Here is a 56,175-nt window from a genome sequence, read left to right as displayed (position 1 = left end):
CTCGGCGAGAAGCCGAACACCTGCGCGGCGATGATCGCGCCGAAGGTGAACACGGCGGCGAGACCGTCTCGGAACACCGCGCTCGCGAGCAGGAACAACAGCACCTGACGGTTGGTGCGCCACAGCCGAGCGATCGTCGAGCCGAGGAGGCGGTACGAACGCCACAGTCCCACCCGGGTGCGTGCGGCGGTGGCGGGCAACTCGGGCACCGACAGCAGGACCGGCACGGCGAACACGGCGAACCACACCGCGGCGACGACGATCGAGAGGCGGACGTCCCATGCGCCTCCCGCCGTTCCCGTCGCGACGCCGAACACGCCGCCACGTCCGTCGACCCCGAAGCTCTGCAGGAACGCGACGAGCAGCAACAACAGCAACACGATGCCGCCGACGTAGCCGAGGCCCCAGCCGAACCCCGACACCTTGCCGATCGTCTTCGGGGTCGAGACCTGCACGAGCATCGCGTTGTAGTTGACGCTCGCGAACTCGAAGAAGAGGTTGCCGACGGCGAGCAGGGCGGCGCCGAAGACCAGGAGGTCGGGCACCGGGGCCACGAACACCATCGTGACCATCGCGAGCACGACCAGGCCGGTGTTGACGGCCAGCCAGAGCTTGCGTCGGCCCGACCCGTCGCTACGCTGGCCGAGCACGGGGGCGAGCAGCGCGATCAGCACGCCCGCGATCGTGAGCGCCGTCGAGATGGCGGTCGCGTTGTCGGCCTTCGCGAGGACGAGCGCGGGGTTGCGGGCGTCGTCGCCGGCGGCGGCCACGACGGCCGGGTCGACGAACGCGCCGCTCGCCAGGTAGGTGCTGAAGACGAACGAGGTCACGACGGCGTTGAAAGCCGCCGAGCCCCAGTCCCAGAGGGCCCACGAGACCACGCGGCGGCGCGGGATCGGATCGGTGTCGGCGAGCGTCTGCGCTGCGGTCATGGGGGTCAACCTAGTCGGCGTCCGTGGCCGACCCGCGTCGCGCCTCCTCCGTGGGGCTCGTGCCGCGACCTCCCGTCCGGGACTTGAGTCATTCTGGCTCAACTTTCAGCTTCACAGCTTGACCTCCGCGTCGAGGTGAGTAAAGTTGAGCCAGGCCGACTCAAGGCCGGCCCCCAAGGCTTTCGTCACACCGCACCACGAAGGAGAAATCGCACATGGCACGTGCAGTAGGAATCGACCTCGGTACCACCAACTCGGTCGTCAGCGTCCTCGAGGGCGGCGAGCCCACCGTCATCGCGAACGCCGAGGGTCTCCGCACGACCCCTTCGGTCGTCGCGTTCACGAAGGACGGCGAGGTGCTGGTCGGCGAGACCGCCAAGCGCCAGGCCGTCACCAACGTCGACCGCACCATCGCGTCGGTCAAGCGTCACGTCGGCACCGACTGGAAGGTCGAGATCGACGACAAGAAGTACACCCCGCAAGAGATCAGCGCGCGCATCCTCGGCAAGCTGAAGCGCGACGCCGAGCAGTACCTCGGCGAAGAGGTCACCGACGCCGTCGTGACCGTCCCCGCGTACTTCAACGACTCCGAGCGCCAGGCCACGAAAGAGGCCGGCGAGATCGCGGGCCTCAACGTCCTGCGCCTCATCAACGAGCCGACGGCCGCGGCCCTGGCCTACGGTCTCGACAAGGGCAAGGAAGACGAGCTCATCCTGGTCTTCGACCTCGGTGGCGGAACGTTCGACGTCTCGCTGCTCGAAGTGGGCAAGGACGAGGACTTCTCGACGATCCAGGTGCGCAGCACCTCGGGCGACAACCGCCTCGGTGGCGACGACTGGGACAACCGCATCGTCGAGCACCTGATCAAGAAGTTCAAGGACGCCCACGGCGTCGACCTGTCGACCGACAAGATCGCCAAGCAGCGCCTCAAAGAGGCCGCCGAGCAGGCCAAGAAAGAGTTGTCGTCGAGCACCTCGACCAGCATCCAGCTGCCGTACCTCACGCTGACGGCGGAGGGCCCGCTCAACCTCGACGAGACGATCTCGCGCTCGCAGTTCGAGCAGTGGACGAGCGATCTGCTCGACCGCACCAAGAAGCCGTTCAACGACGTCATCAAAGAAGCAGGCGTGAAGGTGGGCGACATCGCCCACGTCGTGCTCGTCGGTGGCTCGACCCGCATGCCGGCCGTCACCGAGGTCGTCAAGCAGCTCACCGGTGGACAGGAGCCCAACAAGGGCGTCAACCCGGACGAGGTCGTGGCCGTGGGTGCCGCCCTGCAGGCCGGCGTGCTGAAGGGTGAGCGCAAGGACGTCCTGCTCATCGACGTCACCCCGCTGAGCCTCGGCATCGAGACCAAGGGTGGCGCGATGACCAAGCTTATCGAGCGCAACACCGCCATCCCCACCAAGCGCAGCGAGACGTTCACGACGGCCGACGACAACCAGCCGTCCGTCGCGATCCAGGTCTTCCAGGGCGAGCGTGAGTTCACGCGTGACAACAAGAACCTCGGCACCTTCGAGCTGACCGGCATCGCTCCGGCTCCGCGCGGCGTGCCGCAGATCGAGGTCACGTTCGACATCGACGCCAACGGCATCGTGCACGTGTCCGCGAAGGACAAGGGCACCGGCAAGGAGCAGTCGATGGTCATCTCGGGCGGTTCGTCGCTGTCCAAGGACGACATCGAGCGCATGGTCCGCGAGGCTGAAGAGAACGCCGCCGAAGACAAGGCGCGTCGCGAGGCCAACGAGACCCGCAACTCGGCCGAGCAGCTCGTCTACTCGATCGAGAAGCTGATCAAGGAGAACGACGACAAGCTGCCCGCCGACGTCAAGTCCGAGGTCCAGGCCGACGTCGACTCGCTCAAGTCGGCCCTCGCCGGCGACGACGAGTCCGCCGTCAAGCCCGCGTTCGACAAGCTGAACGAGAGCCAGCAGAAGCTCGGCCAGGCGATCTACTCGCAGAGCCAGGCCGACCAGGCCGGCGCCGCGGGTGCCGCCGGTGGTGACGGCGCTCCCGCCGACGGCCAGGCCCAGGGCGACGACGAGGACATCGTCGACGCCGAGGTCGTGGACGACGACGACAACGACAAGAAGTAGAGGCGGTCGGCATGACTGACGAGAACAAGACGCCCGACGACGAGCCGCGTCCCGCGACCCCGTCCGAAGACGGCGGCACGGCCGACGTCGTCGACCCCGACGAGCTCGTCGACGCCGAGGCACCCGACGTCGAGACGCCGATCGACGCCGAGGCCCCGGCCGGGGCCAAGGCCGCGGCCGACGAGATGGCCGACGCGCCGCAGGGCACCGAGACGCTCAGCGCCGACGACGAGGCCATCCTCGACGCGGCGAGTGCCGACCTCGTCGCCGACATGCGTCAAGACATGCTGCGGGCCCAGGCCGAGCTGGTGAACTTCCGGAGGCGCGTCGAGCGTGACCGCGAGGCCAACCGCGAGGCCGTGGTCGCCGAGGTCGTCCGCTCGCTCCTCCCGGCGCTCGACGACCTGGCCCGTGCCGAACAGCACGGCGACCTGGCCGAGGGCCCGATGACCGTCATCGCGCAGAAGATCCGCGGAGGGCTCGACAAGTTCGGTCTGGCGCAGATCGGTGCCAAGGGCGACGTGTTCGACCCCAGCAAGCACGACGCGCTGGTCCAGCTGCCGAGCGCCGACGTCACGGTCAACACCGTGGCCGACGTCATCGAGCCGGGCTACACGATCGGCGACCGGGTCATCCGTGCCGCCAAGGTCGCGGTGCACACTCCTCAGTGACACCCCGGTGACGGGCGGCCCACGGCCGCCCGTCACCACCCCCGCGACGTAGGTCGCGACCGGCGGTGGGCCCCTCGACGAGGTGCCCACCGCCTCCCCCGTTCTCTTCCGGTCGCTGCCAGGCAGCGACCTCCAGTCAAGGAAGGAGGTGCCGCATGGCGAGTCAGGACTGGTTCGACAAGGACTTCTACGCCGTCCTCGGTGTCTCCAAAGACGTCACCCCCGCCGAGCTCAAGAAGGTCTACCGCAAGCTCGCTCGCAAGCACCACCCCGACTCGAACCCGGGCGACGCAGCCAGCGAGGCCAAGTTCAAAGAGATCAGCGAGGCCAACTCGGTGCTCTCCGATCCCGAACAGCGTCGCGAGTACGACCAGGTGCGGGCCATGGGAAACGGCGCGAGGTTCACGGCCGGCAGCGGCGGTGCCGGTGCGGGCGGTGGCTTCGAGGACGTCTTCGGCGGCATGTTCAACCAGGGCGGCCAACGCACGCAGTTCCGCCAGGGCGGCGGCGGAGGCTTCGACGACATCTTCGGCGGCATGTTCGGCGGTGGCGGTTTCGGCCAGACCAGCGGCGGCTACCGCGGCTTCGGTGGGCCTCAGAAGGGCCGTGACATGACGGCCAGCACGACCCTCGACTTCCAGACCGCGATCGTCGGCGAGACGATCACGCTGCAGGCCTCGAACGGCAAGCCGATGAAGGTCCGTATCCCGGCCGGCGTGCACGACGGGCAGAAGATCAAGTTGCGCGGGCGTGGCGAGCAGAGTCCCGACGGCGGCGAGGCCGGAGACATGGTGCTGACCGTCGCCGTCCGCAAGCACCCCGTGTTCGAACTCGACGGCAAGAACCTGCGGCTCGACGTGCCCGTCACGTTCGCCGAGGCGACCCTCGGCGCGACCATCGAGGTGCCGACGCTCGGGGGAGACCCCGTACGACTGCGCGTGGCACCGGGCACCCCCTCGGGTCGTGTGCTCCGGGTCAAGGGGCGCGGCGTGCATGCGAAGGACGGCGTGGGCGACCTGCTCGCCACCGTCCAGGTCGCGGTGCCCGCCCACCTCAACGACAAGGCGCGCGAGGCCGTCGAGGCGCTGGCCGCCGCACTGCCCGCCGAGAACCCCCGGGAGGACCTGATCGCCCGGGCCCGGGCCTGAGGAGACCGACCCGACCCGCGCCTCCTCGGCGGCAGGTCACGAGCGACGAGACAGGAGACGAGATGGACCGACCGGACCCCACCCGGTGGCCGATGGACGAGCACTCGCCCCTCTTCGCCATCGCGACGGCCGCCGAGCTCTCGGGCCTGCACGCGCAGACCCTGCGGCAGTACGACCGGCTCGGCCTGGTCGTGCCGCAGCGGACGGCGGGCAAGTCGCGGCGGTACTCGATGCGTGACGTCGTGCAGTTGCGCGAGATCGCACGGCTCGGGGGCGAGGGCATCTCGCTCGAGGGCATCAAACGCATCCTCGAGCTCGAGAACCAGGTCACCGCGCTGCAGTCCCGCGTCCGTGAACTCGAACGTGCTCTGGCCGACGAGATGGTGAACCGCCCCGGCGCCCGCGTCTTCGCCGCAGGCGAGAGCGGCGTCGTGCCGCTGCGCCATGGCACGCGCCCGTCACGGCAGACGTCGGTGGTCGTCTGGCGTCCCCTCCGCTGACGCGAACGACCGGCACCGCGACGTCACGACCTGCTGCTCAGCGTCGACGGCGGGCGGCAGGTCGTGGCTCGTCCTGCCGTCCGGCTAGCGTTGCCGGATGATCGACTTCGAGCAGCTGCGCCGGTGGCCCGACATCGAGGCCCCCGAACTCGTCGCGCACGATGCCACCGACCGGTTGCTGCTCGACACCGCCGACGAGGCGCTCGCCGCACACCCCGATGCCGTCGCCGTGGTCGGGGACCGCTACGGCGCCCTGACCCTCGGGGTCGCGACCCTGCTGCCCGGTGCCGGCATCCGGGTGCATCAGGACGCCCTCTCGGGCGAACTCGCGCTCGACGCCAACGCCGGGCGCCTCGGGGTCGCCACGACGTGGTCGCACCACGGACTCGACCCGGCCCTGCTCGAGGGCGCCCGGACGGTGCTGCTGCAACTGCCTCGGGGGCTCGACGCCCTCGACGAGATCGCCGGTCTCGTCGCCCGCCACGCGCACCCCGACGTGCGCCTCTTCGCCGGGGGACGCGTCAAGCACATGACGCTCGCGATGAACGACGTCCTCGCACGCCATCTCGGCGAGGTGACCGCCGGCCGGGCCCACCAGAAGTCGCGGGTCCTCACCGCGACGGCCCCGACACCAGGAGGCGCGCTCGGCTGGCCGCGCACGTCGCGTCACGGCGACGTGGTCGTCGTCGCACACGGTGCGGCGTTCGCGGGCACCTCGATCGACGTCGGCACGCGGGCACTGCTGGCGGTCCTCGATCGTGCGGCCCCCACGGCCCGCGAGGTCGTCGACCTCGGGTGCGGCACGGGAGTGCTCGCCGCCTCCTTCGCGCTCGCGCGACCCGGGGCGCGGGTGGTCGCGACCGACCAGTCCTGGGCGGCGGTGGAGTCCGCGCATGCCACGATGCGGGCAACCGGCGTGGCCGATCGAGTGTCCGTGTCGCGCGACGATGCGGGGTCGTCGCTGCCCGAGGCGTCGGCCGACGTCGTGCTCTTGAACCCGCCGTTCCACGTCGGGGCGACGGTGCACACGGCGATCTCCCGCAAGCTCTTCGAGGCTGCCGCCCGTCTGCTGCGCCCGGGTGGCGAGCTGTGGTGCGTGTGGAACTCGCCGCTCGGTCACCGGCCGGTCCTCGAGCGCGTGGTGGGGCCGACCACCCAGATCGCCCGCGACCCGAGGTTCACGGTCACCCGATCGGTCCGGCGGGGCTGACGAGGCCCTGGTCCCGTCAGCGGGCGTCGGCCTCGTCGAGGCGCAGGGAAGCGTCGATGTACGAGAGCAGTGCGTGCGCATAGGCGTCCTCGGCCCGGGAGGCGCGGTGTCGGTCGACCGTGGCGGCCCCTGTCGATCGGGTGGCCACCTCGTAGACGGTTCCGTCGCCGTCGCCGTCGCCGCCCTCGCCGCCGCCGCCCTCGTCGTCGTCGACGTGTCGCGTGAGCCCACGGAACACCGGGCCGAGCAGGTCGCGCAACTGGTCCTCTCGCGGGAGCCACAGGCTGTCGTCGGCGGCGACCGAGTCGAGGGCCCATTCGGTGGTGCCGTTGAAGCCGAGCACGGTGCCGGTGGGGTACTCGTGGGCTTCGATGGTCATGTCGCTGAGCGTGAAGACGTCGCCGTCGAACCCGGGGGTCTCGATGACGAAACGGTCTCCGGTGCGGGGATGCCAGCGCAATCCGGCATCGCGGAGACGGCGGGCGAGGGCGTGGTCGAGCATCGGCCCATGATGCACCGTCGAGGTGGGAGCGACCGTCGTACGGCCGGCTGGCCTCGCAGGATGATCGCGGCGGCGGCCAGGGTGGCGGGCGTCGTGCCGCGTCGGCGGAGGATGCCTTCCGTCAGCGGGCGGTGACGGTGTTGTCGGCGGTCCCGTTGTCGTTGACGACCGGTTCGGCACCGGTGTGGCTGACGGTGTTGCCGTCCCCGGCGAAGTCGACGGTGCCGACGCTGCCTGCCGTGACCGTGATGCCGGTGCCCTCGATGACGAGGTGGCCGACGTCGGAGAGGGTGACGGTGCCGCCGCTGCCGATGACGTCCACGGCGTCGCAGGCCTCGCTGAAGGTGACGTCGGTGGTCTTCTCGTCGAGGACGACGGAGGCGTTGCCGTCGATGCAGGTCTCGGTGACGAAGGGGCTGGTCGTCGACTCGGCGAGCGGGGTGCTCGAGCCGGTCGCGTCGGGCGTCGCATCGGAGTCGGTCGCGCTCGTGCAGCCGGCGGTGCCGGAGACGAGGGTCGCACCGAGCAGGGCGGCGAGAGCGGCGGTGCGGAGGCGAGGCGCGTGCATGGGGAGCCTTTCGGGTCTGGGGTCTGGGGTCTGGGGTGTGGGGTGTGAGGTATGGGGTGTGAGGTGGGGCCGAGCCCGGGTCGACCGTGTGGTCGGCCCGGGCTCGGCGGCGCTGTGGTGGTGCAGGGCCTGAGAGGACCGCGTTCGTCTCGACCGCCGTCTGGTGTCACTCGCCGCTGTGGTTCCAGGGGAAGCAGGTGATGGAGTCGCCGGTCTGGCCGTCGAGGGCCCTCTACTTGGCGTACTTCAGGTGCAGCGTCGTTCTTTGCTTCTCGGTGCCTTTGGTGGCGACGAAGGTGATGTCGTAGCCGGCGCTCGTGGGCCCGAGGTAGCGGTCGAAGGCCCAGGTCGTACCGAGACCGGTCTCGGCCTGGCCCATCGGCGTGCCCCACTGGTTCGTGGCGGTGATGGTGGTGCCGGGTGCGGCGGTGCCGGTGAAGGTGGCGGAGCCCACGGTGTAGGTGCTGTTGTTCACTGGGCTCGTGACCTGGAAGGCGAGGGCGCCGGCGTAGAAGATCGTCAGCGACACCGTCTGGGGGTCACCGTTCGGGGGCGTGGCGACGAAGGTGATGTTGTAGCCGGCGGTGGTGGGGCCGAGGTTCCGGTTGAAGGACCAGGTGCCGTCGGTCGCGGTCGCGGTACCCATGAGAGTGCCCCACTGGTTCGTGGCGCGGATCACGGAGCCGACAGGGGCGGTGCCGCGGAACGTGGTCGCGCCCGCGGAGTAGGTCTGGCCGTCGCCGTGGCTCGTGACGCGCAGGGGCTGCTCGACAGCGATCCGGGTGATCGTGTGCTTCACGGTCTGCACGTCGTCGCCGGAGGTCTGGGTGACGTCGAGGTTGCTGACGCCCATCCCGAGGCCGCGGGTCGGGGTGATGGTCCACTTCCCGTCCTTGACGACGCCGGTTCCGATGATGCTCTTCGCGTTGTAGCCGATCGTGACGGTGGCGCCCTCCTGGCCGGAACCGCTGAACGTGGGCCGGCTCGTGGCGACGGTGCTGCCGGCCGCGGGGGTCTCGACCGTCGGGGCGACGACCACCGGCTTCGTGTCGTCGTTGTCGGGGTTCAGGGTCACCTTGGAGCGGGTGGTGTTGTTGCCCTTGCCGATCTGGCTGGCCTCGAGAACGTGTTTCTTGCTGTCGAGCGGAGTCGTGGTGATCTTCCACGTGCCGGACGATTCGACGACCGCTGAGCCGAGGAGGTTGGTTGTGCCTTGTTCTTGGACACTGACCTGTGCGCCTGGTTCGCCCTTTCCGGTGAGTACGACCACACCGCCATCGTGCGTCGCACCGTCAGCGGGTGCGGTGAACTGAACTTCTTCGCCGTAAGGGACGGAAAGGACGACATTGCCACTCGGTTCGCCGCCGATCTGCTGCCCGACGGTGACGGGGTAGGCGCCACCGAAGCCGGGTGCGGGGATGGGCGTCGTCCAGCTGCCGGAGGGCGACGCAGTGGTCCGAGCGATCTCTTGACCCGCGGAATTCGTGAGGATGACGATCGCCCCGGGCTGGGCTGCGCCCGAGGCCACAGCGTTCTGGGTGCGGACGGCCGGCATGGTCACTCTTCCGCTCAGCGGAGCAACCCGAAGGTCGACGTTGACGTCGATCGACGCGGTTTTCGTGCCGTTGCTGAATTCGTCGACGGTGACCGTGTTCGACCCCAGGAGGAGGCCACCGATGGTCGCTGTCCAGTTCCCGGAGGGGGTGACGGTGGTTTCGACCCTCCCGTTGAGCACGATTTTCGCTCCTGGTTTCGCCTGACCGCTGAGCGTTGCCGAGCGATCGGCGAGATCGGTCTTCGAGACGTTCGCCGACACTCCGCCGGTCAGGACGGAGAAGCTCGACCGGTTCGTCTCGATGAAGAGGTCGGCAATGGTGTTGAGGTGGCCACCGCCCAACCGGGTCTGGACGGGGACGTACGGGAGGGCGTGCAGCTTGACCCGGAGGTACAGATCGCTCGGTCCCCAGGTCAGATTCACGGGATAGAGGACCGACCACGACGCGATGCTGGCGTTCTTTCCGTCGTTCTTGATGCGCACCGAGGTTTCCAAGGCGTCTCCCAGGCTGTAGCGAGCCTCGAGTTGGTCGATGGTCGTGCCCTCGGGCGCCACGAACTCCAGATAGCCCCTGGATGCTTTGTGGAGTCTCACTGTGTACCACTCGCTGGTGCCCGGGCGGATGCGCGGCCCGGTGATGGTGGCGGCGCCGGTCTCCGTCTCGATATCGTCCGGGTTGTCGCCGAGGTAGCGTGGCGACACCCCGCTGGTGCCGGTGGTCGGAGCGGCCTGACCCGGCGCCTCGGCGGGAGCCGGTGCGTCGCTGGGGGGAGTATCGGCTGGCGCGTCGCTCGGGGTCGTGTCGGCCAGAGTCTCGTCCGACGTCGGCGCGGGCTGCGGGTCGGCCGGGGTCGGCGAGCTCGAGCTGGAGGCCCCGGCGCCCGTCTCGGGCTCGACGGCCTGAGCGGCGGGGCCGAAGCTGAGGCCGGTCACGATCGTGGCTGCTGCCAGCCCGGCTGCGCCGGCGTTCTTGAGTGTCTTCTTCATCTTGTGGATGCGTTCTTCCTTGTCGAGGCGTGCGACTAGCGCGCAAGAAACAGGTCATTGACATATTAGACACAAACGAGAAATGAACCTAGCAGGGCATGCGACGTTGCGGTCTCGCGGCGCTGGCGTAAACTTGAGTCAGCTCCACTCAGGTTTCGAGAAAGGCACATCCATGGCGAACTTGCAGGGCGCACCCGCCTCCACCGAGAAGCAGAAGAGCGCGCTGGAGAAATACGGCGTCGACCTCACCGCCATCGCCCGCAGTGGCAAGCTCGACCCCGTGATCGGCCGTGACGCCGAGATCCGTCGGATCAGTCAGGTGCTCACCCGCCGCACCAAGAACAACCCCGTCCTGATCGGCGAACCAGGTGTCGGCAAGACCGCCGTCGTCGAAGGCCTCGCCCAGCGCATCGTCGAAGGCGACGTCGCCGACAGTCTCAAGGACAAGCGGCTGATCAGCGTCGACCTCGCCGCCCTCGTCGCCGGCGCGAAATACCGCGGCGAGTTCGAAGAACGCCTCAAGGACGTCCTCAAAGAGATCACCTCGAGCGACGGGCAGGTGATCACCTTCATCGACGAGTTGCACACCCTGATGGGTGCCGGCGGCGGTGAGGGCTCGGTGGCCGCGTCGAACATGCTCAAGCCCATGCTCGCCCGCGGCGAACTCCGTCTGATCGGCGCCACGACCCTCGACGAGTACCGCCAGTACATCGAGAAGGATGCCGCCCTCGAGCGCCGTTTCCAGCAGGTCTACGTCGGCGAGCCCACCGTCGACGACACGGTCGCCATCCTCCGCGGGCTCAAAGAGAGGTACGAGGCGCATCACGGTGTCACCATCACCGACGGTGCCCTCGTGGCCGCCGCCTCCTTGTCCAACCGGTACATCCCGAGTCGCCAGTTGCCCGACAAGGCGATCGACCTCGTCGACGAGGCCGGCTCGCGCCTCAAGATGGAGATCGACTCGTCGCCCGTCGAACTCGACCAGCTCTACCGCGGCCTCGTCCGCCTGCAGATCGAAGAACTCGCCCTCAAGAAAGAGAAGGACGACGCTTCGCAGGCCCGCCTCGCCACCCTGCGCGAGACCATCGCCCAGCAACAGGCCGCCTACGACGACCTGAACGCCCGCTGGCAAGCCGAGAAGGCCGCGCTGCAGGGCGTCGGCACGCTGCGCAGCGACCTCAACGAGGCTCGCATCGATGCCGACCGAGCCCTGCGCGAGGGGCGCTACGTAGATGCCGCCCGCATCAGCTACGAACGCATCCCCGACATCGAGAAGCGCCTCGCCGACGCCGAGTCGTTCGAGAAGTCCGGCGACCGACTGGTCAGCGACGCCGTCACCGACAGCGACATCGCCGAGGTCGTCGCCGCCTGGACCGGCATCCCCGTCGGCCGCCTGCTCAGTGGCGAGACCGAGAAGCTGCTGCACCTCGAGAGCGAGCTCGGGAGGCGCCTCATCGGTCAGAAGGCGGCCGTCCAGGCCGTCAGTGAAGCGGTCCGACGCACCCGCGCGGGAATCAGCGACCCCGACCGCCCCACCGGCTCGTTCCTCTTCCTCGGCCCCACCGGAGTCGGCAAGACCGAGCTCGCCAAGGCCCTCGCCGACTTCCTCTTCGACGACGAGAAGGCGCTCGTCCGCATCGACATGAGCGAATACGGCGAGAAGCACAGCGTGTCCCGACTCGTGGGCGCGCCTCCTGGCTACGTCGGCTACGAGGCCGGCGGCCAACTGACCGAGGCCGTGCGCCGTCGCCCCTACAGCGTCGTGCTGATGGACGAGGTCGAGAAGGCCCATCCCGAGGTCTTCGACGTATTGCTGCAGGTGCTCGACGACGGTCGACTGACCGACGGCCAGGGGCGCACCGTCGACTTCCGCAACACGATCCTGGTGCTGACCTCGAACCTCGGCTCGCAGGTCATCACCGATCCGGGCCTGAGTGATCCCGAGAAAGAAGAGCTCGTGCAAGGGCTCGTGCGCCAGGCGTTCAAGCCCGAGTTCGTCAACCGGCTCGACGACATCGTCGTCTTCTCGACCCTCAGCACCGACGACCTCGGTCAGATCGTCTCGCTCTACGTCGACCGACTCGGCCGTCGTCTGACCGATCGCCGCCTCGCGCTCGCCGTCACCCCCGACGCCCGCGCCTGGCTCGCCGAGCGCGGCTACGACCCGATCTACGGCGCCCGACCGCTGCGTCGACTCATGCAACGTCAGATCGACGACAAGCTCGCCATGGCCCTTCTCGGTGGCGAGATCGTCGACGGGGACACCGTGCGGGTCGACGTGGCCGAGGGCGGCGAGGGGCTGAGCGTCGCGAAGCACGAGGTTTCCGACCCCACGCGGGACGACCTCGACGACCTGCCCGCGTAGGGGTCGCGCGGTACACCACGGGGACGGCGCGACGTGACGCCTCGTCGATCGGGCCGAGAGGGATCGAGCTGCGGGCAGACTGGACCCATGCGCACCTGGGTGAAGATCTGTGGCCTGTCCACGCCCGAGACCGTCGACGCTGCCGTCGAGGCCGGGGTCGACGCCGTGGGCTTCGTCTTCGCGCCCGGCAGCCCCCGCACGATCGACCCCGCGACCGCGCGCGAGCTGACAGCCCGCGTGCCGGCGGGCGTCGAGACGGTCGGCGTGTTCCGAGGCCAGGACGTCGAGACGGTGCTCGAGCTGGCCCGCGCCTCCTCCGTGTCGACCGTGCAGTTGCACGGCGATGAGACCCCTGGGGACGTGGCCCGTGCCCATGAGGCGGGTCTCCGGGTCATCCGCGCCGTGGGGGCCGCCGCCTACGCGGCCGAACCCGAGGAGGCGCGGGGCGCCTTCCGAGAAGACGCCCTCCTGCTCGACGCCGTCGCCCCCGGTGCCGGCGCGACCTTCGACTCGGCCCCCCTGCTCGCCGCGCCCCCCGCGCGGGACTGGCTGCTCGCCGGGGGGCTCACCCCTGCGAACGTCGCCGGGCTGCTCGCCGGGCTTCGGCCCCAGGGGGCCGTCGGGGTCGACGTCAGCTCGGGTGTGGAGTCGTCTCGCGGGGTGAAGAGCGTCGAGCTGATCCGGGCATTCGTGGTGGCGGCCCGGGCCTGACGGGTCAGCCGAGCAGGTCCCGCGCGTCCGCCACGAACCGATCGACGTGCTGCTCGGTCGTGTCGAACGAGCACATGAGGCGGACCTCGCCCGTGGCCCGGTTCCAGTCGTAGAAGCGATGCGTCGCGCGCAGGGGCTCGACGATCCGTCGGGGCAGGACGACGAAGACCGCGTTGGCGTCGACGCGCTGCGTGACGGTCACCCCCTCCAGCGTGGCGAGCCCGGTGGCGAGACGCGCGGCCATCGCGTTCGCCTGCATCGCCGATCGGAGCCACAGGTCGTCCTCGAGCATCGCCAGGAACTGCGCCGACACGAAACGCATCTTCGAGGTCAGTTGCGCGTCCATCTTGCGCAGGTAGACCAGGCCGGCTCGCGCCTCTTCGGTGAAGGTGACCACCGACTCTCCCAGCAGCAGGCCGTTCTTGGTCCCGCCGAACGAGACCGAGTCGACGCCGGCGTCGCGGGTGATCGCGCGGAACGGCACCCCGAGCGAGGCGGCGGCGTTCGCCAGCCGAGCGCCGTCGACGTGCACGCGCATGCCGAGCGTGTGGGCGTGGTCGGTGACGGCACGGATCTCGTCGGGTGTGTAGACGGTGCCGAGTTCGGTGCTCTGGGTGAGTGTGACGGCGAGGGGTTGCGGGCGTTGCTGGTCGCCCCAGCCGTAGGCCTGCCGGTCGATCAGTTCGGGCGTCAGCTTGCCGTCGGGGGTCGGTACCGTCAGCAGCTTGATGCCGCCCAGGCGCTCGGGCGCCCCGCCCTCGTCGGTGTAGACGTGCGCGGTCGTCGCGCAGACCACGGCCGCCCAACGAGGCGTCAGGGCCTGCAGCGCGGCGACGTTCGCGCCGGTGCCGGTCAGGACCGGGTCGATCGCGGCCCCTTCGCCGAACGTCTCGACGACGACCTCGGAGAGGCGCCGCGTATAGGGGTCGGCTCCGTACGATCCGACGTGGCCGCCGTTGGCGTCGAAGATCGCCTGCAGCACCTCGGGGTGGGCCCCGGCGTAGTTGTCGCTGGCGAACGAATGGGCCGCGGGGTCGTGGAGACGGGTCACCCGTCGATTCTGCCCGACCTTCGCGGATGCGCCGCGCGTTCCATGCGAGGACAGCTGGGGGTCTTGCGCCGTCAACGCAGGAAACGTAAGGTGACACGTGAAATATCATCACCTTGCGCGAGCGCCGGCCTGTCCACTCGACCGGTCGCCCCGTCCGTCTCGAGAGGTCTGCCATGCTCTTCGCCCACGCTCCCAAGCTCGTCCTCACCGGCCCGTACGAAGCTCTCCGCCCCGTCGCCGACCGGGCTGCGGCCCTCGGCTCCGAGGTGGTCCTCGCCGGGGCCGATCTCGACCTGCCCGTCGGTGACGTCGCCGGCTTCGACTGGGCGATCGTCGCCGTCGACGAGGCGTCGCCCTCGGCCCCCCAGCTCGCCCGGGCCGCCGACGTGCTCGCGACCGGTCTGCATCGCGGCGCCCTCGTCGTGGTCGCGTCGGGCCGCCCCATCGACCCCGGGGTCGAAGTGTTCTCGGCCGAACTCGAACGGCGTAGGGGGCTGTCCGCCGGCGACGCCTTCGCCGTGGTCTCCTGCGTGGCGGATGCCGTCGTCTGGGGCAGCGACGCCCAGGCCGTCGACGACGCGAGCCACCTCGTCGCCCGCATCGGCGTGCCGTCGGTCTGACCGTCCGGCCGTCCCGCCGCTTCGCCGTCTGGCTGCGCGTGCGACAGGATGGGCGGCATGGGTGGAGTGCTGATCGGGTTCGCGATCATCGGAGTGATCATCGCCACCGGCTACCTGGTGGGCCGGATCGACCTCCTCGGCGCGTCGGGGCACCAGGTGCTCGCGCGACTCGTGTTCTTCGTGCTGACCCCGTGCCTGCTGTTCTCGAACATCTCGCAGGCCGACGTGCACGTCCTGTTCTCGCGCCTCCTGGTGGTGTCGGCCCTCGCCTCGTTGTTCGCCGCCGTCATCTCGGTGGTGGTCCTGCGCGTCGTGCTGAAGCGCACCGCGGCCGAGACGACCATCGGCACGATGGGAGGTGCGTACGTCAACGCGAACAACATCGGGCTGCCGGTGGCCACGTACGTCCTCGGCAGCGCCACGTTCGTCGCGCCCGTGCTGCTCTACCAACTGCTGATCCTGACGCCGATCGTCCTCGCCGTGATGGACACCGTGACCAACCGCGGCAGCAGCCTCGGGCGGACCGTCGCGCGACCGTTCACCAACCCGTTGCTGATCGGCTCGGCGCTCGGAGTCCTCGTCGCCGTCACGGGTCTCGAGATCCCCCAACCGGTCCTCGAGCCCTTCGTCTTGGTCGGTGGTGCGGCGGTGCCCGTGGTGCTCCTGTCCTTCGGTATGTCGCTCAGTGGTGCACGCCCGTTCCAGGCGGGCCAGGGGCGAGTCGACATCGTGGTGGCGAGCGTGCTCAAGCTGGTCGTGATGCCGGTGGCCGCGTGGCTGCTGGGGGCGTTCGTGTTCGACTTCGACCGTGACGAGTTGTTCGTGGCCGTCGTGCTGGCCGGTCTGCCGTCCGCCCAGAACGTCTTCAACTACGCGCAGAGGTACCAGGCGGGCGTGGTCGTCGCTCGCGACACGGTGCTCGTGACGACCGTGGGGTCGGTGCCCGTCCTGGTGCTCGTCGCGGCCCTCCTGGCCTGATCGGCCGTGGGGCGACCGAGGCCGCCCTCGTGCCGGTGCGGCTGGGACTCAGAAGATCATGGGTCGGTCGTCGTCCAATTCGGTCTCGAGACCGAGGTCGACGACGACCGGCACGTGGTCGCTCGGGGCGTCGCCCTTGCGTTCGTCCCGGTGGATGGCCACCGCCGTCACGAGGTCGTCGAACGGCTTCGAGCCCAGGATGAAATCGATGCGCATGCCCTCGTCCTTGGGGAAGCGCAGCTGCTTGTAGTCCCAGTACGTGTACCCGTCGGGGAGGCGCGACCGCACCACGTCGGTCAGGCCGACCTCCTCGAAACGGAAGAACGCGTCGCGTTCGGGCTGGCTGACATGGGTGTGACCGTCGAAGACGGACATGTCCCACACGTCCGTGTCGAGTGGCGCGACGTTCCAGTCGCCCATCAGGGCCAGGGGCTGGTCGGGTCGCTCCGCCAGCCAGGTCTCGGTCTCGGCGGCGAGCTTCGCCAGCCAGTCGAGCTTGTAGGCGTAGTGCGGATCGGCGAGCTCGCGCCCGTTCGGCACGTAGAGGCTCCAGAGACGGACGCCCTCGACCGTGACGCCGATCGCGCGCGCCTCCTTGGGTTGGTCGGGGCCTTCCAGGCCTTTGGCGAAGCCGGGCTGCGAGGGGAAGGTGATCTCGACGTCCTCCATCGGCAGGCGGCTGACGAACGCGACGCCGTTCCATTGACTGAGACCGTGCAGCTCGACCTCGTAGCCGGCCTCACGGAAGGCGTCGTAGGGGAACTGCTCCGGCTTGCACTTGATCTCTTGCAACCCCGCGACGTCGACGTCCTCTCGGACGAGCCAGTCGACGACCCGACCGACTCGAGCCCGGACGGAGTTGACGTTGTAGGTCGCGACGCGCATGTCGACCACGGTACCGGGCGAGGGGGTCGCCGGCCGGGCCGTCGTCCCGGGGCGGTCGTCGAGCCGGTCCGTCCCCCGGCGTTCTCGGGCCACCTGCCCTACCATGGGTCACCGTGACCGACGCACGCACGCAGCTCATCGACTACATCGGCTCCGAGGCCGTCTTCCACGGCGACTTCACCCTGACCAGCGGCAAGAAGGCGACGTACTACATCGACCTGCGCAAGGTCAGCCTCGACCACCGGGTCGCCCCTTTGATCGGCCGGGTCATGGTCGACCTGATCGACGAGGTGCCCGACGTGTTCGCCGTCGGTGGTCTCACGATGGGTGCCGACCCGATCGCCGCCGCCGTGCTGCACCAGGGCGTCGCCCTGGGCAAGGACTACGACGCCTTCGTGGTCCGCAAGGAGCCCAAAGACCACGGTCGAGGCAAGCAGGTCGAAGGCCCCGACCTCGAGGGCAAGCGCGTCATCGTCCTCGAGGACACCTCGACCACCGGCGGTTCACCCCTCGCGGCCGCGAAGGCCCTCGAGGCAGTGGGTGCGCAGGTCGTCGCCGTGGCGGTGGTCGTCGACCGCAGCACCGGTGCCCGCGAGGTGATCGAGGCGGCCGGCTACTCCTATTACGCGGCGATCGGCCTGGAAGATCTCGGGCTGACACCGTGACCGGCGACCGGCGGGACGGCGACGACGTCGAACGCGACGACGCCAGCGACTGGCTGGCCGCGCAGTTCGACGGCGACGACGCCGACGCGACGACCGACACCCCGTCAGGAGGCGCGGGTCACCTTCCCGACACCGCCTCCGAGGACGTCCCCACCCAGGCGTTCGACCTTCCGCCGGCCACGCGTGCGGTCGACGTCCCCCACGACGACGAACCCGAGCGCGAGGACGACACGGAGCCTGCCCCCGAGGACCCGTCCGTGGTGCCGCCCACTCCGACCCCCCTGCCCTTCGTCGTGCCCGAGTCCCCGACCGGAACCCCTCCGCCTCGGACGTCGGGCCACCCCCAGGCCCTCGACCTCGGAGCACTGCAGGGCACCGCGCCGGCACCGCGTCCTCCGTCGTCCGTGCCGACTCCTGACCCGCCTGCTCCGTCCGGGGCGACGCCGCCCGGGGCGACATGGCCCGATGCCGAGCAGTCGGGCGATGCCGAGCAGTCGGGCGATGCCGAGCAGTCGGGCGATGCCGAGCAGTCGGGCGACGCCGAAGCGGCCGGTCGGCCGTCGGATGCCGCGGACGGAGGCGACCGTGCCGACGTGGGCGACGAGCCAGGTCCGTTCACGGCCCTGATCTCGGCACCCCGGCCCGAGTCCGCCGAACCCGCGACCTTCGACTGGGATGCGCTGCCCGAGCCCGAGCCCGAGCCCGAGCCCGAGCCCGAGCCCGCGCCAGAACCCGAGTCCGCGCCCGAGCCTGTGCCGGAGCCGGAGCCCGAGCCCGAGCCCGTGCCGGAGCCCGAGCCCGTGCGGGAGCCCGTGCCGGAGCCGGAGTCGGAGCCCGAGCCCGAGCCCGTGCCCGAGCCCGAGCCCGAGCCTCTGGTGGGACCGCAGGCCGGAGCGTCCGAATCGGCGTCCACCGGAGCCCGAGAACCTGGTACCGAGGCCCCCTGGTGGGTCGAGGAGCACCACGAGATGACCCGACGCGAGCGCCGTCTGGCCGAGGCCGCGGCGGCGGCCGCCGCAGCCTCGGCGACCGGTGGAGTCGGGGCCGGGGTGCCCGGAGCGCCACCCGTCGCGATGTCCGTTCCCGCCGCGCCGGCCTCTCCGCAGGGCTCCGAGGTCGGGCCCCAGGCGGTCGACGGCCGGGAGCCCACGTTCACCGAGATCCTCGGAGTCGTCCCGTCCGCTTCCCACGCGGACGTCGAGCCCGGGCACGCCAGTCCGCCGCGGGACGCCCCCGCCGCCTGGTCCCTGTCCGGTTCCGGTGAGGCGTCCGGCGGCTCGGCTCCCGGCCCGGCCGACGCCAATGCCGAGGCCGACGGTGTCGACGCCGACGCCGACGCCGATGTTGACGCCGACGCCGACGCCGACACCGAGGGCCTGGACGACCCGACCGAGGGGACGACCGCGACCGGCCTGTTCGCGCCTCCTCGTTCCGCTCTCGACGAGCGCCCCGGCGTCTCCGGCCCCGCGACCGGCGCCACGCAGGTGCTGCCCGGCGTCTCGATGAGCGCCACCGCGGCTCCGTCGAGCGAGCGGCCGCGCCGAGAGGTCGGTGGACCCGGTGTCTTCGTGCCGCGGACCCGTCCGGTCGACCAGGCGCCCGCCGCGACGCCCCGCACGGCGGGTCTGGCCGAGTGGGTCCGGACGCACAAGGTCCTGGCTGCCGTGGGCGCCGGGCTCGTGATCGTGTTGCTGCTCGTGGCGTTGTTCTTCATCTCGAGGTCGCTCTTCGCCTCGACCGACGACCTGACGAGTGACCCGTCGGTCGCCGCGGCACCGACCGCGGCCCGGACGGTGACGGCCGCCCCGGCCGAACCAGCCGCCGAGGTCGTCCCCGCGGGCCCGCTGCCGGCCGGCACGCACTCGTACGTCGACCTGCAGGGCGGCGAGTGCTTCTCGGCCTTCGAGTCCGCCTGGCAGCAGGACTACGACGTCGCGGACTGCGCCCAGCCGCACGTGGCGCAGCTCACACGCCTGGGCACCCTCGACGGTGAGGCCGCCGCCTACCCCGGGGCCGATGTGCTGCAGAGCCAGATGAACCTGCTCTGCACCGGCTCGGACGCCCTCGACCGGCAGGCCGCAGCGGCCTACCCGGACGTGCAACTGCTGGCGAGCTTCCCGGCCGACGCGGACGCGTGGGCCGCGGGTGACCGTACCTACTCGTGTTTCGTCAACCGCAGCGGTGGCGAAGCCCTGACCACCAGTTTGGTCGCGGTCGCGGGCTGATCGACCGACACGACCCGCGCCTCCTCGGTCGCGGAGGTCAGGCCTCGGACGGGACCACGTCGGACTCGACCGGTTCGCTGCGCACGAGTTCGTGGACGCCGGCCAGGATCTCGTTCGGGCGGAACGGGTAGCGGTCGATCTCGGCCTGATCGCTGATGCCCGTCATCACGAGGATCGTGTGCAGGCCGGCCTCGATACCCGCCATGATGTCGGTGTCCATGCGGTCGCCGATCATCGCGGTGTTCTCGCTGTGGGCGCCGATGCGGTTCATCGCCGAGCGGAACATCATCGGGTTGGGCTTGCCGACCACGTAGGGGTCCTTGTTGGTCGCCTTCGAGATCATCGCGGCGATGGCGCCCGTGGCGGGCAGCACACCGTCGGCGCTGGGTCCCGTGGCATCCGGGTTGGTCACGATGAACCGTGCCCCGCCGAGGATCAGGCGCACGGCCTTGGTGATCGAGTCGAACGAGTAGTTGCGGGTCTCGCCCACGACCACGTAGTCGGGATTCGTCTCGGTCATGATGAACCCGGCCTCGTGCAGGGCCGTCGTCATGCCCGCCTCACCGATCACGAACGCCGAACCGCCGGGCATCTGCGAGCGGCAGAAGTCGGCCGTGGCGAGGGCACTCGTCCAGATGCGTTCCTCGGGCACGTGCAGCCCGGAGGCGCGGAGCCGGGCCGCGAGGTCGCGCGGGGTGAAGATCGAGTTGTTGGTCAGCACCAGGTAGGGGGTGCCCTCGTCCTGCCACTGCTGGATCAACTCGGCGGCCCCGGGCAGCGCGTGGTTCTCGTGGACGAGGACGCCGTCCATGTCGGTCAGCCAGCATTCGACGTCTTCGCGTGCACCCATGCGGTCACCTTAGCGAGGTGCCCTGACGACGAGGAGGCGCAGGTCGCCGGCTCCCACCGCCTACCCTGGTCGGATGCCCCAGGACGAGTCCCCGACGCCCCCGAACGACGAGCTCACGCACGGGGTGGGGCCCTGGCCGGGAGGCGAGGAGGCCTGGCCCGAGGGGGACCACTTCGACCCCGAGCTGCTGCGCGACGGCGACCGGCGCAACGTCGTCGATCGCTACCGGTACTGGACGATGGAAGCCGTGGTCGCCGACATCGACGCCCATCGGCACGGCTTCCACGTGGCGGTCGAGAACTGGCAGCACGACATGAACATCGGCTCGATCGTGCGCAGCGCCAACGCCTTCGCCGCCGACACGGTCCACATCATCGGACGCCGTCGGTGGAACAAACGCGGCGCCATGGTGACCGACCGGTACCAGCACGTGCTGCACCACCCCGACGTCGCGACGTTCCTGGCGTGGGCTCGCGAGCAGGGCCTCCCCGTCCTCGCCGTCGACAACGTCGAGGGTTCCGTGCCGATCGAGACGTTCGACCTGCCCGAGCGTTGCGTCCTCGTGTTCGGGCAAGAGGGGCCGGGGCTGTCGCCCGAGGCGCTCGCGGCCTCCGAGGCCGTGCTCGAGATCTCGCAGTTCGGTTCGACGCGCAGCATCAACGCGGCGGCGGCCGCTGCCGTGGTGATGCACTCGTGGGTCGTGCGTCACCGCTTCTGACCCTCGTGGCGGGCGGTCGTTGACCTGCTCATATGTCACACCTATACTCTTCATGATCGGCCGGGGGTCGATCACCTCCTGTCTCCCGAGCAGAAGCGAGAGTGTCCGGTGCCGTCGACCGCCATGACCCCACCTCCGGGCGGTCCCCGTGCGGTGCCCCGGGTCTGTCTCGTCGCGGCGCCGTTGATGGCCCGTAGCGGGGTCTACCGGTCGGCCCACGACCTGGTCGCCGAGGCGCGGGCCCGAGGGTTCGACTGGCGGGCCGTCGTGGGGCTGCGACCGACGGCCCGTGGCACCGTCGCGAGCACCCCGGGGGTCCGCGAGGTGACGGTGCGTGCACACGGCCGCGCCGTCGTCGACGAGGTCGGACGCCTCGTGTCGAGCGCCCCCGAGGTCCGGGCCGCCGACGTCGTCGTCACCCTCGTCACGCAGAGCGACGTCGCACTCGCCCAGCTGCGGGGGCGATCGGCCCGGCCCTGGGTCGCGTGGGTCCGAGGGTTGCCCTGGCCGGCCCCCGGCGAGCAATCCGTCGTCCGTCGAGCGGCCCTCCGACTCGTCGAGGGCCGTGCTCTTCGAACGGCCGACGACGTCTGGGCCACCACGACCGTCCTCGCCGGCGAGGTGGCACGGGTCCGCCGCCCGCATCTCGTCCCCGCCGGCATCCGCCTCCCGCCCCGGAGGTCACGAGGCGAGGCCGCCACGCCGCTCGTCTGGGCGGCCCGGTTCGACGTCGACAAGCGCCCGGGCGCGTTCGTCGAGCTCGCGGCACGAGCCGGCGTCCCCGCTCGCCTGCACGGGCACGGACCGCTCGAGGCGGGCCTCCGGGCCTCCCTACCCGACGGCGTGACCATGCCCGGGTGGGTCGACCCCGCCGCCCTCTGGGACGACGCGGGGTTGTTCGTCGGGACGGCCTCGCGCGAAGCCTTCGGCCGGAGCGCGGTCGAGGCCGCCGCCTCCGGCCTGCCGATCCTGTTGGGTGACAGCTACGGCGCCGCGCCCCTCCTCGTGACCGACCCCGACCTGCGACGACGGATCGTCCTGCCCGTCGACGAGCCCGAGCGCTGGCTCGCCGCCGTCCACGATCTGACCGGCGACCCCGCCCTGCGCCGGACGGTCTCGGATCACGTCGCCGCCAACGCCTCGCTCCTGTCCGTCGCGGCCTCGGTCGACGCCGTGGTCGACCGGCTCTCTCGCCTCGGCATCGGGGCGACCCCTCGATGAGGCGCCCGGCCGGCCGCCCGGCAAGACCGTCTCGCCCCGGTGCGGGTCCGCTCCGGGTGCTCCAGTACGGGGTGCACGACACGGGCTACCCCCGCAACGTCCGCGTGCGGGCTCATCTCGAACGGCGGCTCGGGGCGGTGGTCGACGTCGCCCCCCGGTCTCGGGCCGCATCCCGGCTGCGCCGCGCGTTCCACGACGTCCGGTCGCTCGCCCGGGGCAGTCGTCACGCCGACGTCGTGCTCGTCTCCGAATTCCGTCTCAGTCACGCGCCACTGGCGTGGCTCGCAGCCCGTCTGCGGGGTGCCGTCCTCGTCGTCGACGGGTTCGTGGGGCTCCACGAGACGGCGGTCGACGACGGGCGCCGGGTCGCTCCGGCGTCACTCGCCGCCCGCCGGCTGCGCCTCCTCGACGCCGCTGCCGTGAGGTGCGCCGACGTCTACCTCGTCGACACCGAGCCCCGGGCCGCCGAGATCGTGCGCCGGCACCACCCGGCGGCGCCGGTCGTGCCGCTCGCGGTCGGCGCCCCGGCCTGGGCCACGTGGCAACCATCGGAGGCGCGCGGCGACGCCCTCCGAGTGCTCTACTACGGGGGTTACATCCCCCTCCACGGCGTCGACCTCGTCATCGAGGCCCTCGTGCTGGTCGGGGCACGTCGCCGGGTCGAGGTCGTCTTCGTCGGCGACGGCCCCGCCCGTCCGTCCGCCGAGGCACGTGTCCGCCGGGCAGGCCTCGCCGACCGGTGCACATTCGTCGACGCGGTCCCCGAGAGCGAACTCGTCGAGCGCATCGCGCGGGCCGACGTGGTCCTGGGGGTCTTCGGCTCCTCGGCCAAGGCCCGCGGCGTCGTGGCGAACAAGGTCTGGCAGGGGCTGGCGTGCGGTCGAACCGTCGTCACCCAGCGGACGAGCGCCCTCGACGACGTCCAGCGCGAGGTCGGGGGCCTGCTCGTCCAGACCGAGCCGGCCAGCGCCTCCTCGATCGCCGACGCCCTCGTCACGGCCCCGCCGGCCGACCGGGCTAAGGCCCCCCGCGACGTCGCCGTGCGTCTCGAGGCGATCGTCCGTCGGTCGTACGACCGGCTCACCGACCGGTTGGCGGGCCTCGGCCTCGGCCCGGTCTCGTGAGGGCACTCGGGCGCCAGGTCGGCCGGCTCGCCCTCCACCTGCTCGTGCCTGCCCTGGCCGCGGCGGCGCCGTTGGCCGTGATCCCCGCGGTCACCTCGACCCAGGGGGCGTCGGGGTGGTCCGCCGTGGCCGTCGGCCTGTCGGTGGGCGTCGCCACGTCGGTCGTCGCCGAACTCGGGTGGGGCATCGTGGGCCCGCAACGTGTCGCCCGCGGCACCCGACCCCCCGGCGACCTCTTCGCCACGGCCCTGGCCAGCAAGATCGTCGCGACCGCCGTCCTGCTGCCGGTCGCCGCGGTCGTGACGGCCGTCGTCGCGGACGAACACCGCCCGGCAGCCGTGCTCGTCTCGGTGGGAGTCGCGCTCGGGGCGCTCAGCCCGACCTGGTACTTCATCGGCCTCGGACGACCGCTGCTCGTCCTGGTCGCCGAGACCGGGCCGCGCGTGGTGGTCTCGGTGGCATCGGCCGTGGCGATCCGCGCCGGCGCGCCGCTCGAGGTCTACGGCGCCGGCATGGTCCTCGCGGCCGCGGTCACCTTCGTGGTGGCGCCCCGACTCGGTGGGGCGCGCCTGCCCGCGACCGGTGACTTCCGTGCCGTCGGGGCCGTCGTGAGCTCTCAGCTCGTCCTCGTGCTCGGGCGGGGCGTGGCGACGACCTACAAATCCCTGCCCGTGGCCGTGCTGGGCACGGTGTCGCCCGGCTCGGTGGCCGCCTTCGCCGCGGTGGACCGCCCGCTGCGCATGGGGCTGCAGGTCGTGTCCGCGATCCCCGACCGCCTCCAGACCTGGGTGGGCGTGCCCTCCGCCGAGCTCGCTCGTCGTCGCAGCACGATCTCACTGTCGCTCAACGTCGGTCTCGGGCTCGTCGTCGGCCTGGGCTTCGCGACCTGCATGCCGGCCGTCGCCGACGTCCTCTTCACGGGGGCCGTCCCGGTGTCGCCCGACCTGGCCGTGACAGGGGGTCTCCTCGTCGGGGTGATCTGTGCGTCACGTGGTGCCGGTCTCGCCCTGGTCAGTGCCGAGCGACATGCGCACACCACCACGGCGTCGATCTGTTCGGCTCTCGTCGGGGTGCCCGGGACCCTCGTGCTCGGGGCCCGTCTGGGCGCGCTCGGAGCCCTGTCGGCACTCGTGGTGGCCGAGGCCGTCGGGCTCGTCGTCCAGCTCGTCGTCCTCGTGCGGTCGGACCGGACCCCGCGCGGGCAGGCGCCACGGCCGGTCCCCCCGTCGGGTTCCGGTCCGCCGTCCGAGGCCTCCCGATGCTGACCGTGCTCGCCGGCGCGGTCGCGGCGGCCCTCCTCGCGCTGGTCGTCGGTCTGCTCCTGCCGGCCGACCGGCGGCGGGGCGTCTCCCTCGTCGCGGCGTTCGGCCTCCTCGTCGCGTCGACGTCGGCGACCGTGCCCGAGGTCGTGCGGCACGCGGTCGTGGCGGGCGTGGTCGCACTCGCCGGCGCGGCCCTCGCCTCACCACGGTCCTGGACCGTCGGACGCCCGCGGGCGACGACGGCGACGCTCGTCTTCTTCGCCTTCTCGATCGTCTGCGTGCTCGTGTTCCGGCCCGGGACCACCGTCCTCATGGCCGAGCTCGCGGCGGTCGGCGTCGGGGTCTCCGCGCTCGTGGCGACGTCGTCGCGTCGTGACGTGACGATCTTCGTCCGTGGCCTCGTCGGGCTCGGCTTCGTCCAGGTCGTGCTGGGCGCCCTCGAACTCACCGTCACGCATCGACCGATTCCCTGGGGTTACAAGGTCCTCGCGACGGGCCGCTCGTTCGTCAGCGACAACAAGATCCTTCCCGGCGGTCTCGTCCGGGTCGAGGGAACCCTCGGTCACCCCATCCCGTACGCCGTCTTCCTCGCGGTCTGCCTGGTCGTCGTCCTCGTGGCACGCCGGGCCTTCCCGGCCTGGTTCGCGGCCGTGGCCGTCCTCGTGCTGTCGGCGGGCATCCTCCTGTCGGGAAGTCGGAGCGTCGTCGCGGCGGTCCTCCTCGCCGTGACCTACGTTCTGACGACCTCCGAGGCGCGGACCCGGGCCATGAAGATCGTCCTGGCGGGTCTCGCCGTCGTCGCGGGTTCCGCGGCCCTGGCGTCCGAGATCGTCGACGCGGTCGGGACGCTCGTGTCCTCTGGGTCGTACGAGAACCGGATGGGGGCGCTCCGATCGGTGCCGGGCCTCCTCGCGCGGCCGGCCCTCGAGGTCGCCTTCGGCAGCGGCTTCGGCAGTGAACCCGAGTTGTACGCCCGCGGGTTCCTGCCGCAGGACGGGTTCACGGTCGTGGACGACCAACTCGTCACGACATTCGCCACGTTCGGCATCGTCGGGGTCGCCTGCTTCGTCGTCGCGCTCGTCGTCGCCGTCGTCCACGCCTCTCGAGCGGGTCGTGCCGTTCTCGTCGTCATGATCGTGATGCTGTTCTCGTTCGACTACCTCGTGTGGTTCTCGATGTCCGCGCTGCTCTGGGCCTTCAGTGGCCTCGCCGATCCTCCACGCGACGACGGGGCCGTCCGTCAAGCCACGGCGATCCCCTGAGCGGATGCGGTGTCAGGCACCCAGGGCGCGGCCGAGGTAGGCGGCGACGTCGTTCGTCGCCGTGACGATCTGGGCGGTCGACCTCGCGTAGACCTCGGGCCCGCACCCGAAGGGGTCGACCACGTCGTCCTCGTCAGCTGCCGCCAGGCGGCCCGAGCCGCGCCGAGCTGCCGCGAGGGCGACGGCTCGCTGGAGGCGGACGGCGGCGTCGGGCGCCGACGCCATCGCCCGGTCCGTGTCGTCGGGATCGACGAGGCGCGTCAGGCGGGCGAACTCACGCAGGGTGAACGTCGATCGGTTCGCCCTCGGGACCAGCGACACGACGGCCCGTCGATGCTCCCGGGCGAGCGCGAGGACGAGGGGCGCGTGCCCCACGGCGTCGACCGTCAGCTGACGGGCGCGGTGGGCCGCCAGATCGAGCCCCAGGCGTCGGGCGGCATCCAGGGTGGCTCGCGGCGGTGCGTGGCCTTCGAGAGCGGCCGTCCCGTAGCTCTCCACCGCGGCCGGCGTGGCACGGCGCACCAGCTCGGCGGCGAGCGGCGAGCGGCAGATGTTGCCGGTGCACACCACGAGCAGGGGCGGGACGGTCACCCGGCTGTCGCAGTCGATGCCGAGGCCGGGCTCTCGGGTATCGAGACGTGGTAGCCGCCGTACTCGCCGTACCCGTAGGCTCCCAGGCCTTTCATGGGGGCCATCGTGAGGACGATGCCCACGGTACGGCTGCCGATCTCGGAGATGGCGGCGAGGGCCTGTTTCAGCTGGTGGCGCGACGAGCGCTGCGCGGCGGTCGCCACGATCACACCACTGACGCAGCGGCTGAGCACGGCGGCGTCGGTCACCGGGAGCAGGGGCGGGGTGTCGATGACGACGAAGTCGTAGTCGACCTCGACCGTCGAGACGAGGCTCGCCATGGCGAGTGAGCCGAGCAGCTCGCTCGGGTTGGGGGGAACGGTGCCCGACGGCAGGACGTGCAGGGCCAGGTCCCCCCACGGCTGCACGGCGTCGACGAGTTCCGCCCTGCCGACGAGCAGGTCGGTCAACCCGACGGCTCCCTCGAGACCCATGATCTCGGCGATGCGAGGTCGACGCAGGTCGGCGTCGACGAGCAGGACGGAGGCTCCGGTCTCGGCCAGGCAGACGGCCAGGTTCGCTGCCGTGGTCGACTTTCCCTCGCCGGGCATGGCCGACGTGACGACGAGCGTGCGACCGTGACCCTCGAACGTCACGAACTGCAAGCTGGTGCGGAGGGCCCGGTAGGACTCCGCGAGCGGGCTGCGGGGGGCGTGGTCGACCACCAACGGTGCCGTGGTGGCTCGAGGATGGAAGCCGATGCCACCGAGCACCGGAGCGTCCGTCACCTCCTCGACGTCGGCCTTGCTGCGGATGCGCGTGTCGAGGGTGTCGCGCAGGAGGGCCAGGGCCGTGCCCGAGAGCACACCCACGGCGAATGCCAGGCTGATCCAGAGGACCGGCTTGGGGTTGGTCGGCCTCGTCGGGACGGCGGGGCTGTCGAGGGACTCGACGGTGACGAGCCCGCTGCCGCCGCCCACGGGTCGTTCGAGCTGTTCTTCGACCACCTTCTCGAAGCTCGCGGCCACGGCTCCGGTGAGTCGCGCGGCCTGGGCGGGGTCGGGGTCGGTGACCGAGATGTCGATCAACGACGTGTTGACCGGGCTCGAGGCCGAGATCTCCGCGGCGAGTCCGGCGGGCGTGGTGTCGAGCCCGAGATCGGCGATGACGGGCTCGAGGACCCGGCCCGAGGTGACGACCGAGACGTACGACCGCACCTTGGCCTGGGCGGCACTGCTGCCCTGGACGAGGTCGCCGGCGTCCGACGAGCCGATCGACGAGACCGAGACGAAGAGCTGCGTCGAGGACGAGTACGACCTGGTCGTCGTCAGTGATGCGATCGACCCGAGCAGCACGGTGCTCAACGTCACGACGACGATGAGGCGCCACCGTGCGCGGACGACGGTGATGAAGGTCTTGAGTTCCATGAGGTTCTTCCCTGCTGAACGGCGTCGTGTCGGGTCGAGGACGGGGTGGGTCTAGGACGGTCGGAGGGCCGAGAGCCCGAGCGCGTCGAGGACGACGTCGGCCTTGCGCCGCCACGTGGCCTCGGGGGGGATCGCGCCCGGCAGCCGGGGGGCACGCCCGTCCGATCCCACGAGTGAGGCGATCACCGAGGCGTGCTCGGCGGCGTCGGCGACCGTCACCCCGTCCAGGCCGCGCGCATCGATGCCGCAGATCGCCGTGCTGACGACCGGCAGACCCGCGGCGCGGTACTCGTAGGTCTTGATGACGTCGCCGCCGACCTCGCGATCGCCGACGTGGTGGGGCACCCAACCGACGTCGAAGGTCTGCAACAGGGCCGGTACGCGGTCGTAGTGGACGTCGCCCAGCAGGGTGACGTTCGGGGAGCCCGCCAGCACCCCGTACTCGGCGTCGAGGACGGGGCCCGCGAACACGAACGACACGTGGGGCAGGGCGGCGACGGTCGTCAGGATGCCCTCGAGGTCGAGCCTCCGCCCGATCTTGCCCACGTAGCCGACGGTGGTCGGGCCCGTGGCGCGGCTGGTGCCGTCGAACCGGTGGGGGTCGCACCCGTTGGGCAGCAGCACGACGTCGGTGCGCCCGTGCCGTCGGGCGAGAGCGGCCGTGCCCGCCCCGTTGGCCGTGACCACGTCGGCGCGTCCGAAGGCGGTGGCGTAGGCCTCGTCGACCTCGGCGCGGATGCTCTCGAAGGCGTAGTGCCGGGTCCAGTCGTCGAGCAGGTCGAGGACGACCCGTCGGGGGCCCGCGAAGGGGTTGGCCGCGACCGGCGCGAGGGCGGCGAAGGGATTCCAGACCAGGGCCGGCACGGAGGCCGACGACGGGGGCAGCGAGGGGTAGGCGCGGGCGGACGCGACCCACCAGCGCCGCCGGTCACGCGGATCGGGGACCCGGAGCGTGACGGCGTCGACCGAGCGGGTGCCGGTGGCGTGAGCCCCGACGGGGCGGCGACGCGTGACCGAGGTCACGAGGGGCTCGGGCCGCGAGACGACGGTGACGCCGCCTCGGGCCGCCAGGTCGTGACCGAGCCACTCGATCAGGTGGCCGTCTCGCGTGCGGTAGCCCTCACCGAGCAACTTGCGTTGACCGTGCATCGGGTACGCGAACAGGGCGGGTGAGTCGAGGGCGGCACGGCGCTTTCCGGTCGAGGGCACGGTGGTCTTTCGTCGAGAGCTCGCGGGCACGGCAGGGCCCGACACGGCGCGTGACCGTGTGTGATATCTCAGTATCGCATGGCGGAACGGGTCATGCCAGGGCGAGCGGCTCGCCGTGGCGTCCGTCGTGGATGATGGGGGGATGACCTCCACGAACCTGCTCGGCGTGCCCGAGACCCGGCTGCCCGCCGAACCCACCGTCGTCGCCGACCTCGAGACCCTCACGACCACCGAGGTCGTCACGGCCCACCCCACCTCGTCCCTCGCCTGGGCGCTCCTCAGCGACGAGGCCCACGCGCGCGGTGCCGAGCTCGAGGCCTACGCCTACGCCCGCGTCGGCTACCACCGGGGGCTCGACGCCCTCCGCAAGGCGGGATGGCGTGGTCAGGGCCCCGTGCCGTGGTCGCACGAGCCCAACCGCGGCGTGCTGCGGTCGCTCTTCGCCCTCCGCCGAGGTGCGGCAGCGATCGGCGAGACCGACGAGGTCGAACGCCTGACGGCCTTCCTCGCCGACGCCGACCCGAGTGTCCTGCCGACGCTCGAGGAGCGGGCGGGCTGATCGGGGGCGACCGTCTCGGGAACGCAGGAGGCGCGGGTCACCCGACCCGCGCCTCCTGCGTTCCCGGCGTCGGCCGCGGGCCTCAGCCGATCAGAGAGGGCCGCAGGTCGCGCAGCGTGCGCGCCCGCGTCATGCGGGCGGTCGCCACCCAGGTCAGGAGGAGCGCGCCGAGCAGCCAGGCGGCGAGGACGCCCGCGTCACCCCAGGCCGCGGCCGAGCTGCCGCCGTACATCACCTGGCGCAGGCCGTCGGTGGCGTAGCTCATCGGCAGCACGAAGTGCAGGGCGGCGAGCGGCGCAGGCAGGGTCTGCCACGGGAACGTGCCCCCGGCCGTGACGAGCTGCACGACCATGAGCACCAACCCCAGGAACTGGCCGACGCTGCCGAGCCAGACGTTGAGCGTCATGATGATGGCCGCGAACGCCGCCGAGGCCAGGGCCATCAGGCCGATCATGCCGAGCGGGTGGGCGACCTCGAAACCGAGTGCCTGGGTGACGATGACGTACAGCGCGACCATCTGCACGACGCCCAGCACGACCGGGGCCAGCCAACCGGCCAGCGAGATGCGCACGGGGGCCTTGACGGCCGTGATGGCCCGCTTCGAGATCGGTTTCACGATCAGGAACAGCGCGTACATGCCGATCCAGGCCGCCAGGCTGATGAAGAACGGGGCCAGGCCCGCGCCGTAGGTGCCGGCGCTGGTCAGCGCGTCGTCCGTCACCGCGACGGGGTCGCTGATGGCGCTCGCCTGGTCGTCACGCGTCTGCTCGGTGCTCGCCGGGATCTCGCCGAGCCCGCTCTGCAGGCCGTCGCGCAACTGCGTCGTGCCGGTGTCGATGTCGACGATGCCGTCACGCAACGAGGTGGAGCCGCTGCTCAGGGTGTCGAGGCCGGTCGCCAGGGTCGAGGCACCCGTGGCGGCGCTCGCCGCACCGGTGGCGAGCTGCGACGAGCCGGTGGCGGCCGCCGAGATGCCCTGGGTCAGGGCCGGGGTGGCGTCCGCCAGGGTCGCGGCGCCGGTCGAGACCTGGTCGGCGCCCGCGGCGAGCTGCTCGACCTGGGTGTCGAGGCCCTGGATCCGGGTGTTCGCGTCCTGCAGGGCGGTGGTCAGCGACTCGGTCGCCGGCGCGAAGGTCGCGGCGATCTGCTGGATCTGCTCGGGGGTGTAGCCCTGCTCGGTCAGGGCCGCGGCGATCTGCTGCTGAGCCTGCTGCTGGGCTGCGGGCAGGGCGGCCGCGGCCGTCGCGCTCGTCCGGGCCGCGTCGGCCACGCCGGTGGCCAACGCGTCGTTGCCTGCTGCCACCTGGGCCGCACCGTCCGCCAGGGCGCGGGTCTGGGCGGGTAGGTCCGTCGTCCGGGTCTTCAGGGTCTGCAGCCCGGTGTTCAGGGACGACGCGCCCGAGCTGAGCTGGCTCGTCCCGTCGGCGAGGGTGTGGGCCCCGGTCGCCGCGTCGGTGGAGCCGTCGACCAGCTGGTTCGCCCCGGCGACGGCCGAGCCGGCGCCGGCGACGAGCTGGTTGGCGCCGTCGACCGCGCTGCCGAGGTTCGTGCGCACGTCGGCCAGGCCGACCAGGAGGCGGCTCGCCGCCTCTTTGCCGACCTTCTCGGTGACCGAGGCCCGGATGGTCTTCGCGGCCTGCTCGGCGATCGTCGACGACAGGTAGCTGTTGACGTCGCTCGTGGCGAGGGTGATCTGGGCCCGCGTCGGGTCGTCGCCGCTCGCCGAGGTCAGGTCGTCGCTGAAGCCCTTCGGGATCGTGAAGGTGAAGTCGTAGGTCTGGTCCCGCAGGCCCGCCGCGGCCTGCGCGGCCGAGACGACGTGCCAGTCGAAGTCGCCGCCGTCGGTGATCTGGTCGGAGACCTCGTCGCCGTAGTTCACGGGCTCGCCGTCGACGGTCGTGCCGGCGTCGGTGTTCACGAGGGCCGCGGGGATCTGGTCGAGCTTGGCGTAGGGGTCCTGGTTGGCCCAGAGGTACAGGCCGCCGTAGAGCAGCGGCACGGTCATCAGGGCGACGAGCGCGAGGCGGGCGAGCCGGGTGGCGGTGAGGCGTTGCAGCTCGGAACGGACGAGGGCGAGGATCTTCACGGCTGGTCGCTTTCGACGGAGGTGTCGGGGGTGGTGGCGACCGCGGTGTCGTCGGAGGAGGGGGGAGCGGCGGTGTCGGACGAAGAGGTGGGTTCCGGCGACGCCTCGGTCACGGGCGCGAAGTCCGGCGTCGGCAGCGACTCGATGGTCGCGAGGGCGGCGAACCCGGTGATCGTCAGCACGGTGTAGTCGCGGCTGGCGAGATCGTGCACCACCGAGAGCCACGCCGCGACGTCGCCGCCGTGCCGCTCGGGGGTCGTCACGATCAGCCCTCGGACCTCGGGTCGGAGCACGGCCAGCTCGCAGAGCAGGCGGACCCTGAGCTCGGTGGGCAGGGCGCTCAGGCGGGTCCGTTCGTGGTCGCGGAGACCGATCTCGTCGAGCAGCACGCGCGCCGAGGCCTTGTCGGCGCGGAGCCCGGCGAGGGCGAGCTCTTCTCGGGTGACCTGCGCGACCGTGAGGGCGGGGAACGGCTCGGCGACGGTGGGGGTGTCGACGAGAGCGAAGGAGGCGCGGATCGCCGCGTCGTCCGTCCGGCCGTCGACCGTGACCCGACCGGTCTCGGGGCGCATGCGGCCTCCGGCGACGAGCGACGCGAGGGTGGGGGCGTTCTCGGTCTCGACGGCCACGAAACCGGGGCTCCACCGGTCGGCGATCGCGCTGAGCGGTGGGAGGGCGGCGCCGGGGCCGTCGCCGATCGCGACGTCACGCAGTTCGAGCCTCATGCGGGTTCTCCTGTCGAGGGGGCGGAGGATCGGCCGGTCGCCGGTTCAGGAGGCAGGGCGAGCTCGGGGGTGGTCGCGACGAGGTCGCCGGCGGTACGCCAGTCGAGACCGACGACGCCGAGCACGGCGAGCATGACGAGTCGGTGGCCCTCGGCGCGGCTGAGTCGCTGGGTCGTCGCTTCGTCGAGCACCGACAGGGCAGCGCCCTCGACGAGGTGCGCGAGCGTGCGGAGCGTGATGTCGTCGCGCATGCGCCCGGACTCGACCCCGCGTCGGACGACGTCGCGCACGGCCTTCCGCAAAGGGGCGAGCGCCTCGCCGACCTCCTGGGCCATCGGGCCACGGACGGTCAGTTGGGCCATGACGCGCACGTGCTCGACCTCGGCCCAGAGCCGAGCGGCGAGGGAGGCGAGCTGCACCACGGGGTCGGCGATCGGAGCCGGGCGGGCCGCGGCGCCGACACGGGCGGCGCCACGCAGCGTGACCTCGCGGACGAGGTCGTCACGGGTCGCGAAGTGGCCGTAGACCGAGCGGCGCGACAGGCCGGCCTCGGCGGCGATGGCCTCGAGCGGCACCGCCGGGTCACGGTTGAGCAACAGGGCGGCGGCGGCGATCAGCGCGTCGCGGTTCGCGGCGGCGTCACGCCTCGGTGCGCGCGGTCGGGCATCGGCAGGAGGCATGCCCCTACTGTACGAACTTGCACACGTATGTGCAAGTTATGGTTCGAGGCGACCCCGCGTCAGCGCCGGCGGCGCAGGGTCGCCCGGAGCGCCTCCTCGTAGGCGTCGCACACCGACTGCCAGGTGTAGGCGTCGGCGGCGCGGGCGAGAGCCGCCCCGCTCAGACGCTCCTGCTCGGCGGGGTCGTCGAGCAGCGCGGTGACGGCGGCGGCGATGGCCGCGGGCTCGGGCGCGACCAGCGTGCCGGAACCCTCGAGTACCTCGCGGTTGTAGACGGTGTCGCGGGCGACGACGGGGGCTCCGGCGAACATGGCCTGCACCAGTGCGGGGTTCGTGCCGCCCACGCTGTGGCCGTGGAAGTAGGCCCCGGCGTGTTGCCAGAGGGCGTGCAGGCGATCGTCGTCGCTGACGTGGCCGAGCCAGGTCACGCGGTCGTTCTCGTCGGCCAGCCTGCTCACGAGGTCGTCGAGTTCGCCGCCGTAGCCGGTGGAGCCGACGATCACGACGCGGTGGCGTTCGGCGATCGTGCGGGCCGCCTCGACGAATTCGACGACGGTGTTCTCGGGCACGAACCGGGCGACGACCAGCGCGTAGCCGCGATGCGTCTGGCCGGGCTCGACCGGGAGCTCGCGGACGGGGTCGCCGCCGTAGGGGATGAACAGTCCCTCGACGCCGAAGTCGGCCTGCCAGCGCCGGACGATCTCGCGGGCGTCGCAGATCAGGCCGTTCGCGAAGCGAGCGCTGGCCTTGGCGCCGAGGCGGAACACCGTCTTGGCCGCGCGTCCCCATTTGGCGCGCTCCCACTCGATGCCGTCGACGTTGACCAGCACCGGGATGCCCCGGAGCCTGAGCAGGGGCAGCCAGAAGCCGTTCGCCACGTTCATCACGAGGGCGGCGTCGGGTCGGCGCACGAGCGCGTCGAGGACGGCGGTCAGGCCGTAGCTCAGGGTGCTCAGCGACTTGCTCTCGACGCCCCGGGTCAGGCGTGACGTCACGCGCCGGTCACGGGCGGGGTCGTCGTCGCGGGTCGATCCGTCGCGGCCGTAGACCGTGACGTCCCAACCGGCGTCGACCAAGGCGGGAGCGATGCGGCGGACGGCCGTCTCGAAGCCGCCGTAGTAGCTGGGGTAGCCGCGGGTGCCGATGACGGCGACCGACGGGCGGTCGGTCGCCGAGCGGCGGGAACGCAGGGAGCGGGCAGTCATCGAGGTCGATCCGTTCGGCCGGTCTTCAGAGCAGTGCTCGTAACTTACCGGCCTCCTGCCCGCTCCTGCTGCGGCGTCAGCCCCGGGCGTTCATCAGGTGCTCGAGGGCGAGCTGCTGCAGACGCACGAAGCCGTAGCCGTGTCCGCCGAAGTGGGCGTCGGCGTCGAAGTCCTCGTAGGAGGCGCGGTCGGCGAGCAGCTGCTCGTAGCCTTCACCGTCGGCGAGGGTGTTCACCGAGAGTTCGGCGACCTGGCTGGCGACCAGGGCCTCCTGCACCTCGGGGTCGGCCCGGAACGCCTGCGCGCGCTCCTTGAGGAGCAGGTACATGCGCATGTTCGCGGCCGCGGACTCCCACACGCCCTCGATCGTCTCGGTGCGTGAGGGCTTGTAGTCGAAGTGGCGGGGGCCGTCGTAGGTCGGGCCGCCCTGGGGCGAGCCGTGCTCGAGCAGGTCGACGAGGGAGAACGCGTTCTGCAGGTCGCCGTGGCCGAAGACGAGGTCCTGGTCGTACTTGATGCCGCGCTGACCGTTCAGGTCGATGTGGAAGAGCTTGCCCTGGTAGAGGGCCTGGGCGATGCCGGCCGTGAAGTTCAGCCCGGCCATCTGCTCGTGACCGACCTCGGGGTTGACGCCGGCCATCTCGGGGTGCTCGAGCGTCTCGATGAACGCGATGGCGTGACCGAGGGTCGGCAGCAGGATGTCGCCGCGGGGCTCGTTGGGCTTGGGCTCGATCGCGAAGCGCAGGTCGTAGCCCTTGTCGAGCACGTACTGCGAGAGCATGTCGACGCCCTCCTTGTAGCGCGAGAGGGCGGCCTGCACGTCCTTGGCGCTGTCGTACTCCGCGCCCTCGCGGCCGCCCCACATGACGAAGGTCTTGGCGCCGAGCTCGGCTGCGAGGTCGATGTTGCGCAGTACCTTGCGCAGGGCGAAGCGGCGGACGCCGCGGTCGTTCGAGGTGAAGCCGCCGTCCTTGAAGACTGGTGCGCTGAACAGGTTGGTGGTGACCATCGGCACGACGATGCCGGTCGCGTCGAGTGCGCCCTTCAGGCGGTCGATCTGCTTCTGTCGCTCGGCGTCGGTCGAGCCGAAGGCGAAGAGGTCGTCGTCGTGGAAGGTCAGGCCGTAGGCGCCGAGCCGGTCGAGATTCTCGACGGCCTCGACCACGTCGAGCTGCGGGCGGGTCGGGCCGCCGAAAGGGTCCGAGCCGTTGTAGCCGATCGTCCAGAGGCCGAACGAGAACTTGTCTTCACGGGTGGGGGTGGTCGCCATGGTGTCTCCTCATCGTCGAGTGCGTTTGTTGCGAGTACGAACATATCCTCGCAGGGGCCAGCTGGCAAGGGGGCGCGGCGTCGGTTCCGAGATCGCCGCCCCGCGAACCGTGGACCCGCGCCGCCGGCCTCATGGCCGAGGACGACCTCGTGCTGCTGCGCCTGACGACGGTCTGCACCAGGGCCGCTAGCCTCGGTCGAGAACCCAGGAGGCACGAGACGATGGCAGACCCCACGCCGGCGCCGACCGCCGCGCCGTCCCCGTCGCCCGATCTCGGGGCCCGGTTCGACCGGGTGCGTCGGGCCAACCTCGCGACGGTACTCGCTCTCGTGCACGTCGACGGGCCCGCGTCGCGGTCGGCCCTGACCCAGGCGACCGGGCTCAACCGGTCGACGATCGCGGCCCTCGTCGGCGAACTCGTCGACCTCGGGCTCGTCGTCGAGAGCGATCCCGTCGGCAGCAACAAGGTCGGGCGCCCGAGCCCGGTCGTGACCCCGAGCGCGCGGTTCGTCGCCCTGACCGTCAACCCCGAGATCGACGCCGTCACGGTCGGCGTGGTCGGCCTCGACGGGGCCGTCCAGCACCGGGTGCGGCGCGAGAACGTCGACGTCCCGACGGCGTCCGACGCCGCACGCGTCGCGGCCGCCGTGATCGCCGACCTCCGGGCCTCGACGCTGGCGTCCGACGTGCGGGTGGTCGGCGTCGGGGTCGCCGTGCCGGGCCTGGTCGACGCGGCCGGGGGAGTCGTGCGGCTCGCCCCGCACCTCGGATGGGTCGACGAACCGTTCGCGGCCGTCCTGGCCGCGGCCACGGGACTGCCCACCGAGGCCGCGAACGACGCTTCGCTCGGTGCGATCGCCGAGGGGCGCTTCGGTGCCGGCCGCGGCGTCGACGACCTCGTGTTCCTCAACGGTGGCGCCAGCGGCGTCGGTGGGGGAGTCCTCGTCGCGGGGCGGCCCATGACCGGGGTCGGAGGCTTCGCGGGCGAGATCGGGCACACCCTCGTCAACTCGGCGGGCCGGGTCTGTCACTGCGGCGCCGTCGGCTGCCTCGAGACCGAGGTCGGCCAGGCCGGGCTGCTCGCGGTCACCGGGCTCGATCGCGGTCAGGCCGACCGGCTCGACGCGGCGCTCGCCGGTGCCGAGCCCGGCTCGCCCGTGGCCGTCGAGGTCCGGCGTCAGATCGACTTCCTGGCCGTCGCCCTGCGGGGCGTCGTCAACTCGTTCGACCCCGAGCTGATCGTGCTCGGGGGGTTCCTGGGGTCGCTGCACGCGGCCGATCCCGACCGCCTGGTCGAGCGGGTCCGGGCGCAGTCCCTGCCCGGCGCCCGCGACGACGTCCGCATCGCTCGTGCCGCCCTCGGCGTCGACCGTCTGACCATCGGTGCCGCCGAGCTCGCCTTCGCGGCCGTGCTGGCCGACCCGGCGTCCGCTGCTCGCGCCTCCTGACCCGGCCCGCGCCTCCTGCCGTCGTCCTCGGGGACCGGCCGACGCGACCCCCGCCTCAGGCGTGGGTGTGCGGCTCGGAGTTCGCCCACACCGACGCCGCGGCGACGCCGGCGAGTTCGACGCTGCCGACCGCCCGGTCGTGCACGTCGGTCAGCACGACCTGCAACGAGCCCGCGTAGTCCCGGCGCTCGCCGACGCGGACGTGCGCGCCGACCCGCAGGTCGAGCGAGCTGAGGTACCGCAGCAGCTCGGGTTCGTCGTCCGAGACACGGACGACGAAACCGCACTCGCCCTCGACGAAGTCGCCCAGCGGGTGGGCGGGAGGCCGCACCACCGTGCCGTCGGCCGCGGGGATCGGGTCGCCGTGCGGGTCGGCCGTCGGGTGGCCGAGCTCGGCGTCGAACCGGTCGAGCAGCCGGTCGCTGACCGCGTGTTCGAGCACCTCGGCCTCGTCGTGCACCTCGTCCCAGCCGTAGCCCAGGCGCTCGACCAGGTACGTCTCGATCAGGCGGTGGCGACGCACCATCGACACCGCGATCGCACGACCCTCGTCGCTCAGCGCGATGCGCCGGTAGGGCTCGTAGTCGAGGTAGCCGTCGCGGTCGAGCTTGCGCAGGTTGCCCGAGACGGTCGACGCGCTGACCCCGAGCGTGGCGGCGATCTCGTTCGTCGAGATGCCCGAGCCGGTGTCGTCCTCGGCCCACTCCTCGGCCTTCCAGATGACCTTGAGGTAGTCCTCGGCCATGGTCGTGCGCGTGCTGGCCGGGTCGCTGGGCATGGTCCGATCCTAGGCGGCGTCGTCCGCGCCCCCTGGTCGTCCGCACCGGGGTGCGCGCGTCAGGCGCGCGGCAACGACCCCAGGCCCTGCGCGGCCCGGTAGCGCTCGCCGACGGCGGGCCGCAGGTCGGCCTCGAAGGAGGCGCTGGTCGCCGGGGCCCAGGTCGGTCGCGCCCCCGAGAGGGCCCAGCCCGCCTGCCGTGCCGCTCCGTCGGCGACGTACTCGCCCGGCTCGGGCACGACCACGGGCAGGTCGAACACCTGGCGGGCGACGGCTTGGACGGCGGGGTTGAGCGCGGCCCCACCGACGAGGAGCACGCGGGTGGCGTCGACACCCTGTCGTCGGACGGCGGCGGCACCGTCGGACAGCGCCGACAGCATGCCCTCGACCGCGGCTCGGGCCAGGTTCTCGCGGGTCGAGCTGGCCAGGGTCAGGCCTGAGAGCGTGGCCGTGGCGTCGGGTAGGTCGGGGGTGCGCTCGCCCTCGAAGTAGGGCACGAGCGTGACGCCCCCGGCACCCGGCTCGGCGGCGAGGGCCAGTCGGGCCAGTTCGTCGTGGTCGACACCGAGCAGGCCGCCGATCGACGACAGCACCCGGGCGGCGTTCAGCGTGGCGATCAGGGGCAGGTAGCCGCCGGCCGCGTCGGCGAAGCCGGCGACCGTGCCGCTGGGGTCGGTCACGGGGCGGTCGGTCACGGCGAAGGCCGTGCCGCTCGTGCCGATGCTGATGACGAGGTCGCCGACCGCGGCGTCGAGGCCGAGGGCCGCCCCGGCATTGTCGCCCGCGCCCGCGCCGATCACGATGCCCCCGGGGACCGTGCCGTTCGCGACCGTCGTCCCGGCCGTCCGGTCGGCCTGGAGCACCCGCGGGAGCACGACGCGCCCGTCCTGGCCCGGCTCGGCACCGGTCGTCTCGCGCCCGGTCGTCTCGCGCCCGGTCGCCTCGCGCCCGGCACGGCCGAACGCGTGCTCGAAGAGGTCGAGGTCGTAGCTCTCGTCGGCGGGGCTCCAGTACGAGGTGCCGCTGGCGTCCGAGCGGTCGGTGACCAGGGCGTCGAGGTCGGGCCCGAGCGGGCTCTCGTCGACGGGGCCGAATCCGAGGAGGCGCCAGGTCAGCCAGTCGTGCGGCAAGGCCACCGCAGCCACCCGCGCGGCGTTCTCGGGTTCGGCGTCGCGCAGCCAGCGCAGCTTGGTCGCCGTGAACGATGCCACGGGGACCGTGCCCGTGCGTCGGGCCCAGGTGTCGGCCCCGAGCTCGTCGACCAGGTCGCGGGCGGCCGGCGCGCTGCGGGTGTCGTTCCAGAGCAGGGCGTCGCGCACGACGCGTCCCTCGGCGTCGAGAGCGACGAGCCCGTGCTGCTGCCCGGCGACCGAGAGCGCGGCGACGTCGTCGAGGCCGCCGGCGTCCGTGATCGCCGCGAGCAGCGCCTCCCACCAGGCTGCCGGGGGTACCTCGGTGCCTCCAGGGTGCTTCGATGCGCCCTGACGGACGAGTCGTCCGCTGGCGAGGTCGCGGACGACGACCTTGCAGCTCTGTGTGGACGAGTCCACTCCGGCCACCAGGGCCGTGGTGGGGGTCGGGTCGGTCGTCATGGACAACTCCTCTTCGAGTCGGGGCGTCGGTGGCTTCGGGGTGGGCGCGCCGGGGCGGTCAGGAGTCGGGTTCGAGCAACTCGATCAGCGCCTCGGCCAGCGTAGTGTCCACGATCAGGTGCGTGACGAACCCTGCGTGGGCCGACGCGACGACGGCCTCCGCCCGGCCGGGCCCGTGCGCGACGGCGATCACCTGCGGGGTGCGGGCCAGCTGGTCGAACCGGACGCCGATCAGTCGGTCGTCGAGGGACGTGCTCACGACTCGTCCCGCGGCGTCGAAGAGTCGCCCCGAGATCTCGCCGACGGCTCCGGCGGCGGCGGCCTCGGCCCGATCGGCGGCCCCGACCTTCTCCCAGACGCTCGATTCGCCTTGCCGCCAGCCACCCACGGCGACCACGGCCAGGTCGAGGTGGTCGGCCCGTTCGAGTGCTTCGGCGATCTCGGGCTGTCGCATCAGGTCGCGAGCCGTCGAGGGCTTGTCGACGACCAGCGGGGCGTGGATCGGCAACGTGGTGATCTCGGGCGAGGAGCCCAGGGTGCCGATCACCTGGGGCAGCGTGCCGGACCCGACGACCTGCAGGGCGCCGGCCAGCTGGACGATCGTGCACGGGGGCAGGTCGGGCATCGATCGTGCGGCGAGGTCCATCGTGCGCGACCACGAGATGCCCACGGTGGTCCGCGGGCGCAAGGTGTGGGTCAGCGCCGCCATGACGGCGTTCCCGATGCGTTCTCCTGCCTGTTGCCCGGTCGTCCCTGTCACGTCGACGACCTGGACGCGTTCGATGTCGAGCAGGCGGGCGAGGTCGTCGTCGCGGGACGGGCGTCGCGGGTCGTTGATCTGGATCGACACGACACCGTGGTCGCGCGCGCTGCGCAGCAGCTTGGCCACCTGGAACCGGCTGAGGCCGAACCCGGCCGCGAGGTCGACCTTGGAGCGGTCGTCCACGTAGTAGGCGCGGGCCAGGTCGGCCATGAGGATTCGCTGGTCGCGGTCGGGACCGGGGACGTGACGCTCCATGGGGCTGCTTTCTCGAGGTGGTGCTCATTCTGTCTCATCTGAGACCACTTGCACATCTGATGAGCTCGTGTCAGACTTCCGCACATCTGAGGAGGCGCGCTCATTTGAGCACTGATCATCGCCTCGCCCGACGCACCGCCCGATCACGACCAATGGAGGTCCCGTGAGATCAGTCAACCGAGCCAGCAAGCTCACGATCGCGATGTCGGTGGGCGTCGCAGCAGCCCTCGGGCTCAGCGCCTGCGGAGGAGCCGGCGGCTCGTCGGCGTCCGGCGGTGACCAAGAGGTCAACGTGCTGATGGTCAACAACCCGCAGATGATCGATCTGCAGAAGCTGACCGCCGACTCGTTCACGAAGGACACCGGCATCAAGGTCAACTACACGGTCCTGCCCGAGAACGACGTCCGCGCCAAGATCAGCCAGGAGTTCTCGAGCCAGGCGGGCCAGTACGACGTCGCCTCGCTGAGCAATTACGAGGTGCCGAGCTACTCGGCCAACGGGTGGCTCACGCCCCTCGACGACACCGTCGCGGCGTCGAGCGAATTCGACCAGAGCGACATCCTCGAACCCATGACGAAGGCGCTGACCGGTGACGACGGCAAGCTCTACGCCGAGCCCTTCTACGGCGAGTCGTCGTTCCTCATGTACCGGAAGGACGTCTTCGAGAAGGCGGGCGTGACGATGCCCGAGAACCCCACCTGGCAAGAGGTCGCCGACCTGGCCGCACAGGTGGACGGCGTCGAGGACGGCATGAAGGGCATCTGCCTGCGCGGCCAGCCCGGGTGGGGACAGATCTTCGCGCCGTTGACCACGGTGGTGAACACGTTCGGCGGTACCTGGTTCGACGAGAACTGGGACGCCCAGGTCGACAGCCCCGAGTTCACCGAGGCGGTCGACTTCTACGTCAAGCTGGTCCAGGAGCACGGCGAGTCCGGCGCTCCGCAGGCCGGCTTCACCGAGTGCCTGAACAACCTGCAGCAGGGCAAGGTCGCCATGTGGTACGACGCCACGAGCGCCGCCGGAAGCCTCGAGGCCGACGACTCGCCCGTCAAGGGCAAGATCGGCTACGCCGCCGCGCCGGTCGTCGAGACCGACAGCTCGGGCTGGCTCTACACCTGGGCCTGGGGCATCCAGAAGGCCGGCAAGAACCAGGACGCCGCCGCGAAGTTCGTCGAATGGGCGTCGAGCAAGGAGTACGAGGAGCTCGTCGCCGACAAGATCGGCTGGTCGAGCGTCCCGGCAGGCAAGCGGGCCAGCACGTACGACAACCCGGACTACCAGGCCGCGGCCGCGCCGTTCTACCAGCAGACCGAGGACGCGATCGTGAACGCCAAGGTCGATGACCCCGGACTGCAGCCGCGCCCGGCACCCGGCATCCAGTTCGTCGCCGTGCCCGAGTTCGCCGACATGGCCACGCAGGTCTCGCAGGACGTGAGTGCCGCGATCGCCGGCCAGCAGACCGTCGAGGAGGCGCTGTCCACCGGGCAGGGACTGGCCGAGAAGGTCAGCCAGAAGTACCAGAAGTAGCCATGACCGCCACCGTCGAAGCACCGGCTCCTCACGAGCCCCGGCCCTCGGCCCCGGGCTTCCGCACCCCTCGAAAGGATGCGGCAGCCCTGGCCAGGGCCGGGGCGTGGGCCCGTCGGGCCCCGCTGCTGCCCGCCTTGATCTTCGTGATCGCCGTCACGCAGGTGCCGTTCGTCATCACGATCGTCGTGTCGTTCGTCAGTTGGAACTCGCTCTACCCGAACGACGTCGCCTTCGGCGGGGTGCAGAACTACGTGAACGTCTTCACCGACGCCAACATGAGGGCATCGGTCCTGACGACGATCGTCCTGACCGTGACCGTCGTGCTGGTGAGCCTCGTGCTCGGCATGATCGTCGCGCTGCTGCTCGACCGCAGCTTCTTCGGCCGCGGCGTGGTGCGGACGATCATGATCGCGCCGTTCCTCGTCGTGCCCGTCGCGGCGGCCCTCGTCTGGAAGCACGCCCTGTTCAACCCCGAGTACGGCCTGTTCAACGGTGCTCTGACCTGGTTCTTCGGTCTGTTCGGGGCCACGGCCCCGCAACCGGACTGGATCACGAACAACCCGCTGATCGCGGTGGAGGCGGCGCTGATCTGGCAGTGGACGCCGTTCATGATGTTGATCCTGCTGGCCGGGCTGCAGAGCCGCCCTCTCGACGTCATCGAGGCCGCCCGGGTCGACGGGGCGTCCGGCTGGCAGGTCTTCCGGTTCATGACGTTGCCGCACATGCGTCGCTACCTCGAGCTCGCCGCCCTGCTCGGTTCGATCTACATCGTGCAGAACTTCGACGCCGTGTTCACCATCACCTCGGGCGGACTCGGCACAGCGAACCTGCCCTACACGATCTACCAGCAGTTCTTCCAGGCGCACGACTACGGCGCGGCCTCGGCCGCCGGCGTCGTCGTCGTGATCGGGACGATCGTCATCGCCACCTTCGCCCTGCGCAGCGTCTCCACACTTCTCAAGGAGGAGAACCGATGACCGCACCGACCCTCGACCGGCCCACGACCGCGGCGCCCCGACGGTCCCGGCCGACCCGCGCCTCCTCGGCTCCCGGGGTGGCCGCCGGGCGCAGCCGCCGTGGGCGGGCCGGGGGAGCCCTGCTCGGGCTCGTCGCCTGGCTGGTCGGCCTGGCGTTCTTCGCCCCCGTCGCCTGGATGGTGTTGACCAGCCTGCACAGCGAGACCGACGCCGCCACCAACCCGCCATCGGTCTTCGCGCCGCTGACCCTCGACGGCTACGCGAACTTCTTCGGCGCGAACTCGGGGGCCAGTCCCTGGCCGCCGTTGATCAACAGTGCGTCGGCGTCGATCCTGTCGACGCTGCTGGTGCTCGTGCTGGCCCTGCCGGCCGCGTACGCGCTGAGCATCAGGCCCGTGCAGAAGTGGTCGGACGTGATGTTCTTCTTCCTCTCGACGAAGATGTTGCCGATGGTGGCCGGGCTGCTGCCGATCTACCTGATCGCGTCCCGCCTCGGCGCCCTCGACAGCGTCGGGCTGCTGATCGTGCTGTACACGTCGATGAACCTGCCGATCGCGATCTGGATGCTGCGGTCGTTCCTGTCCGAGATCCCCGTCGAGATCCTCGAGGCGGCGGCGATCGACGGGGCGAGCCTGCCCTCGATCTTCCGGCGGATCATCGTGCCGATCTCGGGCCCCGGTCTCGCAGCGACCGCACTGATCTGCTTCATCTTCAGTTGGAACGAGCTGCTGTTCGCCAGCGTGCTGACCAGCACGCAGGCGTTCACGGCGCCGGTGTTCCTCACGAGCTTCGTGACGAGCCAGGGGCTGTTCCTCGCCCAGGTGTGCGCCGCGGCCGTCGCCGTGTCGTTCCCGGTGCTCGTCGCCGGCTTCGCCGCGCAGGACAAGCTCGTGCAAGGTCTCTCGCTCGGTGCCGTCAAATGACCCACGCCGCCTCGCCGCCGCCGCGCTCGCCGCGCCCGCTCCGCCCGCACCGCCCGCACCACGTCAGGAGAACCTCATGACCGACACCCCTGCCCCCGCCACCCCTGTCGCGCTCTCGCCCGACACTCTCGACGCCGTCGCGGCCACCGGCGTCGCCGTGCCGGGCTACGACCGCACCGGGCTGACCACCGGCATCGTCCACTTCGGCGTCGGCGGGTTCCACCGCGCCCACCAGGCGATGGTGATCGACCGTCTGCTCGCCGCGGGTGAGGCCCGGGACTTCGCGATCTGCGGCGTCGGCGTGCTCGAGCAGGACCGCCGCATGAAAGAGGTGATGGACGCCCAGGGCGGCCTCTACACGCTCGTGCTGAAGCACCCCGACGGCCGTCGTGAGGCCCGGGTGATCGGCAGCATCGTCGAGTACCTGCTCGCCGTCGACGACCCCGAGGGCGTCGTCGCGAAGATGGCCTCACCCGAGACCCGCATCGTGTCGTTGACCGTCACCGAGGGCGGCTACAACTTCCACCACGTCACCGGCGAGTTCGACGAGACGAACCCGGCGGTGCGCGCCGACCTCGAGGCGGTCGCGTCGGGTGGGTCGCCGCACACCACCTTCGGGCTCGTGACGGCTGCCCTGCGGCGGCGCCGTGAACAGGGACTCGAGCCGTTCACGGTGATGTCGTGCGACAACATCCCCGGCAACGGGCACGTCGCCAAGAAGATGTTCTCGGCCTACGCGGAACTCGTCGACCCGGAGTTCGCCGAGTGGATGCGGGCGACCGTGTCGTTCCCGAACTGCATGGTCGACCGCATCACCCCGGTCACGAGCGACGACGACCGTGCCGAGGTGCGCGACGGCCTCGGAATCGACGACGCCTGGCCCGTCGTCGCCGAGCCGTTCTTCCAGTGGGTGCTCGAGGACGACTTCCCTCTCGGCCGGCCGTCGTTCGAGGACGCGGACGTCCAGCTGGTCGACGACGTCGAGCCCTACGAGTTCATGAAACTGCGCCTGCTCAACGCCAGCCATCAGGGCCTGTGCTACTTCGGCTACCTCTCGGGACACCGGTACGCGCACGAGGCCACGTCCGATCCGGCGATCGCGGGTTTCCTGCGCGACTACATGGACCTCGAGGCCACGCCCACGCTGCCCGAGGTACCCGGCATCGACCTCGACGACTACAAGGCGACCCTGATCGAGCGGTTCCAGAACCCCGAGGTGCGCGACACCCTGGCGCGCCTGTGCGCCGAGTCGAGCGACCGCATCCCCAAGTGGCTGCTGCCCGTCGTCCGCGAGAACCTCGAGGCCGGTGGCGACGTGCGGCGGTCCGCGGCGATCGTGGCCAGTTGGGCGAGGTACGCCGAGGCGGTCGACGAGCAGGGTGACCCGATCACCATCGTCGACCGCTTGGCGGATCGCCTGACCGCGGCGGCGTCGAGACAGCGAGAGGACCGGCTGGCGTTCCTGCGTGACCGCGAGGTGTTCGGCGACCTCGTCGACGACGAGCGCTTCACCTCGGCGTACCTCGACGCCCTCGACGGGCTGATCGCCGAGGGTGCGCACGCGACCGTCGAACGCCTCGCGGCACTGCCCCGGGGCTGAGGCGCGAGCTCGGGAGGCGCGGTGCCGGTCCTCGAGGCCGGCACCGCGCCTCCTCGGCGTGCGTCCCGCGTCCGGCCCTCCGGGCGGCCCGGAGCGGCCAGCCGGTAGACTCAAGTGCACCTCACCCGGTGCGTTCCCCCGACGTGAGGAGAAACCCATGCCAGCAGTGGTGATCATCGGAGCCCAATGGGGCGACGAGGGCAAGGGCAAGGCCACCGACCTGTTGTCGAGCCGCATCGACTACGTCGTCAAGTTCAACGGCGGCAACAACGCCGGCCACACCGTCGTCATCGGCGACCAGAAGTACGCGCTGCACCTGCTGCCCTCCGGCATCCTCTCGCCGGGGGTCACCCCCGTCATCGGCAACGGCGTCGTGGTCGACATCGAGGTGCTCTTCGACGAGCTCGACGCGCTGATCGCGCGGGGCATCGACGTCTCCCGGCTGCGGGTCAGCGCGAACGCGCACGTCATCACGCACTATCACCGGACTCTCGACAAGGTGACCGAGCGCTTCCTCGGCAAGCGTCAGATCGGCACGACCGGTCGAGGCATCGGGCCGACCTACGCCGACAAGATCAACCGTGTCGGCATCCGCGTGCAAGACATCTTCGACGAGGGCATCCTCCGGCAGAAGGTCGAGGCGGCCCTCGACCAGAAGAACCACCTGCTGGTCAAGATCTACAACCGTCGCGCGATCGAGGTCGACGAGGTCGTCGAGTCGCTGCTCTCGTACGCCGAACGGCTCAAGCCGATGGTGGCCGACACGGCGCTCGAGATCCATCAGGCGCTCGAGGCCGGCAAGACCGTGCTGTTCGAGGCCGGCCAGGCCACGATGCTCGACGTCGACCACGGCACCTACCCCTTCGTCACGTCGTCGTCCGCGACGGCGGGCGGCGCCTCGACCGGTTCGGGCATCGGCCCGGGTCGCATCGAGCGCGTGATCGGCATCGTCAAGGCGTACACGACCCGCGTCGGTGCCGGCCCGTTCCCGACCGAGCTGTTCGACGCCTCGGGCGAGTTCCTGCGCGCCAACGGCTTCGAGTTCGGCACGACCACCGGCCGTCCCCGCCGCTGCGGTTGGTACGACGCGCCGATCGCCCGGTACACGGCCCGCATCAACGGCGTCACCGACTTCGTGCTCACCAAGCTCGACGTGTTGACCGGTCTCGAGACGATCCCCGTGTGCGTGGCGTACGACGTCGACGGCGTCCGCCACGACGAGGTCCCCGTCTCGCAGAGCGACTTCCACCACGCGACGCCCGTCTACGAGGAGTTCCCCGGGTGGACCGAGGACATCACCGGTGCACGCTCGTTCGACGACCTGCCGAAGGCCGCCCAGGACTACGTGCTCGCCGTCGAGGCCATGAGCGGCGCGCGCATCTCGGCGATCGGCGTCGGGCCGGGTCGTGACGCCATCGTGCAGCGGCACGACCTGCTCGGCTGAGCCGCGCTAGCACACTCACCCGCCACCGAGCCAACTCCCAGAATCTAGGTATGGTCTTCTCCTCATGACACTCGACATCGCCTACACCGCCATCGCCCACGCCACCGGCGGGGGTCGCGACGGCCACGTCCGCAGCGAAGACGACAGGCTCGACTTCGACACGCGTCCGCCCAAAGAGCTCGGCGGTTCCGGCGAGGGCACCAACCCCGAACAGCTGTTCGCCGCGGGCTTCGCCGCGTGCTTCCTCAGTGCGATGCACGGTGCCGGCAAGAAGCTCGGCGTCGACACGACCGGTGCCGAGGTCTCGGCCAGCGTCGGCATCGGCGGCAACGGCGAGGGCGGGTTCGGCCTCGCGGTCGAGCTCGACATCTACACGCCCAACGTCGAACCCGGGCGTCGTCAAGAACTCGCCGATGCGGCGCACCACGTGTGCCCGTACTCGAACGCCACGCGGGGCAACGTCGAGGTCACGCTGACGCTGGTCGACTGACCCTCGCCGTCGGCCGGCACGCGTGCCGACACGGCCGTGAAGGAGGCGCGTCCTGCGAGAGCGGGACGCGCCTCCTTCGTCCGTGGTCGGCCCCGTCGACGGGGTCGCCGATAGGGTCGAGGCATGGCACTCGACAGTCCTCTCGGGGCGGACAGCCCCCTCAGCGCAGCCGACCAGGGCGCGATCGACGAACTCGCCGGCATCCGGCAGAGCATCGACAACATCGACGCCGCGCTCGTGCACATGCTCGCGGAGCGGTTCAAGTACACCCAATCCGTCGGCCTGCTGAAGGCGGCGGCGGGAATGCCGGCGAGCGACCCCGAACGGGAGCGCGTGCAGATCCAGCGCCTGCGCCGCCTGGCCGAGGACGCGCGGCTCGACCCGGCCTTCGCCGAGTCGTTCCTGAACTTCATCGTCGCCGAGGTGATCCACCACCACGAGCGCATCGCCGCGGGCGACGACCCCAGCGCGAGCAGGCCGTGAGCGACGCCGGGGCCTCCGCGCCCCAGAGGCTGTACGTCGGGTCGTACACCGCCGTCAGTGGCGGTCACGGCACCGGCATCACCGTCCTCGAGCGGTCGCGGGTCGACGGGCGGTGGCAGGCGGGGCAGGTCGTCGAGGCCGACGATCCGTCGTTCCTCGTCGTCACCGAGGGGGCCCTGCACGCCGTCGCCGAGACGAACGAGGGCCGTGTCCTCTCGTACACGATCGCCGCCGGCCGCCTGGTCAAGGCCGGTGTCGCGGCGTCGGGCGGCGCGTCGCCGTGCCACATCTCGCACGACCCGGCCTCGAACGCCCTGCTCGTCGCGAACTACGTCGGCGGGACCTTCGGCGTGCTGAGCTCCGAGGCCACCGATCCCGCACGGGTCACCGCGTCCGTGGCGCTCCCGGCGGGCTCCGGGCCGGTCACCGACCGCCAGGGCGGAGCGCACGCCCACCAGATCGTCGCCACCCCGTGGGGAACGCACCTGGTCAGCGACCTCGGCACCGACCGGTTGATCGAGATCGCCGTCGACACGGCCACGCTCGAGCCGTCGATCGTGGCCGTCCACCCCATGCCCGCGGGGTCGGGCCCGCGCCACCTGGCCTGGCTCGGCGACGACCTGCTCGTCGTGGGCGAGCTCGACGCTCGGCTGTACGTCGTGCGGCGTCAGGGCGACGAACTCGTGATCCCCTACTCGGTGGCGGTCGTCGAGGGCGAGGCGAACGAGCAGGGCGACCTTCCGTCGCACCTGGCCGTGCACGGGTCACGGGTCTACGTCGCCACGCGCGGCCGCGACACGATCAGCATGCTCGAGGTGTCGGTCGACGCCGAGGGCACGTCGGACGGTGGCGAGCCCTCGCGGCTGCGCCTGGTCGGCCAGGTGCCCTGCGGCGGTGGGTGGCCCCGTCACTTCGCCATAGCCGACGGTCTGCTCTACTGCGCCAACCAGGGCTCCGACACCGTCTCGGTGCTTCCCCTCGACGAGGTGACCGGTCTGCCCGGTGCTCCCGTCGACCTGTTCAGGCTCGGCAGCCCGGCCTGCATCGTCGCCGTCTGATCCTCGGGACCCCCAGGCGTCGCCGAGGCCCTCGCTCGCGCTCGGGGGTCGCGGCGGTCTTCCGGGGTCCGTCCGTCCGGGAACGCAGGAGGCGCGGGTCAGCCGCGAGGCACGAGTCGTTGCAGCACGGCGATCACGTCGTCGATCGACGAGTCGTGACGAGGGTCGCCACCCGAGTCCACCGGCGAGAACGGCCGGGGCGTGAAGTAGAGCCCGTCGGACACCAGTGACACGACCCGGGCGACCGCGGGGTCGCCGACGGCGTCGAGCACGACCTGGTGCCATCGGGACTGCATGGCGGTGAGGGCCTCGAGCGCCCGGGGGTGGCGTCCGCTGGACGCCAGGTTCGAGACGGCGGTGATGCAGCGGTCGAGCGGGTCGTCGGCCGGGATGGCCGCAGGCGACGACGTCCGGACGAAGTAGTCGACGACGCCCTCCGGCGCGCTGGTCATGGCGGCGACGTCGTCGTCGAGCAGCGCGGTGAGTCGGTCGACGAGGCCGTCGACCAGTGCCTCGCGGGTGGGGAAGTGATACAGCAGCCCGCCCTTCGAGACGCCCGCGGCCGCGGCCACGGCGTCGAAGGTCGCAGCGCGCTCCCCGTCGTCGACGACGAGCGTCTCGAACGTGTCGAGCATCGATTCCCGGGCTGACGGTCGAGGGCTCATTCTGTTACTGTACCGTCTGGACGGTGTAACTGTACCGTCCGGACGGTCGGTGCCCGCGCCTCCCGCCCCTGTCGGAGCCCCCGTCGTTGGACGGCGCGAGCACCGCCGACCGATCGCCGCCCCCAGATACCGAGAGAGCGCCATGACCCGCCCCGCACCCGTGCCGACCTCGACCTCGACCGGCGTCCCGCCCCGCGCGGGGCGACGACAGTGGGCCGCGTTGGTCGTGCTGATGCTGCCGGTGCTGCTCGTCTCCGTCGACAACACGGTGCTGAGCTTCGCACTGCCCGAGATCTCGACCGCGCTGCAGCCGAGTGCCGCCGGGCAGCTCTGGATCGTCGACGTCTACTCGCTCGTCCTGGCCGGGTTGCTCGTGGCCATGGGGTCGATGGGCGACCGGTTCGGCCGGCGCAAGCTGTTGCTGATCGGAGCGAGCGGGTTCGCCGTGGTCTCGGTGCTCGCCGCGTTCTCCACCAGCGCCGAGCACCTCATCGCGGCGCGGGCCGTGCTGGGCTTCTTCGGCGCGATGATCATGCCGGCGACCCTTTCTCTGCTCCGCAGCACCTTCCTCGACCGCGAGCAGCGCCGCCTCGCGATCGCCGTCTGGGCCTCGGGCTTCGCCGCCGGCTCGGCCCTCGGCCCCATCGTCGGCGGCGTGCTGCTCGAGCACTTCGCCTGGGGCTCGGTGTTCCTCATCGCCGTGCCCGTGCTCGTGCCGCTGCTGATCGCCGGGCCGTTGCTGCTCACCGAGAGCCGCGACCCCGCCCCGGGGCCCGCCGACCCGGTCTCGGTGCTGTTGTCGCTCGCGGCGATGGCCCCGGTCGTGGCGGCGATCAAGCTGCTCGCGACCGACGGCCTCGTCTGGCCCGTCGTCGCGCTGACCGTGGTCGGCGTGGGCTCGGGTTGGGCGTTCGTCCGGCGCCAGCTCGGTCGCCCGCGACCGCTGCTCGACGTCCGGCTCTTCACGAACCCGGTGTTCGCCGGCTCGGTGATGGTCAACCTGCTCGCCGTCGTGGCGCTCGTGGCCTTCCTGTTCTTCACCACCCAGCACCTCCAGCTCGTCGTCGGGCTGCGCCCGTTGCAGGCCGCGCTGACGCTGGTGCCCGGCCTCGTCGTGATGATCCTCGCCGGTCTCGGGGTCGTGCGGGTCGTCCGCTGGCTGCGACCGCGGACCATCGTCGCGATCGGCCTCGCCTCGGCCGCCCTCGCCTACGGTGCCGTCTTCGCCACGGGCGCGGGCGCCCCCGTCGTCGTGTTCGTCGTGGCGTTCGCCTTCGTCGGCCTGGGCGTCGGTGCCGCCGAGACCATCTCGAACGACCTGATCATCGCGGCCGTCCCCGCCGACCGGGCCGGGGCCGCGTCGGCGGTGTCCGAGACCGCCTACGAGGTCGGAGCCGTGCTCGGCACCGCGGTGCTCGGCAGCATGCTGACCGCGATCTACCGGGGAGCGCTCGTGGTCCCGGCCGGCGTGCCCGCCGAGGCCGGCGACGCCGCCCGAGAGACCCTGGGAGGCGCGGTGGCGGTCTCCGACGGGCTGCCCGACTCGCTCGCCGGGCCGCTGCTGACCGCCGCCACCGACGCCTTCGACCAGGGTCTCGTCGTGACGGCCGGGGTCGGAGCACTGGTCATGGTCGCCGCGGTGGTGGTCGCCCTCACGACCCTTCGCCGCGCCTCCTCGGCCGACTGAGACCACGCGTCGCACGGGGCCACCCCGGCACGGGTGGACCGGCCCGGCCGCCCGGCCCGCGCGACGGTCGTGCCCACGGGTAAAGTGTGGCGAGCACCCTCGAGACGCCAGGAGAACCATGCCCCGCACCGTCAGACTCGCCGCCATCCCCGGAGACGGCATCGGCCCCGAGGTCGTCGCCGAGGCGCTCAAGGTGCTCGAGGTCGCGGCGGGCGACGACGCGCGGTTCGACGTCACGACCTTCTCTCTGGGGGCGGCGCGCTACCTCGAGACGGGTGACATCCTGACCGACGACGACCTGTCGGCCGTCGCCTCACACGACGCGATCCTGCTGGGTGCCGTGGGCGGCGACCCCCGCGACCCTCGGCTCGCGGGCGGCATCATCGAGCGCGGCCTGCTGCTCAAGCTGCGCTTCGCGCTCGACCACTACGTCAACCTGAGGCCCACCAAGGTCCACCCCGGTGTCCCGTCGCCGCTCTCGTCGCCCGGCGAGGTCGACTTCGTCGTCGTCCGCGAGGGCACCGAGGGTCCCTACGTCGGCAACGGAGGCGCACTGCGGCAGGGCACGCCGCACGAGATCGCGAACGAGGTCAGCGTCAACACGGCCTACGGCGTCGAGCGCGTGGTGCGTTTCGCGTTCGAGAAGGCCCGCGGCCGTCGCGGCCGCCTGACCCTCGTGCACAAGACCAACGTGCTCGTCTTCTCGGGCAGCCTCTGGCAGCGCACCGTCGACGCCGTCGCCACCGAGTACCCCGACGTCGCGGTCGACTACCAGCACGTCGACGCGGCCACCATCCACCTCGTCGTCGACCCGTCCCGGTTCGACGTCATCGTCACCGACAACCTCTTCGGGGACATCCTCACCGACCTCGCGGGGGCTATCAGCGGCGGCATCGGCCTCGCGGCCTCGGGCAACCTCAACCCCGACGGGGTCTTCCCGAGCATGTTCGAACCCGTCCACGGCTCCGCTCCCGACATCGCCGGCCTGCAGAAGGCCGACCCGACGGCGGCGATCCTGTCCGTGGCCCTCCTGCTCGACCACCTCGGCCTTCCCGAGGCGGCCTCCCGGGTCACGCGGGCCGTCGACGGCGACATCGCCGACCGCGCCTCGCACGACGCGTCCGTCCCCGCCCGCCGCACCGCCGAGATCGGCACGGCGATCGCCGATCGCGTGCGCACCCTGTCCCCGTCTGCCTCCGCCTGAAGGGCATCATGACCACCACCGACAACGTCTCCGCCCCGACCGACGACGCCGCCGACTTCCCGCTGCGGTTCGAGCTGACGCCGTCCGAGACGGCCCGTGACGACGCCGAACGCGAGACGATCCTCAGCGACCCGGGCTTCGGCAAGCACTTCACCGACCACATGGTCACCATCGAGTGGACCCTCGCCGACGGCTGGCACGCGGCATCCGTCCACCCGTACGGCCCGCTCCAGCTCGACCCGTCGGCGTCGGTGCTGCACTACGCGCAAGAGATCTTCGAAGGCATGAAGGCCTACCGGCACGCCGACGGCTCGGTCTGGTCGTTCCGCCCGGACGCCAACGGTCGTCGCCTGCAGCGCTCGGCCCGACGGCTGGCCCTGCCCGAGCTCAGCACGGACGACTTCGTCGAGTCCGTCCGCCAGCTCGTGCGAGCCGATCTCGGCTGGGTGCCGTCGGCCCCCGAGACGAGCCTCTACCTCCGACCGTTCATGATCGCCACCGAGGCGTTCCTGGGGGTCCGGGCCGCCCACGAGGTGTCGTACCACGTCATCGCGAGCCCGGCCGGCGCCTACTTCAGCGGCGGCGTCTCTCCGGTGTCGATCTGGCTGACCACGAACTACGCGCGCGCCGGTAAGGGCGGTACGGGTGCGGCCAAGACCGGCGGCAACTACGCGTCGTCGCTGCTGCCGCAGCAAGAGGCGTACGAGAACGGCTGCCAGCAGGTGCTGTTCCTCGACTCGTCCGAGAGCAACTACATCGAAGAGCTCGGCGGCATGAACGTCGTGCTCGTCAAGAAGGACGGCACCCTGGTGACGCCCGACAGCGACTCGATCCTCGAGGGCATCACGCGCGACTCGATCCTCGAGTTGGCCGAGGCCCGGGGGCACCGCGTCGAGCGCCGTCGCGTGACGATCGACGAGTGGCGTGACGGCGTCGAGTCCGGCGACATCGTCGAGGTCTTCGCCTGCGGCACGGCAGCCGTCGTCGTCCCCATCGCCGAGCTCAAGGGCGAGGGCATCCACATCGGGTCGCCCGCCGCGTCAGGCGGCGAGCTGACCATGTCGCTGCGCGACGAGCTGACCGACATCCAGTACGGGCGTCGTCCCGACGTCCACGGCTGGATGACTAGGCTCGACGCGTGAAGATCGCCCGTTTCGCCACGCCCGGAGAAGACCCCCGTTACGGCATCGTCGACGAGCGCGAGCTCATCGTCCTCGCCGGCGACCCGATGTACAGCGGGTACGAGACGACGGGCGAGCGCGTGTCCCTGCGCCAGGCCAAGTTGCTCGCGCCGGTCATCCCGCGCTCCAAGGTCGTGGGGGTCGGCCTGAACTACCAGGACCACGCCGACGAGCTCGGCCAGTCCGCGCCCGAGGCGCCCATCCTGTTCCTCAAGCCCAACACGACGGTCATCGGCTTCGGCGACTCGATCCAGCTTCCGCCCGACGTCGGCCGGGTCGACTTCGAGGGCGAGCTCGCCATCGTCATCGGCTCGATCGCCAAGCGCGTCAAGGCCGAGGACTACCAGGACGTGGTGTTCGGCTACACCGTGGCGAACGACGTCACGGCCCGCGACGTGCAGAACGCCGACGGCCAGTGGACCCGTGCCAAGGGCTACGACACCTTCCTGCCGCTCGGGCCCTACATCGAGAACGAGTTCGACTGGGCGGACGCCACCATCGAGACGCGGGTCGACGGCGAGGTCATGCAGCGCGAGTCGACGATGCAGATGATCCACAAGATCCCGGAGCTCATCGAGTACGTCACCGACGTCTTCACCCTGCTGCCCGGTGACGTCATCCTGACGGGCACCCCCGCCGGCATCGGTCCGTTCACGTCGGGCCAGACCGTCGAGGTCGCGATCTCGGGCCTGGGCTCGCTGATCAACCCCGCCAAGAACCGGGTCTAGGCCCGTCCGGTGAGCCCCGCCGCCGTCGTCGCGCCCTCGCGTGCGCGTCCGGTGCCGGGGCTCGTCGTCGCCGGGGCCGCCTACGGGGTGGCGTGGAGCCTGCATCTCGTGGTGCCGGCGGTCCCCGTCCTGACCTGGTGCGTCCTGCTCGGCATCGTCGTCGCTCAGGTCCGGCCCCTCCGTCCGGTGCTCGACGGAAGCTGGAAGCCCGGACTGACCCTCGCCTCCAAGCGCCTGTTGCGCATCGGCGTCGTCTTCCTGGGGCTCCAGCTCAGCCTGGTCGACGTCGCGGGGCTCGGGTGGGTGACGGTCGTCGTGGTGATCGCGATCCTCGCACTGACCTTCGGGGCCACGTACCTGCTCGGCCGGTGGGCCCGGCTCCCCGGTGACCAGCCCCTCCTGCTCGCGGCCGGATTCTCGATCTGCGGCGCCTCGGCCATCGGGGCCATGAGCGCCGTGACGCGTGACCGCGGCAAGGACGCCGCGACTCCCGTCGCCCTCGTCACGTTGTTCGGCACCCTCGCGATCGCCATCCTCCCTCTGGTCGGCGGGTGGGTCGGCCTGACCGACCTCGAGTTCGGAGCCTGGGTGGGGGCGAGCGTGCATGACGTCGGCCAGGTGGTGGCCACCGCCCAGACCGCCGGAGCCGCCGCGCTCGCGATCGCGGTCGTCGTCAAGCTCACCCGAGTGCTGATGCTCGCGCCGATCGTGGCGCTGACATCGTCCGTCGTCCGTCGTCAGGGGGGCGGCACGAGTGACCGGCCCCCGATCGTCCCGCTCTTCGTCGTGGGTTTCGCGGTCGCGGTGCTCGTCCGGACGGTGGTCCCGGTTCCGGAGGCGCTGCTCGCGATCGCCGGCACCGCCCAGTCGGTCCTGCTCGGGCTCGCGCTCGTCGGCCTGGGGTCCGGCATCCGACTCGAGCGCCTCATCCGCACCGGTGGCCGGGCACTCATCGTCGGTCTGACGTCGTGGATCGTGATCGCCGCGGTCTCACTCGGGGCCGTCCTCGTGTTGCCCTTGGGATGACATCCCCGTGATTCCGGGCTTTTCGCGGGCGACACGCCCGGGATGCACGGAGGTTTGGCCACACCGGCCAGGACGTGTGTAAAGTAATCACTCGTCACCCCAAAGGTGCGGCGGAGCGAAGCTCCTCCGGCCTCAAGCGGGACCAACTTCCAAGTCCTCGAGTTGCTTCACAGCCTCGGACCAAGCGAGTTGCGAACACTGAACAAGATGATGTAGAGTTACGGCTCGTTCCGCAAGGGACTTCGGCACGGTCTCGACATCGTCGGTCAGTGCATAAAGGTTACACATCTGCCCAGGGCAAAAGTCTTCCAAGGCTGGGACCCTGGTGCGTTTGGTCCTTGAGAACTCAACAGCGTGCACATTGTCAAATGCCAAATTATACCCTGGCATTGCTTGTGGCTTCATCTTTTGGTGGGGTTGTGAGTGGTGTTTAGGTTTCTTTGAGATTGATGGACAACAACAATCGTCAGATTGTTTTGTTCTTTAGTCAGCATCAAATTCAGCA

The 56,175-nt window shown here is 71.2% G+C and carries 50 protein-coding genes (1 of these 50 only partly in view); 31 read left to right on the top strand and 19 right to left on the bottom strand.

Features of this window, described 5'->3' with window-relative positions; genetic code table 11:
- On the bottom strand, positions 1-932 hold the 5' portion of the coding sequence (locus EDF50_RS15560; RefSeq protein ID WP_123520423.1) for an MFS transporter. The gene continues 451 nt to the left of window position 1, outside the view; the window shows 932 of its 1,383 coding nt (coding positions 1-932); it begins with the start codon at positions 930-932; its stop codon lies beyond the left edge, outside the window.
- A 215-nt stretch (positions 933-1,147) separates the two neighbouring features.
- On the opposite strand from EDF50_RS15560, the gene dnaK reads away from it, so the two are divergent.
- From dnaK to EDF50_RS15535, 5 genes are all read left to right on the top strand, one after another.
- The gene (gene dnaK, locus EDF50_RS15555; protein WP_123520422.1) at positions 1,148-3,028 is read left to right on the top strand and encodes a molecular chaperone DnaK; all 1,881 of its coding nucleotides are present in this window, start codon (positions 1,148-1,150) and stop codon (positions 3,026-3,028) included.
- Between the two features lie 11 nt (positions 3,029-3,039).
- Complete coding sequence (locus EDF50_RS15550) at positions 3,040-3,699, top strand: nucleotide exchange factor GrpE (protein WP_123520421.1); 660 nt, start codon at positions 3,040-3,042, stop codon at positions 3,697-3,699.
- A 155-nt stretch (positions 3,700-3,854) separates the two neighbouring features.
- Positions 3,855-4,847 carry a DnaJ C-terminal domain-containing protein gene (locus EDF50_RS15545; protein ID WP_123520420.1) on the top strand — a complete coding sequence of 331 codons (993 nt, stop codon included), beginning with the start codon at positions 3,855-3,857 and terminating at the stop codon, positions 4,845-4,847.
- A 92-nt stretch (positions 4,848-4,939) separates the two neighbouring features.
- Entirely contained in the window at positions 4,940-5,347 is a 408-nt protein-coding gene (locus EDF50_RS15540; protein WP_043597756.1) for a heat shock protein transcriptional repressor HspR, read from the top strand.
- A gap of 97 nt (positions 5,348-5,444) precedes the next feature.
- Entirely contained in the window at positions 5,445-6,557 is a 1,113-nt protein-coding gene (locus tag EDF50_RS15535; RefSeq protein WP_123520419.1) for a methyltransferase, read from the top strand.
- Positions 6,558-6,573: 16 nt separating this feature from the next.
- Here EDF50_RS15535 and EDF50_RS15530 read toward each other — a convergent pair whose 3' ends face one another.
- The 3 genes from EDF50_RS15530 to EDF50_RS15520 form a co-directional block, all read right to left on the bottom strand.
- Positions 6,574-7,059 (bottom strand): pilus assembly protein CpaE, encoded by a 486-nt coding sequence (locus EDF50_RS15530; protein WP_123520418.1) that lies wholly within the window; start codon positions 7,057-7,059, stop codon positions 6,574-6,576.
- A gap of 121 nt (positions 7,060-7,180) precedes the next feature.
- Complete coding sequence (locus EDF50_RS15525; RefSeq protein ID WP_123520417.1) at positions 7,181-7,627, bottom strand: DUF3060 domain-containing protein; 447 nt, start codon at positions 7,625-7,627, stop codon at positions 7,181-7,183.
- A gap of 232 nt (positions 7,628-7,859) precedes the next feature.
- Entirely contained in the window at positions 7,860-10,169 is a 2,310-nt protein-coding gene (locus EDF50_RS15520; protein ID WP_123520416.1) for an Ig-like domain-containing protein, read from the bottom strand.
- A 172-nt stretch (positions 10,170-10,341) separates the two neighbouring features.
- Between EDF50_RS15520 and EDF50_RS15515 the strand changes: the two genes are divergently transcribed.
- A complete protein-coding gene (locus EDF50_RS15515; RefSeq protein WP_123520415.1) occupies positions 10,342-12,534 on the top strand; it encodes an ATP-dependent Clp protease ATP-binding subunit in 2,193 nt (730 codons plus the stop codon).
- Positions 12,535-12,621: 87 nt separating this feature from the next.
- Positions 12,622-13,245 carry a phosphoribosylanthranilate isomerase gene (locus tag EDF50_RS15510; protein WP_123520414.1) on the top strand — a complete coding sequence of 208 codons (624 nt, stop codon included), beginning with the start codon at positions 12,622-12,624 and terminating at the stop codon, positions 13,243-13,245.
- A 4-nt stretch (positions 13,246-13,249) separates the two neighbouring features.
- Here EDF50_RS15510 and EDF50_RS15505 read toward each other — a convergent pair whose 3' ends face one another.
- Positions 13,250-14,296, bottom strand: a complete 1,047-nt coding sequence (locus EDF50_RS15505) for a low specificity L-threonine aldolase (RefSeq protein ID WP_123520413.1) — start codon at positions 14,294-14,296, stop codon at positions 13,250-13,252.
- Positions 14,297-14,469: 173 nt separating this feature from the next.
- On the opposite strand from EDF50_RS15505, the gene EDF50_RS15500 reads away from it, so the two are divergent.
- Positions 14,470-14,916 carry a hypothetical protein gene (locus EDF50_RS15500; RefSeq protein ID WP_123520412.1) on the top strand — a complete coding sequence of 149 codons (447 nt, stop codon included), beginning with the start codon at positions 14,470-14,472 and terminating at the stop codon, positions 14,914-14,916.
- 57 nt (positions 14,917-14,973) lie between these two features.
- The gene (locus EDF50_RS15495; RefSeq protein ID WP_123520519.1) at positions 14,974-15,894 is read left to right on the top strand and encodes an AEC family transporter; all 921 of its coding nucleotides are present in this window, start codon (positions 14,974-14,976) and stop codon (positions 15,892-15,894) included.
- 48 nt (positions 15,895-15,942) lie between these two features.
- Here the strand turns inward: EDF50_RS15495 and EDF50_RS15490 are convergent, their stop codons facing one another.
- Positions 15,943-16,779 carry an exodeoxyribonuclease III gene (locus EDF50_RS15490; RefSeq protein ID WP_123520518.1) on the bottom strand — a complete coding sequence of 279 codons (837 nt, stop codon included), beginning with the start codon at positions 16,777-16,779 and terminating at the stop codon, positions 15,943-15,945.
- Positions 16,780-16,892: 113 nt separating this feature from the next.
- On the opposite strand from EDF50_RS15490, the gene pyrE reads away from it, so the two are divergent.
- Both pyrE and EDF50_RS16735 read left to right on the top strand, forming a co-directional pair.
- Positions 16,893-17,444 carry an orotate phosphoribosyltransferase gene (gene pyrE / locus EDF50_RS15485; RefSeq protein WP_123520411.1) on the top strand — a complete coding sequence of 184 codons (552 nt, stop codon included), beginning with the start codon at positions 16,893-16,895 and terminating at the stop codon, positions 17,442-17,444.
- Entirely contained in the window at positions 17,441-19,669 is a 2,229-nt protein-coding gene (locus tag EDF50_RS16735; RefSeq protein ID WP_158612746.1) for a hypothetical protein, read from the top strand. The genes pyrE and EDF50_RS16735 overlap by 4 nt, the downstream gene beginning before the upstream one ends.
- Positions 19,670-19,706: 37 nt before the next feature.
- Here the strand turns inward: EDF50_RS16735 and EDF50_RS15465 are convergent, their stop codons facing one another.
- Positions 19,707-20,519: an HAD-IIA family hydrolase gene (locus EDF50_RS15465; RefSeq protein WP_123520408.1), complete on the bottom strand. Its 813-nt coding sequence runs from the start codon at positions 20,517-20,519 to the stop codon at positions 19,707-19,709.
- A gap of 73 nt (positions 20,520-20,592) precedes the next feature.
- Between EDF50_RS15465 and EDF50_RS15460 the strand changes: the two genes are divergently transcribed.
- The 5 genes from EDF50_RS15460 to EDF50_RS15440 all read left to right on the top strand — a co-directional run bounded on the left by EDF50_RS15460 (position 20,593) and on the right by EDF50_RS15440 (position 26,106).
- Complete coding sequence (locus tag EDF50_RS15460; protein ID WP_123520407.1) at positions 20,593-21,237, top strand: TrmH family RNA methyltransferase; 645 nt, start codon at positions 20,593-20,595, stop codon at positions 21,235-21,237.
- 186 nt (positions 21,238-21,423) lie between these two features.
- Positions 21,424-22,458 (top strand): glycosyltransferase, encoded by a 1,035-nt coding sequence (locus EDF50_RS15455; protein WP_123520406.1) that lies wholly within the window; start codon positions 21,424-21,426, stop codon positions 22,456-22,458.
- 56 nt (positions 22,459-22,514) lie between these two features.
- Positions 22,515-23,582, top strand: a complete 1,068-nt coding sequence (locus tag EDF50_RS15450; RefSeq protein ID WP_158612745.1) for a glycosyltransferase — start codon at positions 22,515-22,517, stop codon at positions 23,580-23,582.
- Positions 23,579-24,847 carry a hypothetical protein gene (locus EDF50_RS15445; RefSeq protein WP_123520404.1) on the top strand — a complete coding sequence of 423 codons (1,269 nt, stop codon included), beginning with the start codon at positions 23,579-23,581 and terminating at the stop codon, positions 24,845-24,847. Before EDF50_RS15450 ends, EDF50_RS15445 begins: the two co-directional genes overlap by 4 nt.
- A complete protein-coding gene (locus EDF50_RS15440; protein WP_123520403.1) occupies positions 24,841-26,106 on the top strand; it encodes a hypothetical protein in 1,266 nt (421 codons plus the stop codon). Before EDF50_RS15445 ends, EDF50_RS15440 begins: the two co-directional genes overlap by 7 nt.
- 12 nt (positions 26,107-26,118) lie before the next feature.
- On the opposite strand, the gene EDF50_RS15435 is transcribed toward EDF50_RS15440, so the two are convergent.
- From EDF50_RS15435 to EDF50_RS15425, 3 genes are read right to left on the bottom strand one after another with little or no spacing between them, the layout of a single operon-like run.
- Positions 26,119-26,697, bottom strand: a complete 579-nt coding sequence (locus EDF50_RS15435; RefSeq protein ID WP_158612744.1) for a low molecular weight phosphatase family protein — start codon at positions 26,695-26,697, stop codon at positions 26,119-26,121.
- A complete protein-coding gene (locus EDF50_RS15430) occupies positions 26,694-28,103 on the bottom strand; it encodes a polysaccharide biosynthesis tyrosine autokinase (protein WP_123520402.1) in 1,410 nt (469 codons plus the stop codon). Before EDF50_RS15430 ends, EDF50_RS15435 begins: the two co-directional genes overlap by 4 nt.
- A 51-nt stretch (positions 28,104-28,154) precedes the next feature.
- Positions 28,155-29,312, bottom strand: coding sequence for a glycosyltransferase (locus EDF50_RS15425; RefSeq protein ID WP_199738824.1), 1,158 nt, complete (start codon positions 29,310-29,312; stop codon positions 28,155-28,157).
- A gap of 142 nt (positions 29,313-29,454) precedes the next feature.
- Here EDF50_RS15425 and EDF50_RS15420 point away from each other — a divergent pair, with 142 nt between their 5' ends.
- Positions 29,455-29,871 carry a DUF3151 domain-containing protein gene (locus EDF50_RS15420; RefSeq protein WP_123520401.1) on the top strand — a complete coding sequence of 139 codons (417 nt, stop codon included), beginning with the start codon at positions 29,455-29,457 and terminating at the stop codon, positions 29,869-29,871.
- Positions 29,872-29,953: 82 nt separating this feature from the next.
- On the opposite strand, the gene EDF50_RS15415 is transcribed toward EDF50_RS15420, so the two are convergent.
- From EDF50_RS15415 to xylA, 5 genes are all read right to left on the bottom strand, one after another.
- Positions 29,954-31,957 (bottom strand): YhgE/Pip family protein, encoded by a 2,004-nt coding sequence (locus EDF50_RS15415; RefSeq protein ID WP_123520400.1) that lies wholly within the window; start codon positions 31,955-31,957, stop codon positions 29,954-29,956.
- Positions 31,954-32,682 (bottom strand): hypothetical protein, encoded by a 729-nt coding sequence (locus EDF50_RS15410; protein WP_123520399.1) that lies wholly within the window; start codon positions 32,680-32,682, stop codon positions 31,954-31,956. Before EDF50_RS15410 ends, EDF50_RS15415 begins: the two co-directional genes overlap by 4 nt.
- On the bottom strand, positions 32,679-33,362 hold the full coding sequence (locus EDF50_RS15405) for a TetR/AcrR family transcriptional regulator (RefSeq protein WP_123520398.1): 684 nt from the start codon (positions 33,360-33,362) through the stop codon (positions 32,679-32,681). Before EDF50_RS15405 ends, EDF50_RS15410 begins: the two co-directional genes overlap by 4 nt.
- 59 nt (positions 33,363-33,421) lie before the next feature.
- Positions 33,422-34,567, bottom strand: a complete 1,146-nt coding sequence (locus EDF50_RS15400; RefSeq protein ID WP_123520397.1) for a glycosyltransferase — start codon at positions 34,565-34,567, stop codon at positions 33,422-33,424.
- 76 nt (positions 34,568-34,643) lie between these two features.
- Positions 34,644-35,837 (bottom strand): xylose isomerase, encoded by a 1,194-nt coding sequence (xylA, locus tag EDF50_RS15395; RefSeq protein ID WP_123520396.1) that lies wholly within the window; start codon positions 35,835-35,837, stop codon positions 34,644-34,646.
- Positions 35,838-36,058: 221 nt separating this feature from the next.
- Here xylA and EDF50_RS15390 point away from each other — a divergent pair, with 221 nt between their 5' ends.
- A complete protein-coding gene (locus EDF50_RS15390) occupies positions 36,059-37,285 on the top strand; it encodes an ROK family protein (RefSeq protein WP_123520515.1) in 1,227 nt (408 codons plus the stop codon).
- 55 nt (positions 37,286-37,340) lie between these two features.
- Here the strand turns inward: EDF50_RS15390 and EDF50_RS15385 are convergent, their stop codons facing one another.
- The 3 genes from EDF50_RS15385 to EDF50_RS15375 are packed head-to-tail and all read right to left on the bottom strand — an operon-like array spanning position 37,341 to position 40,673.
- Positions 37,341-38,063 carry a metal-dependent transcriptional regulator gene (locus EDF50_RS15385; RefSeq protein WP_123520395.1) on the bottom strand — a complete coding sequence of 241 codons (723 nt, stop codon included), beginning with the start codon at positions 38,061-38,063 and terminating at the stop codon, positions 37,341-37,343.
- A 59-nt stretch (positions 38,064-38,122) separates the two neighbouring features.
- On the bottom strand, positions 38,123-39,655 hold the full coding sequence (locus EDF50_RS15380; protein WP_123520394.1) for an FGGY family carbohydrate kinase: 1,533 nt from the start codon (positions 39,653-39,655) through the stop codon (positions 38,123-38,125).
- Positions 39,656-39,713: 58 nt separating this feature from the next.
- Positions 39,714-40,673, bottom strand: coding sequence for a sugar-binding transcriptional regulator (locus EDF50_RS15375; protein ID WP_123520393.1), 960 nt, complete (start codon positions 40,671-40,673; stop codon positions 39,714-39,716).
- 202 nt (positions 40,674-40,875) lie between these two features.
- Here EDF50_RS15375 and EDF50_RS15370 point away from each other — a divergent pair, with 202 nt between their 5' ends.
- The 8 genes from EDF50_RS15370 (at position 40,876) to EDF50_RS15335 (ending at position 49,179) form a co-directional block, all read left to right on the top strand.
- Positions 40,876-42,201 (top strand): sugar ABC transporter substrate-binding protein, encoded by a 1,326-nt coding sequence (locus tag EDF50_RS15370; protein ID WP_123520514.1) that lies wholly within the window; start codon positions 40,876-40,878, stop codon positions 42,199-42,201.
- Positions 42,202-42,203: 2 nt separating this feature from the next.
- Positions 42,204-43,181, top strand: coding sequence for a carbohydrate ABC transporter permease (locus EDF50_RS15365; protein ID WP_123520392.1), 978 nt, complete (start codon positions 42,204-42,206; stop codon positions 43,179-43,181).
- Complete coding sequence (locus EDF50_RS15360; RefSeq protein WP_123520391.1) at positions 43,178-44,104, top strand: carbohydrate ABC transporter permease; 927 nt, start codon at positions 43,178-43,180, stop codon at positions 44,102-44,104. The genes EDF50_RS15365 and EDF50_RS15360 overlap by 4 nt, the downstream gene beginning before the upstream one ends.
- Positions 44,105-44,180: 76 nt before the next feature.
- Positions 44,181-45,704: a mannitol dehydrogenase family protein gene (locus EDF50_RS15355; RefSeq protein ID WP_123520390.1), complete on the top strand. Its 1,524-nt coding sequence runs from the start codon at positions 44,181-44,183 to the stop codon at positions 45,702-45,704.
- 157 nt (positions 45,705-45,861) lie between these two features.
- A complete protein-coding gene (locus tag EDF50_RS15350) occupies positions 45,862-47,148 on the top strand; it encodes an adenylosuccinate synthase (protein ID WP_123520389.1) in 1,287 nt (428 codons plus the stop codon).
- 64 nt (positions 47,149-47,212) lie between these two features.
- Positions 47,213-47,638, top strand: coding sequence for an organic hydroperoxide resistance protein (locus EDF50_RS15345; protein ID WP_123520388.1), 426 nt, complete (start codon positions 47,213-47,215; stop codon positions 47,636-47,638).
- A 123-nt stretch (positions 47,639-47,761) separates the two neighbouring features.
- Positions 47,762-48,121 carry a chorismate mutase gene (locus EDF50_RS15340; protein ID WP_123520387.1) on the top strand — a complete coding sequence of 120 codons (360 nt, stop codon included), beginning with the start codon at positions 47,762-47,764 and terminating at the stop codon, positions 48,119-48,121.
- Positions 48,118-49,179: a beta-propeller fold lactonase family protein gene (locus tag EDF50_RS15335; protein WP_123520386.1), complete on the top strand. Its 1,062-nt coding sequence runs from the start codon at positions 48,118-48,120 to the stop codon at positions 49,177-49,179. The genes EDF50_RS15340 and EDF50_RS15335 overlap by 4 nt, the downstream gene beginning before the upstream one ends.
- 98 nt (positions 49,180-49,277) lie before the next feature.
- On the opposite strand, the gene EDF50_RS15330 is transcribed toward EDF50_RS15335, so the two are convergent.
- A complete protein-coding gene (locus EDF50_RS15330) occupies positions 49,278-49,844 on the bottom strand; it encodes a TetR/AcrR family transcriptional regulator (protein ID WP_233570675.1) in 567 nt (188 codons plus the stop codon).
- Positions 49,845-49,986: 142 nt separating this feature from the next.
- Between EDF50_RS15330 and EDF50_RS15325 the strand changes: the two genes are divergently transcribed.
- The 5 genes from EDF50_RS15325 (at position 49,987) to EDF50_RS15305 (ending at position 55,670) form a co-directional block, all read left to right on the top strand.
- Positions 49,987-51,531: an MFS transporter gene (locus EDF50_RS15325; RefSeq protein ID WP_123520384.1), complete on the top strand. Its 1,545-nt coding sequence runs from the start codon at positions 49,987-49,989 to the stop codon at positions 51,529-51,531.
- A 118-nt stretch (positions 51,532-51,649) separates the two neighbouring features.
- Positions 51,650-52,735, top strand: a complete 1,086-nt coding sequence (locus EDF50_RS15320) for a 3-isopropylmalate dehydrogenase (protein ID WP_123520383.1) — start codon at positions 51,650-51,652, stop codon at positions 52,733-52,735.
- An 8-nt stretch (positions 52,736-52,743) separates the two neighbouring features.
- The gene (locus EDF50_RS15315; RefSeq protein WP_123520382.1) at positions 52,744-53,877 is read left to right on the top strand and encodes a branched-chain amino acid aminotransferase; all 1,134 of its coding nucleotides are present in this window, start codon (positions 52,744-52,746) and stop codon (positions 53,875-53,877) included.
- Entirely contained in the window at positions 53,874-54,644 is a 771-nt protein-coding gene (locus EDF50_RS15310) for a fumarylacetoacetate hydrolase family protein (RefSeq protein WP_123520381.1), read from the top strand. Before EDF50_RS15315 ends, EDF50_RS15310 begins: the two co-directional genes overlap by 4 nt.
- Positions 54,645-54,653: 9 nt before the next feature.
- Positions 54,654-55,670 (top strand): YeiH family protein, encoded by a 1,017-nt coding sequence (locus EDF50_RS15305; RefSeq protein WP_123520380.1) that lies wholly within the window; start codon positions 54,654-54,656, stop codon positions 55,668-55,670.
- The last annotated feature ends 505 nt before the right edge of the window (positions 55,671-56,175 follow it).

Source organism: Frigoribacterium sp. PhB24 (assembly GCF_003755185.1).
Lineage (GTDB): Bacteria > Actinomycetota > Actinomycetes > Actinomycetales > Microbacteriaceae > Frigoribacterium.
The sequence above is the reverse complement of the archived record's forward strand: the minus strand, read 5'-3'. Positions and strand labels throughout refer to the sequence as shown.

What these genes read in the sequence shown, in the direction of transcription:
- EDF50_RS15325 (WP_123520384.1), top strand. Translation starts at nt 49,987, where the DNA reads ATGACCCGCCCCGCACCCGTGCCGACCTCGACCTCGACCGGCGTCCCG.
- EDF50_RS15455 (WP_123520406.1), top strand. Translation starts at nt 21,424, where the DNA reads ATGGCCCGTAGCGGGGTCTACCGGTCGGCCCACGACCTGGTCGCCGAG.
- EDF50_RS15410 (WP_123520399.1), bottom strand. Translation starts at nt 32,682, where the DNA reads ATGAGGCTCGAACTGCGTGACGTCGCGATCGGCGACGGCCCCGGCGCC.
- EDF50_RS15340 (WP_123520387.1), top strand. Translation starts at nt 47,762, where the DNA reads ATGGCACTCGACAGTCCTCTCGGGGCGGACAGCCCCCTCAGCGCAGCC.
- EDF50_RS15355 (WP_123520390.1), top strand. Translation starts at nt 44,181, where the DNA reads ATGACCGACACCCCTGCCCCCGCCACCCCTGTCGCGCTCTCGCCCGAC.
- EDF50_RS15345 (WP_123520388.1), top strand. Translation starts at nt 47,213, where the DNA reads ATGACACTCGACATCGCCTACACCGCCATCGCCCACGCCACCGGCGGG.
- EDF50_RS15440 (WP_123520403.1), top strand. Translation starts at nt 24,841, where the DNA reads ATGCTGACCGTGCTCGCCGGCGCGGTCGCGGCGGCCCTCCTCGCGCTG.
- EDF50_RS15370 (WP_123520514.1), top strand. Translation starts at nt 40,876, where the DNA reads ATGTCGGTGGGCGTCGCAGCAGCCCTCGGGCTCAGCGCCTGCGGAGGA.
- EDF50_RS15365 (WP_123520392.1), top strand. Translation starts at nt 42,204, where the DNA reads ATGACCGCCACCGTCGAAGCACCGGCTCCTCACGAGCCCCGGCCCTCG.
- EDF50_RS15375 (WP_123520393.1), bottom strand. Translation starts at nt 40,673, where the DNA reads ATGGAGCGTCACGTCCCCGGTCCCGACCGCGACCAGCGAATCCTCATG.
- EDF50_RS15400 (WP_123520397.1), bottom strand. Translation starts at nt 34,567, where the DNA reads ATGACTGCCCGCTCCCTGCGTTCCCGCCGCTCGGCGACCGACCGCCCG.
- EDF50_RS15405 (WP_123520398.1), bottom strand. Translation starts at nt 33,362, where the DNA reads ATGCCTCCTGCCGATGCCCGACCGCGCGCACCGAGGCGTGACGCCGCC.
- EDF50_RS15510 (WP_123520414.1), top strand. Translation starts at nt 12,622, where the DNA reads ATGCGCACCTGGGTGAAGATCTGTGGCCTGTCCACGCCCGAGACCGTC.
- EDF50_RS15515 (WP_123520415.1), top strand. Translation starts at nt 10,342, where the DNA reads ATGGCGAACTTGCAGGGCGCACCCGCCTCCACCGAGAAGCAGAAGAGC.
- EDF50_RS15330 (WP_233570675.1), bottom strand. Translation starts at nt 49,844, where the DNA reads ATGAGCCCTCGACCGTCAGCCCGGGAATCGATGCTCGACACGTTCGAG.
- EDF50_RS15550 (WP_123520421.1), top strand. Translation starts at nt 3,040, where the DNA reads ATGACTGACGAGAACAAGACGCCCGACGACGAGCCGCGTCCCGCGACC.
- EDF50_RS15540 (WP_043597756.1), top strand. Translation starts at nt 4,940, where the DNA reads ATGGACGAGCACTCGCCCCTCTTCGCCATCGCGACGGCCGCCGAGCTC.
- EDF50_RS15360 (WP_123520391.1), top strand. Translation starts at nt 43,178, where the DNA reads ATGACCGCACCGACCCTCGACCGGCCCACGACCGCGGCGCCCCGACGG.
- EDF50_RS15460 (WP_123520407.1), top strand. Translation starts at nt 20,593, where the DNA reads ATGCCCCAGGACGAGTCCCCGACGCCCCCGAACGACGAGCTCACGCAC.
- EDF50_RS15315 (WP_123520382.1), top strand. Translation starts at nt 52,744, where the DNA reads ATGACCACCACCGACAACGTCTCCGCCCCGACCGACGACGCCGCCGAC.
- EDF50_RS15520 (WP_123520416.1), bottom strand. Translation starts at nt 10,169, where the DNA reads ATGAAGAAGACACTCAAGAACGCCGGCGCAGCCGGGCTGGCAGCAGCC.
- EDF50_RS15380 (WP_123520394.1), bottom strand. Translation starts at nt 39,655, where the DNA reads ATGACGACCGACCCGACCCCCACCACGGCCCTGGTGGCCGGAGTGGAC.
- dnaK (WP_123520422.1), top strand. Translation starts at nt 1,148, where the DNA reads ATGGCACGTGCAGTAGGAATCGACCTCGGTACCACCAACTCGGTCGTC.
- EDF50_RS15525 (WP_123520417.1), bottom strand. Translation starts at nt 7,627, where the DNA reads ATGCACGCGCCTCGCCTCCGCACCGCCGCTCTCGCCGCCCTGCTCGGT.
- EDF50_RS15465 (WP_123520408.1), bottom strand. Translation starts at nt 20,519, where the DNA reads ATGGGTGCACGCGAAGACGTCGAATGCTGGCTGACCGACATGGACGGC.
- EDF50_RS15500 (WP_123520412.1), top strand. Translation starts at nt 14,470, where the DNA reads ATGCTCTTCGCCCACGCTCCCAAGCTCGTCCTCACCGGCCCGTACGAA.
- EDF50_RS15430 (WP_123520402.1), bottom strand. Translation starts at nt 28,103, where the DNA reads ATGGAACTCAAGACCTTCATCACCGTCGTCCGCGCACGGTGGCGCCTC.
- EDF50_RS15390 (WP_123520515.1), top strand. Translation starts at nt 36,059, where the DNA reads ATGGCAGACCCCACGCCGGCGCCGACCGCCGCGCCGTCCCCGTCGCCC.
- EDF50_RS15530 (WP_123520418.1), bottom strand. Translation starts at nt 7,059, where the DNA reads ATGCTCGACCACGCCCTCGCCCGCCGTCTCCGCGATGCCGGATTGCGC.
- EDF50_RS15545 (WP_123520420.1), top strand. Translation starts at nt 3,855, where the DNA reads ATGGCGAGTCAGGACTGGTTCGACAAGGACTTCTACGCCGTCCTCGGT.
- EDF50_RS15350 (WP_123520389.1), top strand. Translation starts at nt 45,862, where the DNA reads ATGCCAGCAGTGGTGATCATCGGAGCCCAATGGGGCGACGAGGGCAAG.
- EDF50_RS15535 (WP_123520419.1), top strand. Translation starts at nt 5,445, where the DNA reads ATGATCGACTTCGAGCAGCTGCGCCGGTGGCCCGACATCGAGGCCCCC.
- EDF50_RS15385 (WP_123520395.1), bottom strand. Translation starts at nt 38,063, where the DNA reads ATGCCCAGCGACCCGGCCAGCACGCGCACGACCATGGCCGAGGACTAC.
- EDF50_RS15490 (WP_123520518.1), bottom strand. Translation starts at nt 16,779, where the DNA reads ATGCGCGTCGCGACCTACAACGTCAACTCCGTCCGGGCTCGAGTCGGT.
- EDF50_RS15320 (WP_123520383.1), top strand. Translation starts at nt 51,650, where the DNA reads ATGCCCCGCACCGTCAGACTCGCCGCCATCCCCGGAGACGGCATCGGC.
- EDF50_RS15420 (WP_123520401.1), top strand. Translation starts at nt 29,455, where the DNA reads ATGACCTCCACGAACCTGCTCGGCGTGCCCGAGACCCGGCTGCCCGCC.
- xylA (WP_123520396.1), bottom strand. Translation starts at nt 35,837, where the DNA reads ATGGCGACCACCCCCACCCGTGAAGACAAGTTCTCGTTCGGCCTCTGG.
- EDF50_RS15495 (WP_123520519.1), top strand. Translation starts at nt 14,974, where the DNA reads ATGGGTGGAGTGCTGATCGGGTTCGCGATCATCGGAGTGATCATCGCC.